Genomic DNA, 47,666 nt, shown 5'->3' with positions numbered 1-47,666 from the left:
GCCGCGGGCGACGCAATGGTCAAGTTCGAGTCGGCGTGACCTGCTGGGTACGTTCACTCGTACATGGCTGAGCACCTTCACCTGTACGCCGACAGGGGGATCCCAGGGCTCGGGAGCACACGACTTCGGCCGACCGTACGGACGCGATCCCTGCTGGTATCGACTTGTCGAAGCAGGCGCCGACCGATGCGGACCGCGCTGTGACCGTCTCGGGCGGTCAGGGGATGAAGTGCGCTCCCAGCAAGCCACGGCCGGCTTCTGCCGCGGCGCGCCACACCGGGGGGACGCCTTCCAGGAGGGCGTTGATATCGGTCTGGTCGCCTTCGTCGCGGAGGGCGGCCGCCAGGAGCTCTCGGGCCGGCGGGCGGCTGGCGGCAGTCCAGTTGAAGACCCGCTCGACTGCGGGAAGCGTGATGCGGACCTGCTCCGGGGTGAGGATCAGGTCACCGAACCAGCCGGGGAGGTCGGCGAAGCGCTCGGGTCCGAGGGCGAAGGCCAGCGCGGCGGCGGGGTAGCTGTTGCGGGTGGCGACGGCGAGGTGGGGCAGTGCATCGTCACGGCCACGTTCCCATGCCTCGTAGACCCGACAGATCTGCTCGTCGAGCGCGGACGGTGCGGCGGCTTCGACGAAGTCGTGGCGGGTCCTCTCGGTGCTGCCCTCCGTCCGCCACCACCGCAGGAAGGCGGTGGAACTGGGGAGCGCGGCTTCGGCCTCGATTGCGGGTGCCAGGGCCGGGGCGTACTCGGTGATGGCGTCAGCGCGCATGGGCACCAGGCACCACATCCCGAGGAAGCTCATGGGCTCTCCTTTCGTCTCGGCAGGGATGCTGCCACGTCGGTCCGACAGTTCGGCTGGTTGACGGTGTCGGGACCTACCTCACGCCGTGCGGCAGGGGTTGCGTCGGCGAACGGGCCGGGCCGTCGTGCCGGCTTCGCTGGCCCCCCAGAGATCAGCGACCGGAGCGACTCTTCTCCGGGGTTGGTGATTCGCGGTCCGGACGGCCGTGTCGCAGTCGCTCGTCGGACCCGCGTTCGCAGTTCTGTCCTGTTGCAGCGGCTGCTCTTGGGTGTCACCGGATCGCACCTGGGCGACCGCGTCGCGTCCGGTCCGGGTATCGCAGTCGCAGCCGTTGTCGCACCCGGCGAGAGCCGCCCTATCGGACGAACCACTTCGGCGGCCGCCGCTGGGGCAACCGTCGTATCGGTTCGTCACGAACCGGCGCTGCGGCTGCTCCGGGGGCGTCACCGGATCGCACCTGGGCGACACCTCGCCGGTCCCGGTGTCGCAGTCGCAGGTCCGCAACAGCGGACGGATCACATCGGCGGGCGCTGTCGGGGCAGTATCAGTCCCGCTGCGGCGTCACGCCGTGCCGGATGAGCCTCTCGCGGGCCGGGACGCCTGCACTCCGCTCCGCGCGCTGGGACGAACCGCCCCGGACTGCGGGCACTGGCCAGCGCGGTGCCTCGCCGCGTCCGCTTTGTCGCTGCGACGCCATGCTCGGGGTATCGAGGCAGACGCGGTCGCAGTGCCGGCAGCGTGGCCCCTGCGACGTGGAGACCGGGGCGTCGGTGGTGCTGCGACGGTTCGCAGAGGTGCGCCGCGAAGTGTCGCAGTGGTGCGAGGACGGTTTCGCACCCGCTCGACCTGCTGCGCCGCGCGGTGCGACGGCCAATGGCTGGTGCCGTTCTGCTTGCAGGCCCGGGCTGGGCTTGGCAGGGCCGCTGCGGGCGGAGCGCAGAGGTCGCAGGAGGTGCCGGCGTCGGCGGATCGCGTCTCAGTCGGCTCGGGAAGCACTCCGGGAACCCAGGCAGCAGTTGCCTCCTCCGGGACGCCGGCCGGGACGGCCTCGTCCGGCGCAGCGGGCGGGTCGGGCTGGTGGTTGGAGCGCGGGCTGCGTGGCGGGCGGGCGCGCCCGTTTCTGTGCGCCAGGGGCAGGTGCCGCGCTCCGGCGAGGAGCAGCGTTGGCACCCTCTTGGAAGGGGCGGGCCCTGCCGGGCGGTCAGGCCCGGTCGGACGTCCCTGACGCCCGTCGGCGGGCGGGCCAGGGGAGCAGGTCGCGCAGCTTCGCCAGCAGGGTGTCGGTGCGCTCGGGTTCCGCCGCGACGTTCGGCTGCTTCGTTGTCCATGTGGTGGGTGGGAGGAGCCAGTCCTCCCAGGCCTGCGGTCCGGCCAGGGCTTCGGTGGGGATGCCGAGGCGGGCGAGGGCGCCAGGGTAGGCGCGGTCATAGGCGATGTTGTAGGCGGTGGCGAGCGCGGGCCTGGTAAGCATCCACGGTGCGGGGCAGTGGTCGATGCGCAGGGTGGCGATCGTGGTCTGCCGGTGGATCGTGCCGTGGAGCAGGTCCCGGTAGATGAGTCCCTGCCAGTGCGCGGCTGATTCGATGGGCCCGGTGATCTGGCGGGGCGGGATCAGGGCGGTCTGCCTGGCGAACAGCCAGGGCAGGCCGAGGATCCGGAAGAGGTGGGTGCGGTGTGCTCCTCCGCTGCCCAGGGTGTAGAGGGGCCCTTCGGGGCCGTTGATCGTCTCCAGTTCGACTGGGCCTTCGTTGTCGAGGAGGTGGTGGCGCAGGAAAGCCTGCAGGTTGTCGTGCGGCTCGGCGATGAGTTCCGCGGCCGCGCGGGGGATCCAGGAGGAGCCGCGGCCGTAGCCCGAGCGTGAGATCTTGCCCCAGATCCGGTCGCCGGCGTTGACGATCGCTTCGGTTCGAACCCAGCCGCAGCTGGCGGACAGGCACCAGGTCTTCTCGGCGTCGTCCAGAGAGAGTTCGGGGACCTGGCGCGCGGTCTGCCGGAGCTGTTGGGTGGCCTCTTCGACCTGGTCAGCGACGCTCTTGCTGTTCCAGTGGCTGCGCAGTGCGGCGATCGCCTCAGTGAGGTCGATGAGCCGCGCGGGGGCCTCGAAGGCGTCGTCGAGCTCCGCGGTGTCCGGAAAGGGGAAGCGCGGCTTCGTCACGGCGGCTGTCCGATCGGTGGCGCCGTGCAGGTCGACGAGCGGCTGCTGCACGGTGCCGGGCTCCCATGGGGCGACGAGTTCAGTCACCGCCTGGGGAGTGGCGGCCCAGCCCACGGCGACGGTTCCGTCTTCGGCGGTGGCGCGCACCGTGCCGTCGTCCTGGCGGTGCGCGATCCAGGTCCGGCCTGGAGACGGGCGGGCTGCGGCGCGGCGGGCCATGTCGTCGGCGAGGACGAGGGCTTGTTCCTCCGGGGTGCGGTCTGGGGGCGTGGCCCCCAGGGCTTCCGTGAACGCGATCATGATGCGTTCGGGGTCCCAGCCGTCGTTGTCCTCTTGGACGGGAGTGCTCATGGGCAGGCCCTTCTGCGTGGAGAGGTCAGTTCCGGTTCGGGCTGGCCGGCTGCGCCGTAGGCGTGCTGCGGGTGCGGTCCTGGCGTCTGGACCGGCAGCGCCCTCGGGCGCGTGGGTCTGCTCCTCGGAGCAACTGGCCCACGACGGACGGGGAACGTGGGGGACCGCCGGTGCGAGCGGTTGGCCGGCGCGGGTGCTTGGTGGTCAGGTCCGGATGGTGATGTGGACGCTGTGCTCCGGGGGGTCCTCGGGGTGGCAGAGGGTCCAGGCGGTTCCGCCGGGAGCAGCGACGAGGTAGGGCTGGCGCAGGTCGCCGCAAATCCAGAGGGTGCCGACGCCGTCGGTCAGGGCGTTCCAGAGCGCGGTGGGGAGGTCGGCCTTTCCCGATCGGACGACGGCTCCGTTCCGTGCGAGAAGATCCACCCGGCACGCCGTGGCGCCGGCCCTGGTGCGGGCCCGGAGTTTGTGAACGCGGCACGGCCAGACCTGCCAGGGGCGGGTGGCGAGGAGTCGCCGCTCGTCCTTGAGGCGGGTGTGCTGCTGCCAGATCCCGCCGACGATGACCACCAGGAAGCCGCCGGTGAAGAGGGCGATCGCGGCGAGCGGGTCGACCCACTGGCCGATGAGGACAAGCAGGCCGGTCACCCCGGCCAGCGCCGCGGCGGCATGGAGCTGACGCCGGTCAGGGGCTCTCTCGGCTCGCATCCGGAAGGCCTTCGCCGTGGCGGGGGTCTCCAGGGCGGTCCCGTCCAGCACCCTGTATCCCAGCCGCTCAGCTTCCACTGGTGATCCTCTCCGTGGGCCGGTTCGGCGCGGTGTGCCCGCTGCGGGAAAGTCTTCCAGCCCCTGTGCTCGGACGGGGTCGGTTCTTGGAGGTCGGCGAATCCGGCAGCAGGCCGGGCTTCTGCGCACCGTGCGGGTGAGTTCGTGACGGCTGGCTCCGCAGCGGGTGGTCTGCGCGCGCCAGGATCGCCGGGCGCGGGGCGGTCGGTGAGGCGAGCGTGGTCGGCACGGTGCTGTTTCAGCTTGTGCCTGCCGCGTTGGTACCCGCTTCCAGGCCGAGGCCGAAGAAGGCGCGGGCGAGCCGGCTGATCTCCTGGCCGACGTGGAGGCTGTGCCGGCTGGCCGGGTACCAGGTGCCGCAGCCGCACTGTTCCTCGTGCGCGCCCTCGGTGGCCTGCCGGATGTGGCCGACGGGGAAGTGGGAGGAGGCCAGGCTCGCGGCGCGCTGGTCGAGGTCTGCGGAGACGGTCGGCGTCGGGGCGTGCACCGTCTCGACGTAGTGCAGGGTGATCCACTCGCCGCTGTCGGGCGCGCCGGGGTCGTCGTCGGGGATCCACTCCTGGGTGTGCCGGGTGGTGGGCGCGGTGCGGTAGCGGATCGACACCCCGGTGTCCGGGTTCACGGCCTGGTGCCACCGGCCGCCGTGGCCGGTCGGCAGCGCGCACGTGGCGTTCAAGTCGTAGTGGGAGTGGCCGCACTCTGCGGCATCCCGTTCAGCGTCCGGCACGGTTTCTCCTCAGGGGTGGTGTCGGGTCAGCGGCCGGAGCGCAGGCGCTCGCGGGCCTGGTTCGCGCCTTCGGCGTTCGAATCCCTCTCCGGCGCAGGCGCGGACCGCTGGGCGATCCGCTCGCGCATTCGGACGACGGTGGCCAGACGCTGGTCGAGCACGTAGCGCGCGGTCCGGGACGCCGCAGCAGCAGCCTCCTGCTCGGCAGCTTCGCGGGCGGCCCATAGGGACTCGTACCGGTGCCGCGACCGCAGCACGGCCTCGCGGATCCGGTCGGCTTCTTCGACCGCGACCGGGGACGCGGCGAGCCGCCGGAGGGCGCGGGCCCGGTACTCGCCCAGGGCGTGCTGCACAGCCACGAGCTCGCTGGCCCCGGCGATCTGCTCGTCAGTGGCCCCATGGCGGGCTGCCCGCCGTGCCTCGCGCAGCGTGCTGCGGGTCTCCTCCCAGACCTCGCGGACGCTCTCGTACCGGCGCAGGTCAGCCCGCGCGGCCAGCTCCACGTTGATGCACTCGCTGATCGCTGCTGCCATGTCCCGGCCCCGCCGGCAGCCGTCGCACAGCCCGGCCGCCTCAGCGGTTCCGCAGTCGGCACACGGCAGCGCCTGCCGGGCTGCCTCGGCGGCCGCTGCCTCCGCCAGCCGCCTGGGCCGGTTAGCCTCCGCCCGGGCACGGGCCTGTTCCTCCTGCTCCAGGGCCACGGCCCGACGGGCCTGCTCCAGCACGGTGTGCTCGCGCAGCCGCTGCTCCAGCACCGTGCGGCGCTGCGCTACCGCCGCCGCGGGCATCTCCTCGGCGAGCTGGACCGCCAGGCGTTGGCGCAGTGCGCGGGCGTCGACCGTACGGACCTCGCAGGCCTGGCAGCCGGCGCCCGTGTCCAGGCGCACTCCGCCGTCGCACCAGGGCTGCCCGCAGCGCTGTCCACGCCGGGGCAGGCCACGGCGCAGCAGCCAGCCGACCGGGTCAGTGACCCGTGCGGGGCCACCCTGCTCAGCGAGACGCCACTCGAGGCGCTCGGCCAGGACGTTTGGTGCCCCAGCCTGGCCGGTCCACGCTGCGATCCGGTCGAGTTCGTCCCGCACCGCTGCGGCGACGAGGCCTCGGCCGTAGTCGTGGGTGATGCGACGCCACAGGTGGATCGCCGGGGCGAGCGCTAGCTCCAGGCCCTCCGGCAGCCCCTGGAACGCGTTGGGCGCGCCATTGGTAGCCCGCTTGCCGGGGCTCGGGATGGTGTTGGGGCGGGAGGTTCGCTGTTCCCCGCGCAGCGGGCGGCGGGATCCCGACGGACGTGCAGCAGGGCGCCGACGGAGGCCTCGCGCGCGCGTGCCGCGCGTCACCGACGTAGCCGCTACGCGGGAACAGCCACTATCTACGGTCAGCGGCATGTTCAGAGGATCTTGATCAAGGGAGCCTGTTTTTGTGCCGGAAAAGGGGGTGGGCGCAGTGATCGAATCGGGGGAGGGCGCTGTCACCGAAACGGGAGGGGTCAAGGCCGGCTCCGAGAGCAGATCGAGCTGCCCAGGGCACAGCCACTCGGCCAGGTCGTCCTCGGCACCGTCGGCAGCCGGCGGGCGCCGGACCTGTCGGGGAAGGGGGAAGTCGAGCGGCAGTTGGGTCGCGACGCCGGCCACCGGAGCCGGGTGCACCACGTAGATGTAGGCACCGCGGTCCTCACCGACCCGGGACACCCAGCCCTCGGCCAGCAGGTCCCCCACCGCCGCGCGGGCGGTGTCCTCCTTCATCGAGCAGCCCCGAGCGATCCGGGCCACCGACGTTGCTTCGCCAAGGTGCTGACGCACCGACAGGAGGGAGTACGCCTTGAACCTGCTGCCGGCGAGGCGATCCCGTGCCTGCGAGGACACGCACACTGCCAACGCGTCGTCAGCAATTGGCCTCACCGTGCGGCTCATCGTGCCCGTGCGCGGGTTGAACTCCGAGCTCACGATGCCGGCCGCCTCCGCACGGGCCACCAGCCGGTTGACCGAGCCCCTGGACAAGCCCAGCTGGTCGGCGATCGTCTGGTCCGCCGCGAAGCACACCCCGGACAGGTAGCCGTAGTCGGCGATCACGGTCACGACCCGCAGCAGCTCCGCGGTCAGAGTCCGAATCGCCAGCGCCGCAGCCGGGAACCTGGTGACGAGCGGCCGGCCACTCGGGCCGACGGGCACCCCTTCGGGCCCGGAGGCATGCCGCTGCCCCGGGAGCGCCACGGCAGCGACGGGCGCCGGCACAGTCAGCGTCGTCACTGGACCCGCCCTGAGGCGCTGATCCCGTGACCAACCGGGGTGATGTAGCCGTCGGCGAATCGACGGGCGTCCGAAAACAAGCGGTTTCGGAAGGATGAGGGCATGCCGGAGTGGAAAACGGCAGCACGTTGCTGCATCATTACCTCGTTCTCAGCCTTGCAGGGTGAGAGCACGCGAAGGCCCTCACCGGGCTTAAGCGGTTCCTCGGAAAAGAACCGAATGAAGTAGCGAGGTGGACAGGCCCCTGCCAGGGCGGTCTCCTCACCGTGACGATCTGGGCGCACCGGCCTGCCAGCTGGTGACACCCGGGCGGCGCTACCCGCACAGCCCTCCCTGCCAGGAGGAGCATGAGCGAGCAGGGCGCCGCCCCAGAGGGCCTAGATCATCCCCACCCCCATCGCCAGAGCGGCCACCCACCGCGGCCGTGGCGTGAGCCCGTTCCTGAAGACCCGGAACGAAGCGACCCTGCGGACAGTCCCCTGGACGTCACACGCATGGGCGAACCCTTCAAGGCAGCTCCGCTGACCTGCAAGGGAAGTCTGAAATCTGGAGTGGCCAACGGGCCGGAAGCGGCGACCGCCGCACGACATCGGCCGGGTGCTGTTGCATCCTGGGGCCACACTCCAGGTACGCTGATTCACAGCGCTACACCTCCTCCTAGTTAGGTGTTGTCGCTACTGAGTCACCCGGAGCCGCCTCCTACAACGGCTCCTGACTCTTGGCCCCGGGGCCGGCACGACTGGTGGGCTTCCAACCCACATTCACGTCGGCCGTCACGGGGCCTATTCTTTTTGCCCGCCGCCACCGCAGTCGGGGATTCCATCCCCCGATCGCAGTTACGGTCAGCACCTGATCCTAAACCCACGGCGCCCCCACAACGCCACGCCATTGACTTCGCGCGGCTTGGTGTCTTGGCGTGCAGCTAGGCCACGGAACGGACCCGGCAACCGCTGATTGTCGGCAAAGCGATCACCGCTCCGACCGAAGGTCCCGTAGATGGGCGATGTAGTCGCGTGCCTCTGGAGCATGAGCGAACCGGGCCTGGAGCACATGCCCGAGGTCTCCAGCCACCATCGCCAGCGAGGGCAACGACCGACGGTCCCCCAGAAGAGCGCGCTCGCCGTACGCGAGGGCGCTGTCGAGATCACCTTCGCGGGCGGCCACCACGCCGAGAGTGATGCGTGCTTCGGCGTTCCTCATTGGAGCCCGCTCGACACCGTCGGCGTCAGTTCCCGCCCGGATCACCTCATTGGCCAGCCGCTCGGCGAGGCGGTCCTCACCAGCCTTTCGGTAGGCGTCCATCCGGTAGAAGTCATACTTGGCCGGATCCACGACGAAGTGATCATCAATGTTCTCTGGGTACGGGAGCCTCTCCAGGAGTAGCCGGCCCTGGTCCAGGGCGACCTCGGTCTGCGTGCGATCACCCAGCCGGGCCCAGGCCTTGGCCTTCTGCGCGTACAGCTGGGCGGCGACCGACTCCTTGGGAGCGATGGCGATTCCGGCGTCGGCAGCCGCTATGGCTCCGCGATAGTCGGCCCGGGTCAGACAGAACCAGGCCTTCATCTCCCAGCCCCACCCCTGGACACTGAGCTCGCCGGCTTCCTGACCGAGGTAGAGCGCGGCCTGTCGCGTGGCCTCGGCAGCCCTCGGCATACCTGAGTCGTACTCCACGCAGCCAACCAGCAACGAGAGCTTGCCAGCGAGCGCGATCAGATCACGATGCTGGCCAAGGTTGACCTTCTGGTGACGGATCCCCGCTACGCGTGCGAGCCAAGCCTTGCCCTCCAAGAGGAGCTGACCCGCCGGCATGTAGGCGTACTCGCAGCAGAGTCGTTCGGCCGTGATCCGCAGGGCGTCGAGGGTGGCGTTGTCGACGTCGCTCGCGCGAAGGCGCGAGATGATCTCGGAAGTGTCCATACCGCTGACCTGGCGAATCTCCGCACGCCCGTCCCTACGCCCCGGCTGCGGGAAGAAGGCGTTGGTCGTCGTCCCGAAGGTCTCGGCGATCGCCTGCTGGTACTTCCGGGGTTGAGTGTCTCCGGTCTCCCAGCGCTTCCACTGGCGCAAGAGGTCCTGCTCCATGACCTCTTGGTCCGCGGGCAACCGAGCCATGAGGGCGCGGACAGCATCCGTCTGCGACCACTCCCTGGCCGCTCGTTCCTCGACCATCCTGCGTGCCCAGCCGGGCCGTTCAGTCATGGCGATTCCTCCCTGTCAGTGGCGCTGGCGGGGCGAGTCTTACACCGAGACGAGGGAGGCGGAGGTGACATGAGGGGGTGACATTTGATCTGTCACCCCCTCATGTCACTTTCCGCCCCAAGCGGTTCGGTGCACGGTACCTGGCGATGATGTTGCTCCGGTGCCGAGGAGGCGAAGGTGTTAGGCGGGGTCTTGCGGTCTGGTGGCGGGCAGGCGTTCCGTCACGAGCTCGGTGATGCTGGCCGGCGCGACCACTTGGTGGAGTTGCACCGGCGAGCCGACGCCGTCATACAGCACGCGTTCGATCTGGACGACCGCTTCACCGTAGGGCAGCCCCAGGGTCTCGGCCTCCGTGTCGTTCGCGGGTCTGTATCGGACCTGCTCTCGCGTCGAGCCGACGCCTGCGGGCGCAAGAGCAGCGATCAACTCCGGCGTTCCCACATCCGGCCTGTCTGTGAGACCAAGGGAGCGAGCAACGGACTCGGGGTACCAGGTTGTCTCGGAGAGGAACGGCCCGTTCTCCGGCAAGCCGTCCGTACCTTCGTCGAAGTGATGTGTGGTGCACAGAACGGTGAGGTTGTCCTCGGCAAGGCCCAGCTTGATGGCCGCGCCGGCCGGAGGCTCAACGAAGCCGTGACTGATCAACTGCCGTCGCCCGGGCAGTCGCCATTCGTCGACGGCGTTGAGGCCGGCGGTCTCCTGAGGTGCCAGCGGGATCAGGTACCGGGCGAGTCGAACCGGTCCAGTCCGGCGCGGGAGCACAACGTAGCTCGCCCCCGGCTTTCCACGCGCCAGACCTCGCCGCACCAGCTCGCCATACGCATCAGCGATGGTTGTTCGCGAGCCGCGCCCTTCCGCGATCAGCTGACGCACGCTTCGGAGGGGTTCGCCCGGGCGGAGCTGAGCGCTCTCCAGTGCCAGCTCCTCGGCCAGCACCTTCCACTTGGGCTGTTCCACCTCGAGTCCTTCCACGTCCAGCTGAAGTCATCTGCTCTAGGCAGTAGTGAACCACACCGGAAGCTGTTCCGACACGGCTCTAACTGTTCCGGAACAGTCTTGACCGATCCACTGATGATGTGTCACAGTTGTTCCAGCGCCGGAGATTCGGGATCGCACCCCGAGTCGCACGGTCGCGCAGTGGACTCGCCACATCAAGACCGGGATCGCAGCCCGGAAATGACTGCGGGCCCGGGGATCGCAGTTCCCGGGCCCGCAGCGGGTGCCCTCGCCAGGGCACCCAGGCGAACACCTTCATCCTCAACATCACTGAGGGAGCACTCGCCGTGAGCATCTTCTCGCAGACCGGAAGGGCGGAACACGCCGCCCCCCAGGATCCGGCCACCATGACCGACACCCTGGCCTCGCAGGACGACCAGAACGACGCGATCTCCGACCTGATCGACGCCATCGCCGCGTTCAGCGAGGTCGGTGGCAGGCTGGCCATCGAGCTCAACCGCGCACTCTCGCTGCTCGACACCGAGGCCGTCGCGAACGGCTTCCCGACCAACGACGTTCTGGTCTCGGGCGACGTCGTGACGGTGAAGGGCACGGCCGGCCTGGCCCACATCGAGCTGACCGCCATGGCGGCCGCCGACCTGAAGCAGGCGGTCGAGGACCCCAGCGTCCTGGGCGACTCGCCCGCGGAGCAGGCATGGCGGGCGTGGCTGGGGGGCCGGGTCGAGAGCTGGCGCCCGCTCCAGGAGGACATCGCCGACAGCCGCTTGCAGGCTGCCCAGCTCGTCGCGAAGTCGAGGGGCGGCAACTGATGGGCCTCATCCAGCACCTCTGCCGGAGCTTCGCCGGCGGCGATCGCAAGGTCCAGTCCGGCGACTCGAAGTCGGAGGACGGCAAGTGAGCACCGCGCAGGAGAACCAGACGCGGCAGGCTGACGAGTTCCTCCGCCGAGCCGTTACCGCCCGGACGCCGAAGGCGCAGGAGACCCAGGAGCCTCAGGGACCGGCGTCGAGCGGCAGTCCCCGCAGTTCGTCCGGCGAGTAGCCAGTCCCCCTCTCCGCAGTTCGTAACCCGACTGTTCGGGCATCCCGCCGCCTTTCCCTCGGAACCGCTCTGGCATGGACCTGTCATGCCCAGAGCGGCGCCGGGGGTGGTGCGGCGGGCCCGCCAGGGCCCACCCCCAGTACGTCCGGCACCCGGAAGTCGCCATCTCGGCGGCCAGGGAAGTGTTCGTTCCTTCACAACTCCACAGAGCCATCGAATTGCCCCGGGGCCGCATGCGTGAAGCCGCCGGGTGCACCAACTGCCCTGTGATGCAAGAACTTTCGGCTCGGGGACGCCTCCCCGTTACCCAGGCGCGCCCGTTTCGGCACCCAGCCGGGCGGGGAGCGCCGTACACCTCGCCGAGGTGTACGGCGTCACGCACCCCTCCCAACTCAGTTACAGCGCAACCTGATTCGCCGCCGACACGCCATGTCGGCGGCGACCACGCACCCTTCCGAGGGCTGCCCTGACCTTCTGGACCGGCTCGCCCCCCGCGGCGCCGCCGTCACCGGAAGGCCATGGGAGACCCCGGACCGCGCCCGGGACGGCGTCTACCTGCCCCACGGCAATACCTGCGTCCTTCCCGGGACGCCGAACCCATCTACAGCCTGTCCCGGCCGTCGGGACAGGTTCCGAACTGCCCACGAGGAGCTGATGACCATGGACTGGCGCCACCGCGCTGTCTGCCGCGAAGAGGACCCGGAGCTGTTCTTCCCGATCGGGAACACCGGCCCCGCGCTCCTCCAGATCGAGGAAGCCAAGGCCTGCTGCCGCCGATGCCCGGTGATGGAGCAGTGCCTCCAGTGGGCGCTGGAGACCGGACAGGACGCCGGCGTCTGGGGCGGGATGAGCGAGGACGAGCGGCGCGCGATGAAGCGTCGGGCGGCCCGCAACCGTGCCCGCCTCTGATGGCGACCGACATGTTCAACAAGACCGCCGAGGTGCTCGAACGCGGCAAGGCCGCCGCTGAGCACTTCGGGCTGCACCAACCCGACTGGGCCGCGGTGCGTTCCGCCGTGGAGCGGCCGGGTCTGCGCTCGCGGACGCTGGCGGCCGCGCTCCGACTGCTGCTGGCGGCCCGTGACCTCGACAACCAGGGGTTCGACCGGCTTTACGAGCGGCTGGGGACGGCAGTTCGGGCGCAGGCCCGGCTGGCCGGCTGGGTCCGCTGGTATGCCGTCGCAGTCCTGCGCCACGGGCGCCCCGGAGTGGCCACCAACACCGAGCTCCACCGCTACTTGGTTCGCCTGGAGCGCTACGCCCCCCTCCTGCTCAGCGACCGGCGGCCCGAAGGCATCGCCGGGTTCGCGCGAATGAGCGTGGGCCTGATCCACCACCTGCTCTCCGGCGCCACCCTGCCCGACTGACCGGGTCGGCCTGCTGTACACCCACTCCGCATCGGCGACCAGGAGGTTCACCATGCCCGCCACATCCGGCCCCGCTTCCGGGCCGAAGCTCAAAACCGTGATCGACCCGGAGCTGGACCTTGCGGTCCGCACCCTGGTCGAGAAGGCCGACGCCCAGGAACTGGTGGGCGCGGCGCAGCAGGCCCCGGTGCCGAAGCACTGGGCCACCAACGTGCCGGTGCTGCTGGCGGTGGTCAGGGACGCCAGCTACGTGGCGATCCCCTCGCTGCTGATGCTGCACGCCAGCAATGCGTTGGGGAGTCAGCCGCCCACCCTCCTGCTGGTCGGGCTGGGCGCGGTGGTCTTCTGCGTGCGGTCCGAGGGTGTCCTCAAGGCCCTCGGCAACCTCCGCCGGTCGGAGCAGCTCAGGCTCGCCCACGGCCGCTACATCCTGGCCTCCGACCTGACCGAGGAGGCGCAGGAGATTCTCCTGCGGGCCCAGACGGCGGTCGAGACCGTGCTGCGCTCCCGTGTCCACCGCGACGAGCAGATCGACAGGGTGGACAACGCCGTCGAGCTTCCCCGCCTGCTGTGGACGACGGCCCAACAACTGGCCCGGTACAGCACGTTCGCGAAGAAGACCATGCAGGCCAAGGGCGACCAGGCGGCGGAATCGCTCAGCAGGCGCGCCGCAGTGCTCAACGCCACGCTCGACAACATCGAACAGCGCGTCGCCTCGATCGAGGCCTACGCCGCGATGGTCCTGGAGGCCGACCGCCTCTACGGCGAGTGGCGGCAGGTCGAAGCGCTCGACAGCGAGAGCGGCAGCCTCCTCGACCTTCTGGCCGAGGTCTCCGCCGGCGGCCTGTCGACCGAACGGCTCGAAGTCCTCGGGCACGGGGCGGTCCAGACCGCCACCGAGTACAGGAACGCGATCGAGCAGGTCCAGACCGCCTCTCTTGCCCTGCCCGCGGTCGACGCGTGACCCCAGCCCTGCAGCGCCGCCCGTCGGGGCGTGGTCCCCGGCCGGCCCTGGCCCCCGTTCACCTCACAACCTCACCACTGAACTCCCGCTTGGGCGGCCGACACCCCGTCGACCGCCCAAGCCCGTTCACCCCACGCCAAGGAGAGCCGATGGACATCACCTCTTCCTGCGCCGCCCTGATCGAGCGGGCCACGGCCAACGCCTCACACGCGGTGGTCGCCGCCGCCGACTTCCTGGACGACCGCAGCCACACCCGCGCCGCCGACGCCGGATACCTCGTCGCGCTGGTGCTCGGCCGATGGTGCGCCCGGGCCGCGGCCGCGCGAGAGCACCTCCGGGGCCCGGTGCTGACGCCGGACCTCGCCAACCGCTCCGGTGCCCGCGACAGCATCCCGGGCCCGCCCCCGTCCGACTCGGTCTACGTCACCACGCCGGACCCCGAAAGCCGCATGTCCGCAACGGACATGGCGATCTTCGCGCACCACCACGACTTGTGCCCCTGCCACCTGCCTGCTGCGGACCCGCAGCGCTGCCCCGGCGTGATCGAGGCCCGCGCCCAGGACGCCGCCGATGCCCTGCGGGCCCAGCGCTTCCCCGGCCCGCGGCATCCGCCCACGCCCTGAACTTCCGCTCGCACAACACCTGGAGAAGCCCCCATGCTGACGACCCCGAGTCCCTTCGCCCTCTCCCTGCCCGGCACCTCGCTTCTGCCAGCCCCGGGATGGATCGGCCACCATGGCGACCAGATCCTCGCCGCCCTGGTGGTTGTGATCGCCGCGCTGCTGGTGGTCCGGGCGTGGCGACGGTCGGAGGCCGCCTACGAACTTGAGCAGACCCTCACCCCCGAAGAGCTCAAGCGCCGCGACGACCTGGCCGACCGGCGCGGCCGCCAGGGCGACGACCTTGGCGTCATCATTGTCGCCCTGGCCGCCGCGAAGCTGAGCTCGGACGGCCTGCGCAAGCTCGGACACGACGTCATCGGCCTCACCGGCTACTGGGACTGGCTCCCCTTCTTGGCGCTCGATGTTGCCGCCTACGTCTGTGGCCGACGGGCCCGCCGCCGCTCCCGAAACAACGAGCCGCCCGGCCTGTCCGGAGCGCTGGTCTGGGTGCTCGCCGCCACCAGTAGCGCCTTCAGCGCCAGTGAGGCCACCACCGTCAAGGGCCAGATCGCCCGCGCGATCTGGCCGATCATCGCCGCCGTCCTGTTCGAGCTCGGGTCGATCGAGGAACGCGGCGCCGCCCGCCGCCGGCTGCGGGAGGCCGGAGAGTGGCTCGACCGCCGCCTTCGCCTGCTGCGCCTCTTCCACCCCTTCGAGCTGGTCCGTGTCGCCCTGGCGCTGGCCGCCGACGCCGACCTGTCCCAGGCCGATGCCACTCGCATCGTGCGCATCCAGGGCGCGGCCCAGCGGCTGTACGTCCTGCGGGTGCTGGACGGCCGACTGGCGTCCGAGAGCCGCACCGAGACGCGCTCTCGGCGTAAGGACAAGCCCAAGCCGGTCCTCACCCGTCGCAGCCCGGGAGTCGCGCTGCTGCGGGGGCGCCTCGCCCTCGCCGAGCGCCGAGCCCAGGCCGCTCAGACCCGGGTCCGGGCCGAGGACCACGACGAAGTGCTCGCTGCCCTGCGCCGCCTGGTGCGGACGCGCAAGTTCGCGGCGCTGGACTTCGACGACTCCGAGGCCGTCGCGAATCTGCGGGCAACCACACTCGACGACCGGCAGATGGCAGTGGAGCTGCCGGGGAAGGACGGACAGAACCCGCCCCCCTACCCGGGTAGGGAGTCGACCGTCGTCGGTACTGGCAGCGCGGATGTACTCGCGGCTGCGGGTACACCCGCGCCTGCCGGCCGGGCCTACCCGGCCCAGCCTCAGGTGCACCCGGCGGGTGTACCTGCTTCGGCAGGTGTACCCGCCCGTCCCTACCCGGTCGAGGACCGGGTACACCAAGGCGCAGCCGAGGTACACCCGGTCCTGGACGGGGTGTACCTGACCTTTCCTCAGGTACACCCGACCCATTCTCAGGTATACCCGGCGGGTGTACCTGGCCCGGCAGGTACACCCGAGGTGCCCTACTCGCTCGCCGAGCAGGTACACCCGGCGGCAGCGCAGGTATACCCCGAGCCCCCTACCCGCACAGCGGAAGGGAACGCCAAGCCGGTAAATCCGCAGGTCAATCCGGGTAGGGCGGGAACCGACACTCGCTCTACCGCAGTCGCCCCCGCTGGAACAGGTAGGGGCCCGGTAGAGGGCGAGGCTGTGCCGACCCCGCGCGGTGATACGCCGGACGCCGCCGCGTTCGCACCAGGTAGGGCAGTCGAGATGCCGGGCCCGGACGGCGACGCGGCGGGTAGGGCCGACGACGAGGAAGCCGGCGAGTCCGACAAGCGCTGGACGGTCGAGATTCTCGCCGCCGAGTTGGTGAAGTACGTCCACCACGACGGGAAGCGCCTCACCGTCGGCATCGGCCCGATCAAGGCACAGTTCGGCGTCGGTCAGGGGATCGCCCAGCAGGCCCGGGACCTGGCGCTGGAGCTGCACAGCAAGGCCCAGGCCCAAGCCGAGCAGGCCCCGGCTGATCCGGACGCGGCGGCGGACAGTGACGTGGACGCCGCTCCAAAGGCGCACGCGTCGACGTCGCCGGTCCCGGCCCAGAGCGTCCTTCGGGAGCTGGCCGATGCGGGGGTTTGACTGCTCCGGCCTCTCAACCTCGGGGGGCTGGGTCACCCCAGCCAGCGGTTGGCGCTCCTGGGATGCCGTCCTCGTGCTCCCTGCACGGGGACAGCAGGCCAGAGAAGAAAGCCCTGTTTGACCAGAAATCAGGTGGTTCACTGCCCGTCGGCTCAGGCCTCCGGGGCAACGAACCACCCCTCCCGCGTACCCGAAGTCGACTACTGAGAGTGAAGGTTCTGCTGTGCATGCTGTCCTCGAGTTCCTTGCCTGCGCGGTGTCGGCGGGTGGGGCAACAGGCGTGAGCCTGCTGATGATCCCCCCGATATCGGCCCGGATCCGCGCCCGACAGGAGGCCGCCGAAGAGGCGCAACTCGCCTCGGAGATGCGCCTCGATCCGCCCCTGCTGGTTCTCCCCGAGACCCGCCCACAGCCCGTTCCGATGCCCCGCGCCAGCACGAAAGGCGCGGCTCGCGCCGCCTGACGGGCCCATCCCGTGGTGGCCGGCCACCCCTGGCCGGCCACTGCGGAAGCCGCCCGCAGCGTCACATGACCTTGACGCGGTAGCCCTCGCCCTACCCGCTTGACCTGCACAAATACCGATTCTCTCGGCGCCCTACCGGCCCCGCGGACGACACCCCACCCCGGCCAGGGGAGCGGGGACACCCGCTGGCCGAGCACCCGGGAGCCGTCCGCTCCGCCCGCCAACTGACCCGCCGTCCGCCAACGGAGCCTTCGTCATGCCCGCGCACGAGATCCGCATCAGCCACGCCGACCGCAGCGACATCCGCATCGGTCCCATCGACGACCGCCGCCAGGCCGTCGCGATCGCCGTCAACCTCCAGACCGCGCGCAACGCCAGCCCCCGCCACCGAGAGGTGATCATCACCGTCGGTGACCGGAAGGCCGGCGGATTGAGCCTGCCGCTCCTCCCGCCCGACCCGCACACCATCGCTACCTGGTTGATGCGCGAACACGCCGACGCTCCGGACGGCCGCTACTTCCCGGACCGCCCCACCCGGCTCCGAGCCCAGTACCCGGGCCGCCAGGCGGCCGAGCTGTGGGATCAGGCCGCCGCCCTAGCCTCCGGCGCGGACCCGCATCTGCTTCCCATGCCCACCACTGCCCGCCCCCAGGAGGCGGCCGACACCGGTACGGAAAACACCTGGATCGCCACGCGCTTGCAGGCCGTCGCCGTTGCCGCCGCCGTCACGGCGCTCATCCTGGCGACCCCCAGTTGGCTGGGCGATCTCGTCCTGGCAGGCACCACCGGCCTGGTCGCCAGCCATGTGCTCAGCGGCCAGCTCGCCGAAGGCCCTCCCGGCAACGCCGTCGTCCTCGGCCTTTACCTCGGCCTGCTGCTCGCTCTCGTCGACCTCGCCGCCACCTGCGCTGACTGACCCGCGTGCCCGGCTGCGCCATGCGCTGCGCGCCGAAGCCCACTTCCCACTGAACCGGAAGGCCACGTTATGACCGAGCAGACCCTCGCCCCCGGCCAGGCCGACGAGGGCGACGGCACCCCGCCGGAGCCCCGCGTCATCATCCCGACCCGGGTCCTGCCCGCCGCCGACCAGCCCCCGACGACCAGCACACCGCCGAAGCCCGACTTCCCGCCCTTCAGCCAGCAGGACCGAACCGGCCTCGCGACAATCACCGACGCGCCGCCCGTCGCACCCCCGCCGTCGACCCCCGAGCCGACCTACGACCCCAACCCGCCGTGGTGGCGCGAGCTCGCCGCCAAAACCCTGGGCACGGAGCAGCAGACCGAGGCGGCACCCGCCACTGCCGAGCCGCAATCGGTCACCGCCACCGTCACGGTGAAGACCACCATCCCCAGGCGCCCCAGCCAGCCGCCCGGCACCCCGACCGCCAAGGCCGGCGGCGGCAGCGGGGGAGGCTGGAACGGCCGGGGCCCGGGCCCCGGTGCACCTTCCGAGGACCCGCCGTCGAAGCACACGAAGTGCGCGCACTGCGGCGGGGAGTTCACCGCCTGCTCCTGCCCGCTGCACGGCCCACCGCCGCCGCAGGCCCCGCCCGCCGCACCAGCGGACCCGCAGCCGGAAGACGAGGCCGAGGAGATCGAGCAGGAGGTCACGGTCAAGGTCGACGTCTCCAAGAAGAAGGAGAAGCCGTCCAAGTACAAGCCGCCCTCCACGCGCGACGTCCTCAAGACCACGCCGAACAAGGCCAGAACCGGCTGGCACCCTGCCCGCGTCCGGTGGACCTTCCACTGGCTCGGCCCGGCGATCCCCGGCTGGGGGCTCAACTTCCTGCCCGAGGTCAAGCACCTGATCGTCTGGTTCCACGAGCCCGGCGAGCAGTTCTGGATGAGCGTCACGTTCGTCGCCGCCGGTGCCTGGATCGGCTGGCGCACCCGCGGCTGGTACCCGCCGCTCGCATGGATCTGCCGGATCCCCTTCGCCACCACGCTCATCGCGGCCCTGACCGTCCACATCCCCCTCTCCTGAAACGGAGCCACCCGACCATGTCCGAGATCATCAACACCGCCGTCCAGCTCGCCGCCGCGCCCCCCACCTCCATCGGGTCCGGCCTCGGCGTCGTCACCGCCGCCGGCCTCGCCGGCGTCGGGACCGTCGGGCAGATTGCGATCCTGAAGAACGGGTCCAACCCCAAGATCACCGGAAAGCTCAAGTGGGAGCACCTGGCAATTTTCGGCTACGTCAACGCCACCCTCTACGGCTCGGCCGGCTGGACGGGCCCGCACGACGCCATCACCAACATGGCCGGACCGCTCGCTGCCAGCTGGGGCCCGGGCGGGGTGGCGCTCGGCATCACCGCCATCCTCTGGCTGCGCACCCACGGCAAGTGGCGGGCCTCGATCCTCGGCTTCACCGCCGGTGTGCTCTACGCCTCCGCCGGCGGCTGGTGGTCGGTCGGGACCATGGTCGTCACGTACCTCGCCAACCTCGTGCCCGGGCTGGGGCACTGATGGCCGCCAACGTCACGCTGACCAAGGAGACCCCCACCGTGCCCGGCGCGGCGGCCGTCGGTCCCGGCGACGACACCGACGCCCTGGCAGAACCCGAGGACGTCGAGGAGGAGGAGGCGGCGGACGACGAGGAGGCGCGAGAGAGCATCCGCGCGCGCGTCGCGCGGGTGCTCTCCCGCGCGTTCAGCGCGGCGCGGCCCTACATCATCGGCGTTCAGGCGGTGAAGTCGCTGGCCACGGGGACCTTCATCATCGTCAAGAAGACCGTGTTCTGGATCGTCGACGGTAACGCCCTGGAACTCTTCGCTCCCGGCATCATCCGCAAGCGGGAGCGCAAGGCGAAAGCCGCGAAGGCTGCGGCCAGGGCCAAGGCCAAGGCGGCGTCCGGCGGGCCGAAACCGAAGGGGAGAGGGCCACGGCGTCAGCCGGCGAAGCCAGCCGACGCGAAGGAGAAGACCCCTCAGAAGCAGCCTGAGTCGCAGCTGCCCGAGGGCAAGGAGATCCCCGCCTGGATGCTGCGGGCGGGAGGACTGGCCTTCGCGGGGTTCCTGATCGTCTACTACATCCCGCACAACCCGGCGATCTGGATGCCAGCACTGTTCGTGCCATGGGCCCTCGCCGCGTGGGCGTACGCGCCGCTTCCCGCGCCCAAGGCCGACGAGCGGGAGCAGGTCGGCGACGAGGACGAGGCCTTCGAGGACGACGACCTCGTGGACGACGGACTGCCCGAGGACCAGGAGGCAGGGGAGCAGGGCGCAGGGGAGCGGCGGGTGCTCTCCGCCGAGGAGATCGAGGCCCAGTTCTGGCTGTACGTCGAGAACACGGTCGCCACCCGGTGGGCGGAGGGCGTCCGGGGCATCAAGCAGGGTGTCCATCTCGAGGACATGCTGGCCGGTCTGAAGGCCCGGAACATGATCTCCGACCCGGCCTGGGACACCGCCGCGCTGGCGGCCTACTTCCGCCGGATCGGCATCCCCCTCCGGGACCCGTTGCCACTGTCCGTAGCGGGCAAGAAGATCAACCGCATTGGGGTGGGCTTCAAGGAGCTGACCCAGACCCTCGGCCGGGAGCCCCGCAGACCCCCTCACCTTGCCGTGGACCGCACCCCCCGGGAGGACCCCTTCCCGGCCCCCGGGGCGGGCCGGGAAGGGGCACCGAGCATCCCCGCCCAGACCCCTCGCCAGATGGCCGGATGACCCCCGCCGGCAGGCCCGCGAACACCCCCGGCGCCGCCCCTCCCCGGGCCGGCCGCGGGCCGCCCCTCCCCCGCTTCCCCATCGCCACAAACGCCCCCTTCCGCACAGCCCTACCGGCGCTCTTACCTGCACAAATACCAAACGCCCTACCGCCCCTACCCCACCCCTACCACCCGTCCTACCGCCTCAGGGAGGCGCAGCGAGCACCGCGGCTGCGCCTCCCTGAGCTGCACGGGACCAGGGGAGCGGCGCGGTCGGCGGAACCGGCAACCTCATGAATGGGAGCAGCACAATGACCTGGCTTCTCGACCGGGCGCGAGCCCTCGCCCTGGCCGACTCGCCGTCGGCCCGCACGCTCGTTTTCGACTTCGACGGAGTGATCCACGACCAGTTCGACGGATGGCGCGGCGGTGACCTCTACGGCCCGCCGATCCCGGGAGCCGTCGAGGCGCTGCGCCGCTACTTCCGTGGTGGCTGGCACATCGCGGTAGTCACAGCCCGTGACGAGTCGCACCACGAGAAGATCCGGGCCTACCTGGAAGAGCACACCGGCCTGCCGGTCGTCGTCTCCGAGCAGCGCCACGCGTACTGGCACGGCCCGGAGATCCTTGTAACCAACGTGAAGCCGGGCGGCGTGGGCTACGTGGACGACAACGGCGTGCGGTTCAGTGTGGCCGCCGGCGGCTGGGCCACGGCCCTGGCCGGACTGCCGGCTTCGCCGAGCGATGTTCTGCGGCCCGGGAAGGGGGCGGTTCGGGAGAACGAGGTGAGCGACACCGAGCCGCTCCTGACCGCCGATGAGCGCACCCGCCTGCAGGTGCTGCTCGCGGGAGTGAAGCCCGCCGGCAACGCAGTGGTCGCCGATCTGGCGCGAGCCGTCGCCGACATCCGGGGCCACGACCACCCCAGCTGGGAGGACCTGTTCTGCGGAAACCTCAGCTGGGCCGGCGAACGCGCCGGCTACCTGCTGACCCGCCTCCTGCTGCGCGAAGAGGAGGTCGAGCGGCTGCGCGCCCAGGTAGCCGAGCTCACCAAGTCCCCGTCCGAGCGGGCCAACGACCGAGTCCGGATGCTTCGGGCCTCCGGCGACATCGAGGGCGCGATCGCGGCAGCGGAGGCCTTCGCGGCCCAACAGGCCGCCGAGGTTGCCAACCCGAGGCTCTGACCGCCACTACCGGCGGGGCCACCAGGGCCCCGCCCCCGATCCATTCGCACGTTCCGCCCGGCACAACCGCAGGGCGGACCACCGACAACCACCGAGGTCATCTCCATGTCCACCTCTGCCACGCACCTCGCGCTGCGGCTGCTGCCGCTTTCCTTGCTGGCCCTTTTCCTCGTGGTGATGCTGCTGCCGCAGACCCGCCGCTCCGCCCCCGTCCAGCGCTTTCGGGCGTGGCTGCGGGCTGTTCTCCCGGCCGGGAAGGCCGGGGGATCGGCTTCACCCGCCCTCGGGCGGCGGGCTCTTGGCGGCATCACGGTCCTGGCCGCGCTGCCGCTCTACGTCGTCGGCAGCGGGATCGCCGCCGTGGCCGGAGTCGCGCTCGCGGCCATCGGCGCCGTGCTGTACACCGCCTGACTCCGGCTCCGACCGCAGCACCTCTTCCCTGTCCGATCCCACTAACCAGTTCGGAGGACCTATGAAGCGCCTCATGCGGCCGCTGGCCGGCACCATGCTCGTCGGCTCCCTTCTCACCAGCTGCGCGGCGGCCGCCTCCCGCCCCAGCGCGCCGAAGACCTACCTCACCGGCACGGCCACCAGTGCGCGGCCGCCCTCTGCGGCTCAGCCCAGCCGCAGCGCGGACGCCAGCGCATCCAGCGTCAACCTCACCAAGGCGTCGGGTCAGCCCAGTGCGCCGGCGAAGTCGACCACCCCTGACCCGAGGAGCACGCGATGAGCGTCACCGAAGACCAAGCGCCCCTGGAGCCCGGCAGCGCCCGCCCGCTGCCGTCGGCCCGGCGCACCCTGCGAGGGGTCATGCACGTCGCCAAGGTCCTGGCCGGAGCCGCTCTGATCTGCGCCGCAATGCACGCCGAATGGCACCTGCTCCAAGGGACGGCCCACCAGCAGGTGGTCGTCGTGGCCTTGGTCGGGACCTGGATGCTCGTCTACCGGCTCAGCCGGCACGAGGAGATCTCCAGCCCGCTGAGGCGCGTCAGCCGAAGCTGGGTTCTGTGGAGCTCGGCGCTCGTCGTCGTCGACGAAGCAGCCGCCTGGCCCCACGGCCTGATCACCGCCCACCTCGTCTGAACCACCGCGGACCCGAGCCCGGGACCGTCACCTTCGACGGTGAGCCCGAAGCCCCCAGCAGCCAGGTCGCGGCCGTAGTCGGGATCCTGCATCCCGGTGACCGATCATGCTCCGCACCGCAGCGGATGATCCGGTGGTCTGCCGCACCCTCGGGGGTGGCAGACCACCGATTCCGGGGACACCGAGCCCGTTGCCTAACCAGAATCGGTCCCTAGAACCAGGTCAGGACGGCGGCAACGCCCATGCCGGGGCCGCCGGACCTCGACCCGCCGGCTCCGATCGCAGACAGGAGACCAACCTCTTGCTCAACCGCCTCCTCCGCCGCCGCCAGGCCCTGACCGTCGCCGAGCTGACGCAGCGCCTCAACCGGGTGCTGCGGCAGGCCAGCAGGAGCTGGCTCGGACCACAGCCCACCGTGCGTCAGGCCACACCCGGGTCGCCGACGGACTTTCAGCGGCCACTCGAAGAGGCCTACCGCGCCCAGACCGCGGTCCTCGCCGACGTTCACAAGCTCGCCGCGGCCGCCCGGGCGCACATTCCCGACACCGACCACGGCCTCCGGACCAACGAGTCCATCGACTGGGCGGTCTACCTGCTCGGCCAGGCCGAGACAGCACTGCGCCGGGCCGCTCTCGAAACCTGCCCGGACGCGGACCGGCTGCCCGGACGCCGCAGCTGAACAGGGCCACGAGTCCACAGCCGCGCGGCCGCCGCTTCATCCAGCATCGACCAGCACGGCCCCGCCGAGCGGTACGGCGCAGCCGCCGCACCGGTTGCTGCGCCCGACCCGACCACCTCCATGCTTCGCCAGCGCGCGTTCCACATCGAAGGAGACGCCATGCCCACCACCACGCTCACCGCCCCGGCCACCGTGACCGTCAAGCCGGTCAACCGGAGCGACTGGCCGCAGGTCTCCACCCTGCATCCCGTCGGAAGGTGCCTGCGCATCACCCTTGACCCGGCCGCGCGGGAACTCTCCGCCTACATGAACCGCCGCTCCTACAGCAGTTGGGCGGAAGACTTCCCCAAGTACCAGCTGGCCGGAAGCCGGGAGTGCCCCACGGGGGACGAGGGCCGGCCCGGCACCCCGCCGGAGGCGATCCGGTCCTATCACTGGTTCCCGTTCGGTTGGGCCAGCGCCGAGGACGTCAACGCGCTCCTGCAGACGCTGGCCCCGTTCGCCGCCGCGATGCTCGACTCCTTCCAGCCGCTGCCCGACCGTCCGGCAGCCCTCGACTGGACCCCGCGCAGCGCCGCCCTGCTGCACGTGCTTTCCAAGCTCACGCGGTTCCCCGCCCACTACGTCGGCGACGGAGCCCCCCGGCAGGACCAGATCGACGCCGCCGCCCGCGAGGCCCTCAAGCAGGAGAGCCACTACATCACCTGGCGCGAGCTCCACCAGGCCGACCCGGCCGTCGCGCGCGGCGAGTGGGCCCTGGCCGACGACGCCACCCTCGACCAGGCCGCCGAGCAGCTCTCCGCCAGCCTCGACCCCCGGCGCCACCTGCCGAAGGACCATCAGGCCTACAGGGTCACCGGCGTGCGCACCGGGCTGTACGAGTACCGGCAGAAGGCGGCCGCCGAGCTGAAGGTCGTCCAGGCGGGCACCTGGTACGCCGACCATCCGGGCCTGGGGGAGAGGGTGCACCCCAGCTGGGACGAGGCCGAGCTCGAGACGCTCTACCCGGACGAGGCACGTGCCGCCGCCAACCAGGGCCTGCGCCTGGTCGGGTTCCTCCCGCACGCCCTGCGGGTCCGTGACCAGCTGCGCACCCAGACCCGTGCGGAACTGCGGCGCCGGGCCGCCGCCGCGGCAGCGGGCAGCACGCCTCAGTTGCGGACGGCGGTTGCCGGTCTGCTGCTGGAGGTCGACTCGTGGGGCGACCCGGCCGACGGAGCCGAGGACCGCGATGCCCGCCTCGGAGAACTCGCCGGCATGAGCCCGGAGGCCGTCGCCCTGTTGCGCGCCCGCATCGGCGGAGCAGACCAGTGGGACGGATGGATGCCGGTCGTCGTGGTGCGCGACGCCGAGCGCCGCCCCGCGCCGGGGCAACGGCGGCGCTGGTTCACACGGGCCGCCAAGTGACGTACACCACAGGTCGGCTGCCCAACTTTGGGCAGCCGACTTCCGGTGATCCGGAAACCATGGCGCCTCCCAGCCCAACAGGCGCCGCCGGACTTCTCGCCTGACCCACCGTGCAGGGCCGGCCAGCCCACCGTGTCCGCCCCGCACGGAGCACTCACGGAACCAAATCCGTCCGAGGGGGACTACCCACGATGAGCACCACGACGACCACCCACCAGAACTTCGGCGCGACGCCGCCGGACAACACCGCCGACCCTGACCGCGACATCGAATCGACGGCAACCACCAGCACCACCGATGCCGGTAAGACGGAACCGGCCTTCACCGCCGACCGCGGCCTCGAGATCGAACTGGAGGCGGTCACAGCCGACATGGCGCGCGTCGAGCCCAAGGCCGGGCTGGTCCTGACGTTCGCGACTGCGGTGATCGCCGGCATCGCACTCCTCCCGAAGATGCCGCTGGCCGCCCTCATCCTGGCCGCGACCGGCCTGACCGCCACGCTCTTCGCAACGGCCCTCGCCATCGTGGTGGTCATGCCCCGCCTGGACCGAAGCAGGACGAGCAGCTTCACCCGCTGGGTGGCGATGTCGCCGGAGGAGATCCCCGCCGCCGTGGCCGTCGACCGGCGTGCGCAGCGCCTGCACCAGATCAGCAAGCTGTGCGAATGGAAGATGAACCTCCTGATCTGGGCCTCCGCCAGCGTCTTCATCGCCATCGCCGCCGTCGGAGCTGCCCTCGTCACCCAGATCGCGGCGTGAGCGGCCGGGCCGCCAGCCGCAGCCGACCGGGGCCGCGTACGACCGTCGGCCCCCAAGGAACGTACCCACCGCGGTCTGACCAGCACGCCCCCGGCGCTGTCCGCGCCGAGAACACGGCCTTGAGCAGGATCCCGGCAGTCAAGCAACACACCATGAGCGCGCCGGACGGCGCGCGGAAGGGACCCACACCATGACCGCACCTGTCCGCCCGTCCATCCCCAGCGACAGCCAGCCCTCCGACCACGAGCTGGCCGCCGCTCTCACCACCGGCACCGTTCTCCTCGACCTTCCCTACCGGGGCCACCGCACCCAGGTCATCGCCACCCCGTACGGGGTATTCGGCCGGCGCGACGTCCTGGGCTGCTTCCTGGAGATCGGGCCCCAGACCATGCACCAGTGGATGCCGCTCCCCAGCCCTGAGGCCGCCATCGCCTGGTGCCGAAACACCGCCGCCGCCAGCCTCTATGGCATCACCCCGGCCCGCATCGACCAGAACTTCGCGGTGTGGCACGGAAACGGGTGGAGCGCCGAGGTGGACCTGTACCGCCAGCGGTACGTCATCGCGGTGGGCCTGCACCCCGGCACCACCTACGAGGTCCTGGAGGCCCGCGAGACCCCCGATGAGCCCCGCGCCGTGACGGAGGCTCGTGGCTGGGCGTGGCTGGCCGACAAGATGCCCGAACCCCTCACCCACTGGCCCGCCACCATGGTCGACGAGTTCGGCCGCCGCGGGCTGCTGGCCGCCGAATAGCGCGGTTCTGACTCTGTGGCGGGAAGACCGCCGATCACACCCGGGTGGCCCTGGTACCGGCACACAGCCGGTGCCAGGGCCACCGCTACGTCCGGGACCGGCCGCCGCCCGGCTCGTTCCCAGGAAGGAAGAGGAGAGCCATGTCCGTCCGTCGTACCGGTTGCGGCGCCGCCGACCGGCGCCGCACCTCGCGGGGCAAGGCCTGCGGGAGCAAGCGCCGCTTCCCGGGCCGTGATGAGGCGGCCCGCGCCGCCGACCTGCTGAACACCCGCGAGCCGTGGGCGCACCCGCGTGCACCGTACCGCTGCCCCTACTGCGCCGGACACCACATCGGCCGCCCGCGGCCGACCACCAGCCGCGCCGCCAACCCGCGCCGCCGCTAGGCCCGCCACCACTACCCCCGGAGTCGCCAGCATGTCCCGACACCCCCAGTGCGCAACCGGGCTCGACGACCTGTCCGTTCTGTCCGACGGCGACCGACAAGTCGTGGCCGCCTTCCAGGGCCTCCTGCGGCGGCGCCGAGCCCGCGCTCCGCGCGCCCACCTGGCCTTGACCACAGTGGCCGAGGTGATCGCGGCCGGCCCCGGACGGGCAACCGCGCACCTGCTGCTGCCGGCCTGGAGCAGCACCCGCAGCGTTCCCGTGCCCTACGACGAGCTTCTGCTCGAACTCGGCGCCCGCGAACTGCAGCACGGCACGATGCTGCTCTGCCAGGCGTTCCTCGACGCGGCCGCCGCCCCGGCCGTAGATCCGCACGGCTGGCGCCCGAGCCCCGGGCCGCCCGCCGCGTGGACGCGCGCGGGCGTCCGGGCTCCGACCGGCGCCCTGGTCATCGCCCGCACCACAGCAACCGCTCACGTCGCCCTGGACGCCTGGCACCCGGAAACGCGGACCATCCCGGTCGACGCCGCCCTGATCCGGTCCGTATCGGGCACCGACCCCCAGCCCGGCACCTGGTACACCGCCGATGCCTGCTGCCACGCCGCCACCGGGCCGGGCACGACACCCACCGGCTGGCGGCATATCCCCGAACTCGCCCACCCTGTCCCGAGCTCCGGCACCCCGGCAGGCCCCGGGCCGGACGACCAGACCACCCACCCCCTCACTTCGGAGGCACGATGACTACGCCCGCCCAGCTGCACGGCTTCCTCGACCCGCGGTCCGCCAGCTGGTTCTACAGCGACACGGAGTTCCTGCCCAGCGACCCCACCACCCGCGGGCTGGCCGCGATCGCGCTGGTCGACCGCGCCGGCCACCAGTACTACGCCGTGAACGCCGACCTCGACACCGCCGCGGTCTTCGGCGACGAGCGCAACGCCTTCTTCCGCGACCACGTCTGGCCGCTGCTCCCGCTGGCCGACGGCGGGCGCACCCTCGACCTCACCCACCCCGACGTACAGTCGCCGGACCGGATCCGCGCCGGCATTGCAGCGTTCATCGCCGACGTCGCCGAGCGCGGACGGCCGCGCCTGGCCGCCTGGAAGGGCGCCCAGGACATCGGGCGGATCCACCAGCTGTGGGGCAACGACTGGGACGCCTTCCCGCTCGGCCTCCCGGACACCTTCACGGACCTGGAGACGGAGACCCTCAAGGTCGGCCTTCGCGACCACCTGCCGAACCACCCCGGCCGCCTGCACCACGCTCTCGACGACGCTCTGTGGGACATGGCCGTCCACGACATGCTCGCCGCCGTCAACCAGCCAGCCGCACCCCTGTGGGACCGGCCCGTCGGCAACGCCGACCTCCACAACGACCTCGCCCGGCTGCTGCAGGAGCTCACGCAGCTCGGAACCGCGACCGCCGCCGGGCACATCCGGACCGGCGTGCCGGCCTCCACCACGGCCCGCCTTCGTGCTATCGCCGACGAGGTCCACGGCCTGGCCGTCCGACTCGACGGCACCCTGCCGGTGCCCTACCTGCACCGCACCGAGCGCGCCGACCTCCCGCACGACTCTTACATGGAGCTCGTCGACAGCGCGCTCACCAACGTCGGCCTGCGACCCGCCCGCTGGTGGAGCCGGCCCTCCGGCGCCCGGCTTGATGGCGGCTTCTGGCTCGACACCGCGCACCTCGCCGACTGGCCCGGCCAGGTCCGCCTGTACTGGAACCAGGACAGCGGCTGGACCATCACCTACGGCACCGGCCTGCGCACCACCGAGCCGCTCGGCGTCCACACCTACGCGGCACCCCGGCACGTCGCCGCGGCCACCCGAGCCCTGCTCGACCGCCAGCCGCCGCCGACCGGAGCCGAGCACTGGCCCCTCGCCGCCGCGATCGCCGCCGCCGTCCGGGCCCGCCAGAAGACCTGACCCACGCACTGCGTCGGCTAGCGGGCGCGGACCAGTAGCCGACGCAGCCAGCTGCCGGCATCCGCTCCCGGTGTCGCCGGACAAACTGACCACCAGGTCATTCCAGCCGCCCCAACGCCGCATGGTCGCCCGCGGATCGTCATGTGACCCGCCGTGCGGCACCGGCCATTCCGGTCAATGCTTCCCCCGACAACCTGGGTCAGCACGGCGCATAGGCTGGAGCGCCTCTGCCCGGTCTCTATGACAGGACAATGACGTGACCTCAGACAACACGCGATTCCACGAGATCATCCAGGCCGAGGGCCGACTGGACAGGGACCGGAGGCTGATCCTGTTCCTCCGGGAGCGGATCGCGGAGAGCGCCGACACTGCAACAGAACGGGAGCGCGCGCTGCTGGCCGCCGTGGGGCGCATCCTTGATCACTTCGCCGACGGCTTCGAGGCCGCCGCCCTACGCGACTCGGCCAACGGAGTGTTCGGCCACTACGAGGCGCTGGGTTGGAGCCTGCGCTGCACGGCCTTTGCCGCGTTCTCCGAACACCCGGGTTTCAGCCCGGACTGGCGGCCGTAGCCGTTCCGAGCCTCGCATTGACCTCCTGCAGCCGGGCCACGCCGATTCTGCGCCGCGCAGCACCGAGTGCCGCGCCAGCGGATGGCATGCCGCGACGGTTTCGGCGGCGCGGTTCGGCGGGAAGGTGATCCACTACCGCGTCCAGCGCCCAGTCGTCATGCCGCCGAAACGGATCCCGCACACGACCCCTGCGACCTGCTGGAGGGGACCGATGAGGCGCTCCAGCGCGACGCCGCCGAGCGCGCCGAGACTCGGATCTCCCGGAGCTCCGCGAGATCTGGCCTCCCAGCGGCCTACCACCACTCGCCGTGCCCTAGGTACGGGCCTGATCGAGGTACCCCCGCCGAAGCGCTCACGCTGCGCTGTTGGCCCGGTATCTCCGTCGGCAGCACAGCCACATCACCCTCCCGAGCCGGTCCTGAGCGGCTCGGTGGACAAGACGCCTGGAACGAGCCGTTGGGCCCGCTGCTGTACTGCCCGTTCTGTGCGGCGTGCCCGTCCCAGCGCCACCTGGAGGTCGGGAGGGACGGGTGCCTCGGCGGTCCGCTCGGCCGCTGTCCGGCCGGGATGGCGGGCCGGACGCTCCCTTTGCGCCGGAGGAGGGGTGAGGTCGAGCCGGCGGCCCAGGCCGCCCTGCGGAGAAGTACGCACAGTTCGTCAAGGTACCTGGCCCGAGGCCGCCTTGCGGTCGCCGACCGCCGGGCTGGCGAGCATCTCCCGCGTGTTTCCTCACCGGTCCTGACCTCCGGTGTCAGCGGATGGGCCGTCGACGAACCGGCTCGCCCCTGTGCGGCCGGGCTGCGGAAATACGCTGATCGCCGTCGGCCTGCGGCGCTACCATGCCCCGCATTGCCGGTCTTCGATCCCGCCCTGCCGGCCGAGACCCGGAACGCGGTCGCCGAACTTGCCGCCCGGAACCCCGACCTGCTCAGACCTAACGGTAGCCTCATCGCCTCGTTTACCGGCGCCGGCCAGGTGATGAAGGCCTCCCTCAAGACCGCAGCCTGGGCGGCAGTCGGAGCCCTGACGGCCTTCCTTCTCGGGCGCTTCGGCACCCCGTCGACCGACATACCCGGAGCGGATGCCCACCTCGAGAAGCTCCTCCGCGACGGGCTCGACTGGCTCCAGGTCATGGGGGAGACGGTGTCCGCCGGGGCAGTGGCCGTTACGGGCATGGCGGTCTTCGTCACCTGGACGGAGAACCGCTACATCGACCAGGCGCTGGAAGAGGCCCGCGGGCGCTACATCCACCCGTGCTGGCTCACCGACGACGCCGCCGGGCTGCTGGCCCGGGCGCAGCAGGCGGCCGCAGCGATCCTCCGGTCCCGGCTGCATCGGGACGACCTCGGGGGCCTTGGCGCCGACACCGCCGTCCAGCTTCCGGAACGGCTGTGGACGATCGCGGACTCGCTGCACCGCTACAGCGAGGTAGCGGCGGCCAGTGAATCAGTTGTCGCGAAGAACTCGGCAATGGGCGACCTGCTGGCCGACGAGCGCGAGGTGCTCGACCGGGTCGTCAGCGGGATCGAGGCGCAGGTCGTCGCCCTGGAGGAGTACGCACGCCAGGCACGGGAAGTTGACCGGATCGCTGCCGACCTGGCGGCGGCGGAACGGGTCGAGGCGCGCAGCGAGGCCGTTCGTGATCTGCTCGCAGAAACGGCGGTACCGGCTGGCGTTGCCGAGATTGAGGTGCTGACCGCATCCGCCGCGATCGTGGCCGAGGCGTACGCGGACGCTCTCGGCGCTGCGCGGGATGCCGCCGCCGTTGCCCCCCCCTCCAGCGGCCCAGTCGCCGCCCAGCTGACCGCGGACCGAAGGTTCAAAGCCCCTTGCTCGGCTACAGCACCGTGGCCTTTCCAGCGGCGATCGCTTCGAGGCGTTGCTGGTAGAGCGAGCTAAGGAGCAGCAGCGCCGCGCTCGGCTCCGAGCCGAGGTCATCAGCCGTCATGGTGAACCAACTGGGGTTCTCGCTCGACCACTGCTTGAACTCCGCCTCTTGGAGGGTCTTCACGGCCGCGCCGAGTCCGGCCAGGTCGGGGTAGCGGAGCCAGAGCTCCCGGACCGGGTCTTCGTGGCTGGTGCGTCCGTAGGCCAGGCAGTCGGCGGCCAGGGCCCGGTCCGACCAGGTGCGGTAGTCCCGGCTGGTCGGTGTCTCCGTCTCCGCAGCGCCCACGGCGGTGGAGAGGGTGCGGCGGGTCACCCCGGTGAGGTCCGCGGCGTCCTCCATGTCGATGTGCCAGTCGCCGCCCCTGCCCCCCGTGCCGTCCTGGAGGGTTGCGAGTTCCGTGCGGTACTCCGCCAAGGTCTGTCCCATCTCCCGGATCGCGGCGCGTCGGATCACCTCGGCGGTGGCTGCCCGCTTGCCCGCGGCCTTCAGCCGGGCGCGGGCGTTGGCGTAGGCATCGTGGCAACTGCGGAGCAACTCCACCTCGGCCTCGAACTCCTCGTCGTCCTGGTGCCGCGTCATGTCGTTCCTCCGGCTCCGCTGATGATGCTGTTGATGGCGGACCGCTCGTCTGCGGTCAGGGTGTAGGTGTTGATCGCGCGCAGGATCCCGGTCTGGTGATCGATCCACCACTCGGCCCGGGTCTCGCGGAGCGCGGCTGCAGACCACAGAGAGAACGTCTGCGCCGCGACGTCGGCGGGCAATCCGTTGCGGAGGCGCTCGGACATCGCGTCGAGAGCGTCGGCACGGAGGGTCTCGGCCCAGGCGGTCTGCTTGGACGTGCCGGTGAGCGTGGGCCAGCCCGCGGCGTGCGCCCGCTCGGTGGCAGCCCGGTTGGCGGCGTCGTGCTGCGCCGCACGCTGCTGGCGGGCGCAGTCCGGGCAGGGCTGCGTGGCCAGCCATGTGGCCCGGTCCTCCCGGGTGGCGCCCGGGCCCGTGATGTTGGCCGTGGCGGTGTGTCCGCAGCGGTGATGGATCCGGGTCTTCATGGGAAGCAACTTCCCATAGATTGGTCAGCGTGGGAAGTTGCTTCCCATTTTGCTCGAATGCGCCCCGAAGCCGCCCCGAGCTTGGGCTCAAATGAGGGCGCCGGTGCCCTATTGGTCCCGCGGCGATCGGCTGCGAGGGCCGTGGCCTGGTGGCCGCAGCGGAGGTCGATGTCGCGCGCGACCGCCTCCACCTGGTGGAGCGGCCCGGCGCAGCCGATCTCCCAACCAAGCCGGAGCCCGCCGATCCAGCCGGCGTCAGACCCCGTGCGTCAACCCGATCCATCCACCGAGCTCGAACGACGGAATGTCCGTCATTCATGCTTGTTCCGCTACTTGGCGAGTGCTAGCGTCGTGAGTGACGGATAGTCCGTCACTCGCTTTGGGAGGCCTCTGATGGCGACGCGCGCACTGACCACGGCCGAGGCCCTCGACCTCGGCTTCGACCATTCCGACCCGGCCGCCCGCGCGCGTCGGCACATCGACATCGGGACCATGGCCAACGGCTACCCGCCGGACCTGGTCGTGGCGGAGGTGGAGGGCGGCTGGATCTGGCACTACGGCCAGGAGACCGTCTTGTGCGACAGCGAGGCCGAGGCTGACGCCCTGTTCGACCGGGACCTGGTCCAGCTCGTCCGGGACTGCTCCGACCCCTTCGAGAAGGGCGGGAGCGACTTCCTGTGGTGCAGCGCCGACGACGTCCTCATCGGCACGGTCGGCTTCGAGGAGTACGGCGACGGCACGTACTGCGTCTCGCTCATCGACGGCACGCTGTCGTGGTCCACCCACAGCTCGGGGGAGGAGGCCGTGGAGACGGCCCTGGAGCTGGCCGCCAGCCTCTTGGACGACACGCTCTCCGCCAACCCGCAGTCGGAGCTCCCGTCCTACCTCGCCCAGGCCCGGGTCTACCTGGCCCTCAGCTCCGGGCAAGGCCTCGCCGGCCCGGACGGCTTCTGCGAGCGGTTCGGGGCCGACGAGGACGACACCTGGTTCCCCAACGAACACCTGGGCGTGGCCATGGCCCAGGTCGACCGGTGGTGGGTGGTCGCCGTCAACGACCACGTCAACGACAACTACCTCGCCTTCTCGCTGCACGAGGGCCGGGGGGAGGCCCGCACGGAACTGATCCGCAGTATCGACGCCTACTACGGGAACGCCGAGAGCGCCTACGAGTGGCGGTCCTTCGACCGCAGGCTCTTCGTCCGCGCGGCCCCGATCACCGAGGACAGCGACACCTACGTCGTCGTGGCGGTCCTCGGCGAGCACGCGCAGCTGTTGACCGTCGATGGCCGGCCCCAGGCCGTCGCAAGGGCGGCCCGGATCCTCGCCGAGTACGCCGCCCAAAGGCCCGCGCCCGTCGCGGCGGAGGGCACCCAGGCGCAGATCCAGCACCAGGCACTGCACCGCCGGGTACTCCAGGACACCGTCGCCGCGCTCACCGGCTGCGAGGCCCGGCTCGGCGACGCGATCCGGCGCGCCGACCAGGAAGGCCTCTACGGCCGCGGACGTGACCTCACCTGGATCCAGGTCGCCCACCGCCTCGGCGTCAGCCGAGACACCGTGCAGGAGATCCGCAACGGCAACGCCTGGAAAAGCTGACCGCACCGGCCGAACCAGCCGGCCGCGCTACGCAACACCCGCCCCGGCGGCGCCCGGCGCGGCCAGCCTCCCGAACACCACCACCTGCCCCGCTCAGCACATCAGCGCCGGGACGACGGTCCCAGCGGTGAAGGGATCCCGTCATGCAGAACGTCATCAGCAGCAACGACCGCGTCGACGTCGCCCAGGAGTACGCCGACCAGGTCCGCGACCTCCTGAACCGCGGCCGCGTCGACACCCTGCGACGCACCCTGTGGACCGACGCCAACGACGCCGACCTGTGCCGCATCGAGATCGTCTCCTACCCCAGGCCCGGCACCGGCGAAGCAACGGTCGCCCTCGTCTACTGGGACGACAACTCCTACGAGGTCCAGGAAGCCGCTGACGAGACGGAGGCCGAGCAGCACTACCTGGAGACGGTCCGCATGAGCACCACCTTCGACGTGGGCGACGACGGCCACGAGACCCGGGCGGCCGAGACCGACGTCCCCGGCGTGCCCGGCTACGACGGTGCGTTCCACTTCGCCTACCGGATCGACCGGGGCACCCCCGACACCGAGCTGCGCAGCGCCGTCATCGCCCAGGGCGTCGAGGCCCGCAGCGCACAGACCCTCGCCAACGACCTGCTCGCCGGCCACCTCGTCTGCCCCGGCGTCGAGCCCGCACCCTGGCGGGTGCAGGTCTGGACCGCGACGAGCCCCGAGGAGGCGGGCGCCGCGATGCGCAGCGGCCGCCCGGCCCTCGCGATCGCCCAGCGGGTCTGACCTCCCGCCACCACCTGCCCCGCGCGCGGCGCCCGGCAGCCCGCCCGCTTCCTGAGGAGAGCCGTGACACCGTCGTTCAACCTGGTCGACCGCGGGTGGCTGCCCGTCCACGACCTCGACACCGGCACACACCGCGAGGCCAGTCTGCGCGAGGCCCTGGTACGGGCGCACCGCCTACGCCTCGCGCTGCCCCCCGGCCAGGAGCTCGCCGTGGTGCTGCGGGTGCTACTGGCTGCCTACGACAGTGCCGCCGGACCGGCCGACACCGCCCAGTGGCAGCAGGCCTGGCGGGCCGAGACCCTCGACACCGGCCGCGTCGACGCCTACCTCGACCGCTGGCACGACCGCCTCGACCTGTTCGACCCGCAGCACCCCGCCTTCCAGAGCGCCCACCTGACGGAATGCCGACGCGGCCCCGAGGTCCTGCACCCCTCCTACCTGATGGGCGAGTCCTCACGCACGTTCCTCGCCCGGGGCCTGACCGGTCCCGGGGCACCGCCGGTGCCGGCACCGCAGGCCGCCCGCCGCCTGCTGGTCCTGCTCGCGTACGACGTTTCGAGCCTCAAGGCCGCCCCCGGCGGCGGCCTGACCTACGGCGCCCAGGTCCCCCCGGTCGCGGACAGCGTCCACGTCAGCGTCGACGCCCAGACGCTCAAGGACCTGCTGCTGCTGAACCTGCCGCCGCAGCCGCGCGCCCCCGGTGACCGGCCGGTCTGGGAACAGGCACCGCAGCCGCCGGCCGTCGGCGAGGCCCGGGCGGCCCTCGGCCGCCTGGACCTGTGGACCTGGCCCGCGCGCAGCATGCGCCTGCACGCCGACGACAACGGCGACGTCATCGCCGTCGCCTGGCACGACGGCACACGGCTGGAGGGAAAGGCCGCCCAGCGGTGGGCCACACAGCACGCCCTCGATCCGCTCACCGCCTGGCGCACGACGAAGACCCGCGGCATCACCGTCCCCGCGCGCGCCACCGACCAGCGCGGCATGATCCCGCCATGGACCGGCGTCCTGCTCATGTCCTCCCACCACGGTCCCGCCGTCCTGCGGCACCTGCGCGCCGCCTGCGAACGCGGCGACCTCCCCGGCGACACGCCGCTGCGCCTGGCCGTGTCCGGCCTCACGCACGGCAACGAGCACCGGACGACGCTGATCGGTGTTCCGGCCGCGTCCGTGGTGATCGGTCCTGCCCGGGTCTGGCGGGGCGAGGACGCGCAGCGGCGGGATCTGCTCGCCTGGGCGGCCGGCATGCCCGAGATGGCCGTGCGCGCCATGCAGCACGGCGTGCGCGCCGCAGGGCTACCGAAGCACCTCGCTGCTGAGAACCTCCACGTCAACCCCGACGACGCGGCCTGGCGCCGACTGGTCGACGCCGTGGACAGCGCGCCAGACCCCGGCCTCTACGACTCCTGGCACAGGCACTTGCTGACGCACGACGTGCAGCGGTGCATGCGAGCCCTGCCCAGAACCTCGAACAGCGCCGAGGCCAAGGCCGAGGTCCTCGCTGAGAGAGACCTGCGACGGCTGGCCAGCAAAGGCCACGTGCTCAGGTACGCCGCCGAGTTCGCCGCCGCGCTCACCGGTGCACGGCCGGCCCCCGCTGCCGCCACTGGTGCACGGCCGGCGCCGGCGAAACCGGCCGGCGCGCGCGGCCAGGCCTACACCGCGTGGGGTGAGAGCAAGACGTTGCCCGAGTGGGCGGACGACCAGCGGTGCGTCGTCGCCCTGGCCACCCTGCGCCAGCGCATGCGCGCGGAGGGTGCAGAACTGGAAGCCGCTCTCACCAAACCCAGCCGGAAGGCTCCGCAGCAGCCGTAGATCGGACCGCTCCGGCGTCAGTGGAAGCCGCCGCGTTCGATACGTGTCCGATAGTCTGACCCGGCGCCCGCCGGACCCGAGACGCACAATCCGGGCATCACCGGCGGGCGTTCCAAATGATCGTCTCCGACGCCTGCGCGGCGTGAGAAGGGGCCGGCCGCGCTCGGGGGTTCGCGGCCGCCCCAGGCCAGCATGAGGCCGGATTCCGCCACCCACACGCTCGGCTACGGCACATGGCGCAGCATCGGTGTGGGCGAGCCGGCCGAGGGGTTCCCGTGCTAACGCTGGCAGCCGTTGGCGGCGTGAGCCGTGGGTTCGTCGCCGCCCGGAAAGTCCAGGGGCCGGCGGCCCAGCCGCCGGCCCCGCCCGTGCCCCTGCGCCAACAGGACTTGCTGCACGGTTTCCCAGGTCCGGATCAGGACGAGGTGGTACCCCCCAGCATGGTGTATGCGCCGACCGTCTGGCCACCGAGTGAACACCTGTGTACAAAACCCGAAGAACACCGCTCTGAACTGCGGAAATCGTCCTGTCGCGCGTTTTTCAAACCAGGTGGGGGCGGACCCGATGCCCGACCTCAACACGCAGGTGCGGCTACCGAACCCCTTCCGGCTCCAGCCGCCGCACTGCCGCCACCAGCCCGGAGTCCGAAGGGGCACCCGAAACCTACGGCGTACCCGCGGTACCGTCCCGGGATGAGCAGCACGGACATTCCGCTCCATGACCTTCTTGAGAGCACCATCGACGACGTGGTCACCACCGCCAGTCCGGACGCGGCACTCTGGCTGGTCTCCGAGTTGGAGCGACGAGGTGCCAAGGCGATGTGGGAAGTTGCCTGCCAGTTGCTCGCACCCCTGGCCGTCCGGCCGGCCTATGGCCTTCCCGAGCACGACGCGGCCGCGCGGCTGCGCCTCACCGCCAGGAGCGCCCAGCCCGATGTCGCACTCGTACTGGAGATGCGGCTCATTCACTGGGAACAGGGCGAGGAGGCGGTCGCCGCCAGGTGGCAGGAAGCCACCCCCGAGCTTCGCCGGATCGCGATCATGCATCTACTCATCACGAACTGCATGGTCCACGGGGACGACGGGCGCCGACTCGATCCCAAGGCGGTCGTGTCCCTGATCCGCCAGACCATCCCGCCCTTCTCCTCTGCCGCCCGCTGAGGCGGATAGCGGTCCGACTCGACTGGTGAACGTCGAAGCGCCGACGGAGCAGCGGTCCGTGCACCGGCGACGGCGAAGGCCGGGCCATGACCGAGTCCGCCCGGCCCGCCGTCGCCGACGTTCTGGCCGCCGAGGCGTGCCTCAACGCCCGCACGCACCAACTGGCCTCCGCGCCGGAAACGACGTCGATTCGGAGGCCTACCGGGTCTCCACCGCGATGGAGGTCCTGGTCCAACAGCTCGTAGCTGACCTCCTGGTCGGCCTCGAGAAGGCATCTGACGGGCCACTTCCCGAGCACCTTGTGCTGCGCTGGAACCTTCTCACCGACGTCCTCGGCCCCTGGGTGATTTCGTCGGGCCCACAGACCCCGAAGAAATCACTCTGGGAGGACCAGCCGGGGTGGGACGGCGAGCGGTGGCGCCGGATTCCCGACGCCACGCCCGTTCGACCGGAGTAGAGCCTGACCGCGGGCCGGAGCACCGATGCTCCGGCTCGAACGCAATCCCTGGGGCGGGTGGTCAGCGGTGCGACCAGTACGGGTCGTCGGTGGTCGGGGGCACCACGGTCAGCTGGTGCGAGTAGTCGTCCAACCGTTGGCCGGGCTGGGCCGGGTTCTTGCCGTACACCTCAGTGCCCGCGTAGTGGACTCCGTCCATGGATGCCCGGAGGCTCACCCCCGGGGTGTCCATCTCTAGGGTGAGGAAGACACCGTCGGGCGAGGTTGCCGAGATCTGGCGCTCGTCGGTCGGGAAGGTGTCGGTGTTGGCGCCGACGAAGTTCCGGAACTTGCCCACGGTGTAGCCGTGCGCCGTCCAGTACTGGGCGAGCTGGTCGGCGAGGACCTTGTACTTCGACCGGTCGATCCGGGCCTGGAGCGACCACATGCGGTAGACGGTGGAGGTCGGCATCGGCTCGCCGTCCCAGTGGTCCGGGTCGCGGACCACCCAGTACCAGCCGTCGGAGTGCGCGACCTGCGGGGTGATGGCCCCCACGGCGCCCTCGAGGGCGCTCTGGATACTGTCCCGAGCGTTTGCGGCGTCCGTCCCGGGCTCGTCGTGCCTGGCGATCGGGCCGTGGCCGTGGTCCCAGGCCCATGACCCGGTCGCGAGTGCGCCGATCAGGAGGAGGGGGAGCACCATGCCGAGGACGACCGGCCACCTGCGGGCTGTGGTGCGCTCACTGGTCTGCATGTGTGTCGTCCCCCGTGTCGGCTGATCTGCTTGCGGTCTTGATCACGACGCTACTGGGGCGCGGTACTGCAGACCTGAGCATGGGTACTCAGTTTCGTGCTCAGGCGGTAGACGGCAACGGCGGCCTTGTGCCGGGCCTGATTCTGGCCCGGCGACGGGTGAGGGCGAGTCGGCCGACGCGTGCCAATGCGGGCGTCGGCGCACCGCGGGTTGCCGTGAGCTGCACGTTCGTCGCTGAATCGAATGGGTGACGAGCCCGCGACACACTGAATTCGAACTTGCTTTCGATAGGTCTTACGTTCGATTCTGGGGGTGTGGAGACGACGATCAGCGCCCTGGCGGCCCAGCTCCAGCCGCCCCGGCCGACACCAGCGGTGCCGGTCCTGCCTGCCCTGCAAGATCTGCTCCCCGACCGCGGGCTCCGCCCGGGGACGGCGGTGCGGGTGGGCGGCAGCACGGCGTTGGCACTGGCGCTCCTCGCGGCGGCCACGACGGCCGGCACATGGTGCGCGGCCATCGGCTGCGAGGGCCTTGGCCTGGTTGCCGCCGCAGAGATCGGCGTCGCACTCGACCGCCTTCACCTGGTCGAACGGCCCGGCGAGCACTTCGAGGACGCGGCCGCCGCCTACGCGGACGCGGCCGAGGTTTTGCTGCTGCGCCCCGGCCGGCCGGTCAGCGACCGCAGCGCCGCCCGGCTCACCGCGCTGGCCCGCCGCCACGGCTGCGCCCTGGTGGTCGACGGCCCGTGGCCCTCGCCACAGGTGCAGCTCCAGGTCACCGCGCGCCAGTGGACCGGCGTCGGGATGGGCCGGGGGAGGCTGCGCGGCCAGCGGGTGGTGGTCGAGGTCGGCGGACGGGGTGCCGCCGCCCGGGGCCGCCAGGTGGGCCTGTGGCTCCCGGATGCCGACGGCCGGGTCCGTCCGGACGCTCCGGCGCAGCGCCTGCACGGCGCCCGGGCGGAGCGTGCGCAGCTGGCGGTCGCGCGATGACCGGCTCCGAGGTCGCGGCACCGCGGTCGGTGGTGGTCTTCAACCCGGACTGGCCGGTGACGGCCGCGCTCGGCACCGGCGGCGATGCCGAGGGGCGGCTGGTGGCGGTGGTGGAGGGCGGCCGGGTGCTGGCGGCCTCCCAGGGCGCCCGGGCCGCGGGCGTGCGCCGAGGGATGAAGGTCCGCTCAGCGCAGACCCTGATGGACGGTCTGGAGATCCACGACCGGGTACCGGACGACGAGGCCCGGCTGTTCGAGCAGGTCGCGGAGGCGGTCGGCGCACTGGCCGCGCACCTGGAGGTGCTGCGGCCCGGGATCTGCGCGATCCCGGCCTGGGGTGCGGCGCGGTTCCACGGCGGCGAGGAGGCGCTGGTGGAGCGGCTCTACGACGCGGTCGAGAGCGCCGGCTTCGAGTGCCGCATCGGGGTCGCCGACGGCCTGGTCGCCGCCCAGCTCGCCGCCCGGGCGCAGCTCGTGGTGCCCCCGGGCGGCAGCGCGGCGTTCCTCGCGCGGTTTCCGGTGGGCGAGGTCGCGCCGCCGCGGCTGGCTGACCTGCTGGTGCGGCTCGGCCTGGAGACCGTGGGGCGCTTCGCGGCGCTGCCCGGCGCCGCAGTGGCGGACCGGTTCGGCGCGGTGGGAGTGGCGGCGCACCGGCTCGCGCGCGGTCTGGAGGCGCGGCCGGTGGTCGCCCGTCCGGCCGGGGCCGATCTGGCCGTCGAGGTCCGCTTCGAGACCGCGCACACCGTGGCGGAGCCGATGGTGTTCGCGGTGCTGGGGCTGGCCGAGCGGATGCACGCTGGCCTGGCTGCCGCCGGCTTGGGCTGCGAGCGGTTCGCCGTGGAGGTGGAGTGCGCCGACCGCAGCGAGGCCTCGCGCACGTGGCGCCACGAGGGCGTGCTGTCCGCGGCCGCGGTGGCCGAGCGGGTGCGCTGGCAGCTCCAGGCCTGGCAGCACCGGCAGCGCTTCGACGAGCACGCCGGCGGAGTCGTGGCGCTGCGCCTGGTGCCGGACGGGCTGTTCGCGGATCCGGGCCGGCAGCTGTCGCTGCTGGACGGAGACCGGGAGTCGCTGGAGCGGATGGAGCGCGCCGCCGCCCGGGTGCAAGCCATCCTCGGGCACACCGCGGTGGTGACGGCGCAGCTGGCCGGCGGGCGCGGGCCGGGGGAGCAGGTGGTCCGCACTCCGTGGGGGGACGCGCATCAGGAGCAGCGGGCCGAGGGGCCGTGGCCCGGGCGGCTGCCGGCCCCGTCGCCGGTGCGGGTGCCGACCACAGCGGAGCAGGTGCGGCTGCGGGACGCCGAGGGCCGCGAGGTGCAGGTCACCGCGCGGGCCGAGCTGGTGTCCGCCCCGGTGTTCCTTGTCGTCGAGGGCCGGGAGCTGGCGGTGAGCGGCTGGGCCGGGCCGTGGCCGGCCACCGAACGGTGGTGGGCCGACGACGGCTCCCGCGTTGCCCGGATGCAGGTCACCGTCGCCGACGGGGGCGCTTTACTGCTCGCCGTCGAGGGCGGCCGCTGGCGCCTCGAGGGCGCCTACGACAGCTGACATCCGAGCCCCGTTCGGCCGCCGACCCCCTTCCCGGGTCGGCCCCGCCGCCACCTCCGAGTACCACCAGGACCACCCGTGCCCTTCGACAGCAACCGCGAGACCCCGTGGCGCGAGCTGCACCGCCAGCTCGCCGGCGGGGCGCCGGACGCTGACCGGACCGTCGTTCCGTTCCCCACCCGGCCCGGCCCCGAACCGTCGCGCACGCCGCCGCGCCCGAAACAGGCCGGGACCGGCTGGGCCGAGCTGCACGTCCACACCTCCTACTCCTTCCTCGACGGCGCCAGCGACCCCGCCGACCTGGTCGACGAAGCCGCCCGGCTGGGCATCGAGACCCTGGCCGTCACCGACCACGACGGCCTCTACGCCGCCGCGGTGCTGGCCGCCGAAGCCCGGCGCACCGGCATCCGCACCGTGTTCGGCGCCGAGCTGACGCTGGACGCCGACCTCGCCCCGACCGGCGTCGCCGACCAGGACGGCGAACACCTCCTGGTCCTGGCCCGCGGCGCGGAGGGCTACCGCCGCCTGGCCAAAGCGATCGGCGACGCGCACCTGGCCGGCGCCGCCAAGCGCCAGCCCCGCTACGACCGCGACGCCCTGGCAAACGCGCACGGCGGCCACTGGGCCGTGCTGACCGGCTGCCGCAAGGGCGCGGTGCGCCGAGCCCTGGACAGCGGGGGAGAGGCCGCCGCCGAACGGGAACTGCGGGAGCTGGCCAACCGCTACGGACCCGGCAACGTCTTCGTCGAGCTGACCAACCACCAGATGCCCGACGACGACGAGCGCAACGACACCCTGGCAGCCCTCGCCACCCGCACCGGCCTCACCACGATCGCCACCACCGCCGCCCACCACGCCGCCCCTGCCCAACTGCGTCTCGCCCAGACCCTCGCCGCGCTGCGCCAAGGCCGATCGCTAGCGGACGCCGAGCCCTACCTGGCCGCGGCGGGCACCGCGTACCTGCGCTCCCCGGCGGAGATGGCCGCCCGCCTCGCGCCGTGGCCGGGCGTCCAGCAAGCCACCGTCGACCTCGGCCGCGAGCTCGCCTTCGACTTCCGCGACATCCGCCCCCAGCTGCCGGGCTTCCCCGCGCCCGAGGGCCACACCGAGGCCAGCTGGCTGCGCGAGCTGACCCACCGCGCAGCCGCCGACCGGTTCGGGACAAAAAACCGGCGCGCCCACCAACAGATCGACTACGAGCTCCGCGTCATCGAGGACCTCGACATGGCCGGCTACTTCCTGATCGTCCACGACATCGTCGACCACGCCAGAGCCATCGGGATCTGGTGCCAAGGACGCGGGTCCGCCGCGAACTCGGCGGTCTGCTACGCCCTGGGCATCACCGCAGTCGACCCGATCCGCTTCGGCCTGCTCTTCGAGCGCTTCCTCAGTCCGGAGCGGGATGGCCCTCCGGACATCGACCTGGACATCGAGAGCCGCCGCCGCGAGGAGGTGATCCAGTACGTCTACGAGCGCTACGGCCGCGCCCATGCCGCGCAGGTCGCGAACGTGATCACCTACCGCCCGAAACTGGCCGTACGGGATGCGGGCCGGGCGCTCGGCCACCCGGTGGGCGACCTGGACCGGTACGCGCGGGAGGTGGGCTGGGAGATGCCGCCGCCCGACGGCCCGGTGCCGGAGGACGTGCGCGAGCTCGCCGGCCAGCTGCTCGGCCTGCCGCGCCACCTGGGCATCCACTCGGGCGGCATGGTGCTGACCCGGCGCCCAATCAGCGAGACCTGCCCGACCGAGTGGGCCACGATGCCCGGGCGCAGCGTGCTCCAGTGGGACAAGGACAGCGTGGCCGCCGCCGGCCTGGTCAAGATCGACCTGCTGGGCCTCGGCATGCTCTCCGCCCTGCACGACGCCTGCGACCTGATCGCCGAGCACCACGGACGCCGCCTCGACCTCGCCACCATCCCGCCCGACGACCCGGACGTCTACGACATGCTCTGCCGTGCGGACGTCGTAGGAACGTTCCAGGTCGAGTCGAGAGCGCAAGCCAGCGCACTGCCACGCCTACGCCCCAGGACGTTCTACGACCTGGTGGTGCAGGTCGCCCTGATCCGGCCCGGCCCGATCCAGGGCGGCTCCGTGCATCCCTACATCGCCCGCCGCAACGGCCGGGAGCCGGCCACGATCGCGCACCCGCTGATGGAGCGCGCCCTCGCCAAGACCCTGGGGGTGCCGCTGTTCCAGGAGCAGATGATGCAACTCGCCATCGACTGCGCGGGATTCACACCCGCCGAAGCCGACCGGCTGCGGCAGGCGATGGGCTCCAAGCGCTCGCACGAGCGGGTCGCCGAGCTGCGGGAGCGGCTGCTTGCCGGGATGGCCGAGCGCGGTATCCCGCCCGAGGTCGCCGAGGACGTCTACGGCAAGATCGAGGCCTTCTCCAGCTACGGCTTCCCCGAGAGCCACGCCGCGTCGTTCGCCCTGCTGGTGTACGCGAGCGCCTGGCTCAAGTACCACTACCCGGCGGCCTTCACCTGCGCCCTGCTGGCCAACCAGCCGATGGGCTTCTACTCCCCGCTCACCCTGATCCAGGACGTCCGCCGCCGCGGCGTCACCGTGCTGCCCGTGGACATCAACCACAGCCGCGCCGAGCCCACCCTCGAACCGCTGGCCCCGGCCGGTGACGCAGACGCAGCGGCCTCCGGCGCTCAGGTCGCGATCCGGCTCGGTCTGGCCTCCGTGCGCGGCCTGGGCGCCGAGCAGGCCGAAGCGGTCGCGGCTGGCCAGCCCTACGCGGACCTGGAGGACTTCGCCCGGCGCACAGGACTGTCCGAGCCCGTCCTGGAGGCGCTCGCAACCGCTGGCGCGTTCCGCAGCCTCGGGGTGAACCGGCGCCAGGCCCTGTGGTCCGCGGGCCTGCTCGCCCGCACCAACGCCGGCATGCTCCCCGGCACCGCACCCGCGCTGACGGCGCCCGACCTCGCACCGCTGACCGCCGTCGAGGAGACCATCGCCGACCTGTGGGCCACCGGCAGCTCCGCCACCGCCCACCCCGTCCAGCACGCCCGCCCGCACCTGGACCGGTGCGGCGCCCTAACCGCCGCGGCGTTCAAGAAGACCGCCGGAAACCAGCTCGTCTCGGTCGGCGGCCTGGTGACCCACCGCCAGCGCCCGCCGACGGCCGGCGGCGTGCTCTTCCTGTCCCTGGAGGACGAGACTGGCCTGATCAACGTCGTCGTCCAGCCCCATGTCCTCGAACGCAGCCGCAAGACCGCACTCCAGAGCGCGGGGCTGCTGGTCTACGGGACGGTCGAGCGCCGCGACGGCGCGGCCAACCTTCTTGCCACCCGCCTGGTTCCCCTGACGCTCGCGCCCGGTGCGCGCTCCCGCGACTTCCGGTGAGCCGCCAACCGGCCGGAGGGTCAACTGTGCAGGTCACCGCCTCAAACCCGCTGCGCGCTGTCGGTGCCACGGGTTACAGTCCACGTCCAAGATCACGCGAAAGGCGCGCCATGGCCGACCCCAGCACTGCCACCGATCGCAGCCGCAGCCGAGTCGTCGGTGGAGACGGTCTCACCGACCGCCAGCGAGCGGTTCTGGGCTTCCTCGAGTCGTTCCGCGAGGAACACGGCTACCCGCCGGCCATGCGGGAGATCGGCACGGCCGTCGGCCTGGCCAGTACCAGCTCCGTCAGCCACCAGCTCCGCCGCCTCCAGGACCTCGGACACATCGAGCAGGACCCCCACCGGCCCCGCGCCTACCGCCTGCCCGCCGCCGCGCGGACCGTCACGCCCGCCGCCACCGGGGTGAGCGTGCCGTTGCTCGGCCGGATCGCCGCCGGCCAGCCGGTACTGGCTGATCAGAGCGCCGAGGACCACTTTGAGCTGCCCCGGCGCATCGTCGGCGAAGGCGAGCTCTTCGCCCTCACCGTGACCGGCGACTCCATGGTGGGCGCCGGCCTGCTCGACGGCGACTACGTGACCGTCCGCCGCCAAGCGGTCGCCGAGAACGGTGACATCGTCGCGGCGATGATCGACGGCGAGGCCACCGTCAAGCGCCTCAAGCGTGCGGACGGGCGGATCTGGCTGATGCCCGCCAACGCCGCCTACCAGCCCATCCCCGGCGACAACGCCACCGTCCTGGGCAAGGTCGTGGCGGTGCTGCGCAGCCTGTGACCCGCCGGAGCCGGACCTGTCCGGATCGACCCGGCGGTGGTCATCACCTGCCTGGGACGGTGCAGCTACCCGACGCGGGCTTCATGCCACGGCCCGCCTTCCCGGGTGATCCGCCGCGCCATCGCCGCAACAGGCCAACGACCTTAAAGCGCCGAGGTAGTAGCCCCTCAGGAGGAGCACCCAGCGATGTGGAGGTCAGGTGGCAATGACCAATCACATGGCTACTCTGGAAGGAGAAGACATATAGATCGGAAACCTGACCGATGGGACGTGACACCGCTTTACTAGCAGCATTCGAGGCTGAGCCATGGAATATAAAAAGCTTGCTCCGCTCCTCAGGCTCGCCTACCAGGAGTACCTCGATGGAGATATTGAAACCCTAAGTAGACGATCCCACGCTCTGGGCTTCACACACATAGATGAAGCCATCGAGAATTCATTGATCCTCATTTCGCTGGATTGCAGGCCTGGTGCGTCCCTCGGCTACCTCTGCGATAATTATGGATTAGTTCTACGCCGTGGCAGCGGCCCGTCCATCCGTACCGGAATAGCGCCAATCGGCGCAATCTCTGCCATTACCGACTGCCCAAGTGTCAGATATGTCGCTTCCTCGCCCCTGCTTCAATCAAAAGTAGATGATGCAGCCAGAAGGATTAGGCTGGATGTTCTAAGAAATAGAGGCGATAACCCCGAACTCGATGGATCGAATGTCGTCATCGGAATCATCGACTCCGGGATTGATGCTGGCCATCCGGCTTTCCATGGTCGAATCGACATGGTCTGGGATCAGAGCACCCCCGGAAATGGTGTCCCCGGGGCGACCTACGGAACTGAGCTGACCGGGCACCAAATCTACCAGTGCAGGGATGTTGACGGGCACGGGACGCACGTGGCTGGAATTGCAGCTAGCGCCGGACTCCATCTCGGCGTCGCACCCGCTGCGCGGCTTGCGATCGTAAAGTTGCCCGAGATGAAATCCGGCAACATGGTGCTAGATGGGATCGACTACATCTTCAAGTATGCCGACCAGGTTGGGATGCCGGCCGTCATTAATATAAGCCTCGGTACACACTTTGGGCCCCATGATGGCACGGGTCATTTCTCACAGAGGGTCAACGAGTTGACCAAGGAAGGGCGAATTGTCTGCTGCGCGGCGGGAAATGAAGGTCTCGATGTAATTCATGCTGGGCCAACGCTCGCAAATGGAAAGGTCAGAGACGTCTACCTGCAGCCAGTGAAAGGCGATACTTATGTTTCCGCATGGTACTCCGCAGAGGATGACATAGGCGTCTCGGTGATATCTCCTTCTGGAGATTCTACTGAAATCGAGTACGGCCAATGCTATGCCGGTAGCTGGTCCTTTCCCGACGGGAAGGTGGAAATTGGTCGAGCTGTGGGCGCGGATGGCGATCGCAGCATCGAGCTAATTTTCAAAAATGTCAAGCCTTGCGATTTCATGGGCGCGCCAGTCGTTTGGAATATTCGCCTACATGGGCGATCCATTCGAAATGGCCGTATTGATCTTTGGGTAGAAGACGATCGCGGGTCACGATTCGCTGGACCTGATGCAAACTCATCAATGACGGTTTGCCAGCCGGCTGACGCAGCCTCTGCTGTTGCCGTTGCCGCGTACACGACGAAGGTAGAGTGGACTAACGCCGACGGTGAACGGATGCGGGCTCGGTTCGCACTCGACGACATCTGTGACTTCAGTAGCGAGGGGCCGCGTCGCGATGGTGCTCGAAAGCCGGATGTGACAGCCCCTGGGGCGGTGGTGACTTCTTGTCGCTCGCGTCATGCCCAGATCAGTGCACGCAGCGTAATTGATGCTGAGCATTGCGTCATGTATGGAACGAGCATGGCAACCCCCTTTGTCTCAGGAGCGGTGGCCCTCATGCTGCAGGCGAACCGAAGGCTTGCTCCAGCCGCAGTCATCAGTAAGCTTAGTGGCCTTAGCTCTGTGCCAGCTCATCCACCGGGCGCGTTCCACCCTAAGTGGGGGCATGGGCTTGTGGATCTATCCCGCATCTGAGGGGCTGAAGTGAATCTTAGGAAGCTCAGCGCCCGGCTGCGGCTAGCGTTGACATCTCCCGCCGATGTCAACGGCGACCCATTCGCGGTTTACATTGAGCTTGTTGACGCTCCTTCGCCTGAGCAGATCGTTGTGCTGCGCCAGATTGGCGCCACCGGAACGATTGAGGGCCACAAGATCATCACCGCATCGATGAGCAAGAGCAAGATCGAGGCCCTTTCCGACGAGCCATGGGTGAGAGCAATATCGCTCTCCGAGACGCTGCGGACACTTTCTTCCGAATCGGCCACCCACTCTGCTACTGAAGTTGAATCCGTGATGTCGCTCGGATGGGTGAAGCAGTAGCGTTCGCCTGCCCGCGGAGGGTCGGCCCCGGTAGTCGTGTGCTGTG

General features: G+C 71.0%; 43 protein-coding genes. 33 read left to right on the top strand and 10 right to left on the bottom strand.

Translation table 11 applies throughout. The annotated features are described in order from the left end of the window. Nucleotides 1-217: 217 nt before the first annotated feature. The 7 genes from AC0B61_RS34080 to AC0B61_RS34050 form a co-directional block, all read right to left on the bottom strand. Nucleotides 218-799: a hypothetical protein gene (locus AC0B61_RS34080; protein ID WP_471745916.1), complete on the bottom strand. Its 582-nt coding sequence runs from the start codon at nucleotides 797-799 to the stop codon at nucleotides 218-220. 1,201 nt (nucleotides 800-2,000) lie between these two features. Further along, on the bottom strand, nucleotides 2,001-3,305 hold the full coding sequence (locus AC0B61_RS34075) for a hypothetical protein (RefSeq protein WP_471745914.1): 1,305 nt from the start codon (nucleotides 3,303-3,305) through the stop codon (nucleotides 2,001-2,003). Between the two features lie 204 nt (nucleotides 3,306-3,509). Next, nucleotides 3,510-4,061: a hypothetical protein gene (locus AC0B61_RS34070; protein WP_471745912.1), complete on the bottom strand. Its 552-nt coding sequence runs from the start codon at nucleotides 4,059-4,061 to the stop codon at nucleotides 3,510-3,512. Between the two features lie 265 nt (nucleotides 4,062-4,326). Next, nucleotides 4,327-4,815 carry a hypothetical protein gene (locus AC0B61_RS34065; protein ID WP_471745910.1) on the bottom strand — a complete coding sequence of 163 codons (489 nt, stop codon included), beginning with the start codon at nucleotides 4,813-4,815 and terminating at the stop codon, nucleotides 4,327-4,329. A gap of 26 nt (nucleotides 4,816-4,841) precedes the next feature. Next, on the bottom strand, nucleotides 4,842-6,890 hold the full coding sequence (locus AC0B61_RS34060; protein WP_471745908.1) for a hypothetical protein: 2,049 nt from the start codon (nucleotides 6,888-6,890) through the stop codon (nucleotides 4,842-4,844). A 1,140-nt stretch (nucleotides 6,891-8,030) separates the two neighbouring features. Next, complete coding sequence (locus tag AC0B61_RS34055) at nucleotides 8,031-9,260, bottom strand: XRE family transcriptional regulator (protein ID WP_471745906.1); 1,230 nt, start codon at nucleotides 9,258-9,260, stop codon at nucleotides 8,031-8,033. Nucleotides 9,261-9,440: 180 nt separating this feature from the next. Continuing rightward, on the bottom strand, nucleotides 9,441-10,217 hold the full coding sequence (locus AC0B61_RS34050) for a UTRA domain-containing protein (protein ID WP_471745904.1): 777 nt from the start codon (nucleotides 10,215-10,217) through the stop codon (nucleotides 9,441-9,443). A 326-nt stretch (nucleotides 10,218-10,543) separates the two neighbouring features. On the opposite strand from AC0B61_RS34050, the gene AC0B61_RS34045 reads away from it, so the two are divergent. The 23 genes from AC0B61_RS34045 (at nucleotide 10,544) to AC0B61_RS33935 (ending at nucleotide 31,023) form a co-directional block, all read left to right on the top strand. Further along, on the top strand, nucleotides 10,544-11,026 hold the full coding sequence (locus AC0B61_RS34045; protein ID WP_471745902.1) for a hypothetical protein: 483 nt from the start codon (nucleotides 10,544-10,546) through the stop codon (nucleotides 11,024-11,026). A gap of 892 nt (nucleotides 11,027-11,918) precedes the next feature. Further along, nucleotides 11,919-12,167: a WhiB family transcriptional regulator gene (locus AC0B61_RS34040; protein WP_471745918.1), complete on the top strand. Its 249-nt coding sequence runs from the start codon at nucleotides 11,919-11,921 to the stop codon at nucleotides 12,165-12,167. Beyond that, a complete protein-coding gene (locus AC0B61_RS34035; RefSeq protein WP_471745901.1) occupies nucleotides 12,167-12,625 on the top strand; it encodes a hypothetical protein in 459 nt (152 codons plus the stop codon). Before AC0B61_RS34040 ends, AC0B61_RS34035 begins: the two co-directional genes overlap by 1 nt. 52 nt (nucleotides 12,626-12,677) lie before the next feature. Further along, nucleotides 12,678-13,589: a hypothetical protein gene (locus tag AC0B61_RS34030; RefSeq protein ID WP_471745899.1), complete on the top strand. Its 912-nt coding sequence runs from the start codon at nucleotides 12,678-12,680 to the stop codon at nucleotides 13,587-13,589. Between the two features lie 149 nt (nucleotides 13,590-13,738). Beyond that, nucleotides 13,739-14,212: a hypothetical protein gene (locus tag AC0B61_RS34025; RefSeq protein WP_471745897.1), complete on the top strand. Its 474-nt coding sequence runs from the start codon at nucleotides 13,739-13,741 to the stop codon at nucleotides 14,210-14,212. A 33-nt stretch (nucleotides 14,213-14,245) separates the two neighbouring features. Next, nucleotides 14,246-16,276, top strand: a complete 2,031-nt coding sequence (locus AC0B61_RS34020; protein WP_471745895.1) for a DUF2637 domain-containing protein — start codon at nucleotides 14,246-14,248, stop codon at nucleotides 16,274-16,276. A gap of 719 nt (nucleotides 16,277-16,995) precedes the next feature. Then, nucleotides 16,996-17,655 carry a hypothetical protein gene (locus AC0B61_RS34015; protein ID WP_471745893.1) on the top strand — a complete coding sequence of 220 codons (660 nt, stop codon included), beginning with the start codon at nucleotides 16,996-16,998 and terminating at the stop codon, nucleotides 17,653-17,655. A 69-nt stretch (nucleotides 17,656-17,724) separates the two neighbouring features. Continuing rightward, nucleotides 17,725-18,723 (top strand): hypothetical protein, encoded by a 999-nt coding sequence (locus AC0B61_RS34010; protein WP_471745891.1) that lies wholly within the window; start codon nucleotides 17,725-17,727, stop codon nucleotides 18,721-18,723. Nucleotides 18,724-18,740: 17 nt separating this feature from the next. Beyond that, entirely contained in the window at nucleotides 18,741-19,205 is a 465-nt protein-coding gene (locus AC0B61_RS34005; protein WP_471745889.1) for a hypothetical protein, read from the top strand. Beyond that, the gene (locus tag AC0B61_RS34000; protein WP_471745887.1) at nucleotides 19,205-20,401 is read left to right on the top strand and encodes a hypothetical protein; all 1,197 of its coding nucleotides are present in this window, start codon (nucleotides 19,205-19,207) and stop codon (nucleotides 20,399-20,401) included. The genes AC0B61_RS34005 and AC0B61_RS34000 overlap by 1 nt, the downstream gene beginning before the upstream one ends. Nucleotides 20,402-20,693: 292 nt before the next feature. Next, nucleotides 20,694-21,566 carry a hypothetical protein gene (locus AC0B61_RS33995; RefSeq protein ID WP_471745885.1) on the top strand — a complete coding sequence of 291 codons (873 nt, stop codon included), beginning with the start codon at nucleotides 20,694-20,696 and terminating at the stop codon, nucleotides 21,564-21,566. Nucleotides 21,567-21,671: 105 nt separating this feature from the next. Then, nucleotides 21,672-21,977: a hypothetical protein gene (locus AC0B61_RS33990; protein ID WP_471745883.1), complete on the top strand. Its 306-nt coding sequence runs from the start codon at nucleotides 21,672-21,674 to the stop codon at nucleotides 21,975-21,977. Nucleotides 21,978-22,038: 61 nt separating this feature from the next. Beyond that, nucleotides 22,039-22,296, top strand: coding sequence for a hypothetical protein (locus AC0B61_RS33985; RefSeq protein ID WP_471745881.1), 258 nt, complete (start codon nucleotides 22,039-22,041; stop codon nucleotides 22,294-22,296). Beyond that, on the top strand, nucleotides 22,293-22,649 hold the full coding sequence (locus AC0B61_RS33980; RefSeq protein WP_471745879.1) for a hypothetical protein: 357 nt from the start codon (nucleotides 22,293-22,295) through the stop codon (nucleotides 22,647-22,649). The genes AC0B61_RS33985 and AC0B61_RS33980 overlap by 4 nt, the downstream gene beginning before the upstream one ends. 301 nt (nucleotides 22,650-22,950) lie before the next feature. Further along, entirely contained in the window at nucleotides 22,951-23,328 is a 378-nt protein-coding gene (locus tag AC0B61_RS33975; protein WP_471745877.1) for a hypothetical protein, read from the top strand. 159 nt (nucleotides 23,329-23,487) lie between these two features. After that, nucleotides 23,488-24,735, top strand: coding sequence for a hypothetical protein (locus AC0B61_RS33970; RefSeq protein WP_471745875.1), 1,248 nt, complete (start codon nucleotides 23,488-23,490; stop codon nucleotides 24,733-24,735). A gap of 191 nt (nucleotides 24,736-24,926) precedes the next feature. Next, the gene (locus AC0B61_RS33965) at nucleotides 24,927-25,493 is read left to right on the top strand and encodes a Pycsar system effector family protein (protein ID WP_471745873.1); all 567 of its coding nucleotides are present in this window, start codon (nucleotides 24,927-24,929) and stop codon (nucleotides 25,491-25,493) included. Between the two features lie 190 nt (nucleotides 25,494-25,683). Beyond that, nucleotides 25,684-26,244 (top strand): hypothetical protein, encoded by a 561-nt coding sequence (locus AC0B61_RS33960; protein ID WP_471745871.1) that lies wholly within the window; start codon nucleotides 25,684-25,686, stop codon nucleotides 26,242-26,244. 140 nt (nucleotides 26,245-26,384) lie between these two features. Next, complete coding sequence (locus tag AC0B61_RS33955; RefSeq protein WP_471745869.1) at nucleotides 26,385-26,627, top strand: hypothetical protein; 243 nt, start codon at nucleotides 26,385-26,387, stop codon at nucleotides 26,625-26,627. Between the two features lie 31 nt (nucleotides 26,628-26,658). Continuing rightward, nucleotides 26,659-27,366: a hypothetical protein gene (locus AC0B61_RS33950; RefSeq protein WP_471745867.1), complete on the top strand. Its 708-nt coding sequence runs from the start codon at nucleotides 26,659-26,661 to the stop codon at nucleotides 27,364-27,366. Next, nucleotides 27,363-28,553 (top strand): hypothetical protein, encoded by a 1,191-nt coding sequence (locus AC0B61_RS33945; RefSeq protein ID WP_471745865.1) that lies wholly within the window; start codon nucleotides 27,363-27,365, stop codon nucleotides 28,551-28,553. The genes AC0B61_RS33950 and AC0B61_RS33945 overlap by 4 nt, the downstream gene beginning before the upstream one ends. A gap of 256 nt (nucleotides 28,554-28,809) precedes the next feature. Then, nucleotides 28,810-29,124 carry a hypothetical protein gene (locus tag AC0B61_RS33940; RefSeq protein ID WP_471745863.1) on the top strand — a complete coding sequence of 105 codons (315 nt, stop codon included), beginning with the start codon at nucleotides 28,810-28,812 and terminating at the stop codon, nucleotides 29,122-29,124. Between the two features lie 849 nt (nucleotides 29,125-29,973). Beyond that, nucleotides 29,974-31,023 (top strand): hypothetical protein, encoded by a 1,050-nt coding sequence (locus AC0B61_RS33935; protein ID WP_471745861.1) that lies wholly within the window; start codon nucleotides 29,974-29,976, stop codon nucleotides 31,021-31,023. On the opposite strand, the gene AC0B61_RS33930 is transcribed toward AC0B61_RS33935, so the two are convergent. Beyond that, nucleotides 30,962-31,591: a hypothetical protein gene (locus AC0B61_RS33930; RefSeq protein ID WP_471745859.1), complete on the bottom strand. Its 630-nt coding sequence runs from the start codon at nucleotides 31,589-31,591 to the stop codon at nucleotides 30,962-30,964. The genes AC0B61_RS33935 and AC0B61_RS33930 overlap by 62 nt on opposite strands. Beyond that, entirely contained in the window at nucleotides 31,588-32,058 is a 471-nt protein-coding gene (locus AC0B61_RS33925; RefSeq protein WP_471745857.1) for a hypothetical protein, read from the bottom strand. The genes AC0B61_RS33930 and AC0B61_RS33925 overlap by 4 nt, the downstream gene beginning before the upstream one ends. 393 nt (nucleotides 32,059-32,451) lie before the next feature. Here AC0B61_RS33925 and AC0B61_RS33920 point away from each other — a divergent pair, with 393 nt between their 5' ends. The 4 genes from AC0B61_RS33920 (at nucleotide 32,452) to AC0B61_RS33905 (ending at nucleotide 37,393) form a co-directional block, all read left to right on the top strand. Beyond that, nucleotides 32,452-33,654 carry a hypothetical protein gene (locus AC0B61_RS33920; protein WP_471745856.1) on the top strand — a complete coding sequence of 401 codons (1,203 nt, stop codon included), beginning with the start codon at nucleotides 32,452-32,454 and terminating at the stop codon, nucleotides 33,652-33,654. A 143-nt stretch (nucleotides 33,655-33,797) separates the two neighbouring features. Further along, entirely contained in the window at nucleotides 33,798-34,418 is a 621-nt protein-coding gene (locus AC0B61_RS33915; RefSeq protein ID WP_471745854.1) for a hypothetical protein, read from the top strand. 63 nt (nucleotides 34,419-34,481) lie between these two features. Next, nucleotides 34,482-36,233 carry a type I-E CRISPR-associated protein Cse1/CasA gene (gene casA / locus AC0B61_RS33910; RefSeq protein ID WP_471745853.1) on the top strand — a complete coding sequence of 584 codons (1,752 nt, stop codon included), beginning with the start codon at nucleotides 34,482-34,484 and terminating at the stop codon, nucleotides 36,231-36,233. A 692-nt stretch (nucleotides 36,234-36,925) separates the two neighbouring features. Further along, entirely contained in the window at nucleotides 36,926-37,393 is a 468-nt protein-coding gene (locus AC0B61_RS33905; protein ID WP_471745851.1) for a hypothetical protein, read from the top strand. Nucleotides 37,394-37,911: 518 nt separating this feature from the next. Here the strand turns inward: AC0B61_RS33905 and AC0B61_RS33900 are convergent. Then, complete coding sequence (locus tag AC0B61_RS33900; RefSeq protein WP_471745849.1) at nucleotides 37,912-38,583, bottom strand: hypothetical protein; 672 nt, start codon at nucleotides 38,581-38,583, stop codon at nucleotides 37,912-37,914. Nucleotides 38,584-38,897: 314 nt separating this feature from the next. Here AC0B61_RS33900 and AC0B61_RS33895 point away from each other — a divergent pair, with 314 nt between their 5' ends. The 6 genes from AC0B61_RS33895 (at nucleotide 38,898) to AC0B61_RS33870 (ending at nucleotide 47,620) form a co-directional block, all read left to right on the top strand. Beyond that, nucleotides 38,898-39,572, top strand: a complete 675-nt coding sequence (locus AC0B61_RS33895) for a hypothetical protein (RefSeq protein ID WP_471745847.1) — start codon at nucleotides 38,898-38,900, stop codon at nucleotides 39,570-39,572. After that, nucleotides 39,569-41,113: a DNA polymerase Y family protein gene (locus AC0B61_RS33890; RefSeq protein ID WP_471745846.1), complete on the top strand. Its 1,545-nt coding sequence runs from the start codon at nucleotides 39,569-39,571 to the stop codon at nucleotides 41,111-41,113. Before AC0B61_RS33895 ends, AC0B61_RS33890 begins: the two co-directional genes overlap by 4 nt. A gap of 78 nt (nucleotides 41,114-41,191) precedes the next feature. Continuing rightward, nucleotides 41,192-44,470 (top strand): error-prone DNA polymerase, encoded by a 3,279-nt coding sequence (locus tag AC0B61_RS33885; RefSeq protein WP_471745844.1) that lies wholly within the window; start codon nucleotides 41,192-41,194, stop codon nucleotides 44,468-44,470. A 110-nt stretch (nucleotides 44,471-44,580) separates the two neighbouring features. After that, a complete protein-coding gene (gene lexA, locus AC0B61_RS33880; protein WP_471745842.1) occupies nucleotides 44,581-45,243 on the top strand; it encodes a transcriptional repressor LexA in 663 nt (220 codons plus the stop codon). 307 nt (nucleotides 45,244-45,550) lie between these two features. Next, nucleotides 45,551-47,275: a S8 family serine peptidase gene (locus AC0B61_RS33875; protein ID WP_471745840.1), complete on the top strand. Its 1,725-nt coding sequence runs from the start codon at nucleotides 45,551-45,553 to the stop codon at nucleotides 47,273-47,275. Between the two features lie 9 nt (nucleotides 47,276-47,284). Beyond that, a complete protein-coding gene (locus AC0B61_RS33870) occupies nucleotides 47,285-47,620 on the top strand; it encodes a hypothetical protein (protein ID WP_471745838.1) in 336 nt (111 codons plus the stop codon). Nucleotides 47,621-47,666 lie beyond the last annotated feature (46 nt).

It is taken from the genome of Kitasatospora sp. NPDC023385 (assembly GCF_055664045.1).
The sequence above is the reverse complement of the archived record's forward strand: the minus strand, read 5'-3'. Positions and strand labels throughout refer to the sequence as shown.

What these genes read in the sequence shown, in the direction of transcription:
- AC0B61_RS33930 (WP_471745859.1), bottom strand. Translation starts at nt 31,591, where the DNA reads ATGACGCGGCACCAGGACGACGAGGAGTTCGAGGCCGAGGTGGAGTTG.
- AC0B61_RS33990 (WP_471745883.1), top strand. Translation starts at nt 21,672, where the DNA reads ATGTCCACCTCTGCCACGCACCTCGCGCTGCGGCTGCTGCCGCTTTCC.
- AC0B61_RS33900 (WP_471745849.1), bottom strand. Translation starts at nt 38,583, where the DNA reads ATGCAGACCAGTGAGCGCACCACAGCCCGCAGGTGGCCGGTCGTCCTC.
- AC0B61_RS33945 (WP_471745865.1), top strand. Translation starts at nt 27,363, where the DNA reads ATGACTACGCCCGCCCAGCTGCACGGCTTCCTCGACCCGCGGTCCGCC.
- AC0B61_RS34020 (WP_471745895.1), top strand. Translation starts at nt 14,246, where the DNA reads ATGCTGACGACCCCGAGTCCCTTCGCCCTCTCCCTGCCCGGCACCTCG.
- AC0B61_RS34035 (WP_471745901.1), top strand. Translation starts at nt 12,167, where the DNA reads ATGGCGACCGACATGTTCAACAAGACCGCCGAGGTGCTCGAACGCGGC.
- AC0B61_RS33970 (WP_471745875.1), top strand. Translation starts at nt 23,488, where the DNA reads ATGCCCACCACCACGCTCACCGCCCCGGCCACCGTGACCGTCAAGCCG.
- AC0B61_RS34030 (WP_471745899.1), top strand. Translation starts at nt 12,678, where the DNA reads ATGCCCGCCACATCCGGCCCCGCTTCCGGGCCGAAGCTCAAAACCGTG.
- AC0B61_RS34015 (WP_471745893.1), top strand. Translation starts at nt 16,996, where the DNA reads ATGCCCGCGCACGAGATCCGCATCAGCCACGCCGACCGCAGCGACATC.
- AC0B61_RS34000 (WP_471745887.1), top strand. Translation starts at nt 19,205, where the DNA reads ATGGCCGCCAACGTCACGCTGACCAAGGAGACCCCCACCGTGCCCGGC.
- AC0B61_RS33980 (WP_471745879.1), top strand. Translation starts at nt 22,293, where the DNA reads ATGAGCGTCACCGAAGACCAAGCGCCCCTGGAGCCCGGCAGCGCCCGC.
- AC0B61_RS33925 (WP_471745857.1), bottom strand. Translation starts at nt 32,058, where the DNA reads ATGAAGACCCGGATCCATCACCGCTGCGGACACACCGCCACGGCCAAC.
- AC0B61_RS34025 (WP_471745897.1), top strand. Translation starts at nt 13,739, where the DNA reads ATGGACATCACCTCTTCCTGCGCCGCCCTGATCGAGCGGGCCACGGCC.
- AC0B61_RS34080 (WP_471745916.1), bottom strand. Translation starts at nt 799, where the DNA reads ATGAGCTTCCTCGGGATGTGGTGCCTGGTGCCCATGCGCGCTGACGCC.
- AC0B61_RS33890 (WP_471745846.1), top strand. Translation starts at nt 39,569, where the DNA reads ATGACCGGCTCCGAGGTCGCGGCACCGCGGTCGGTGGTGGTCTTCAAC.
- AC0B61_RS34005 (WP_471745889.1), top strand. Translation starts at nt 18,741, where the DNA reads ATGTCCGAGATCATCAACACCGCCGTCCAGCTCGCCGCCGCGCCCCCC.
- AC0B61_RS33955 (WP_471745869.1), top strand. Translation starts at nt 26,385, where the DNA reads ATGTCCGTCCGTCGTACCGGTTGCGGCGCCGCCGACCGGCGCCGCACC.
- AC0B61_RS33995 (WP_471745885.1), top strand. Translation starts at nt 20,694, where the DNA reads ATGACCTGGCTTCTCGACCGGGCGCGAGCCCTCGCCCTGGCCGACTCG.
- AC0B61_RS34075 (WP_471745914.1), bottom strand. Translation starts at nt 3,305, where the DNA reads ATGAGCACTCCCGTCCAAGAGGACAACGACGGCTGGGACCCCGAACGC.
- lexA (WP_471745842.1), top strand. Translation starts at nt 44,581, where the DNA reads ATGGCCGACCCCAGCACTGCCACCGATCGCAGCCGCAGCCGAGTCGTC.
- AC0B61_RS33905 (WP_471745851.1), top strand. Translation starts at nt 36,926, where the DNA reads ATGAGCAGCACGGACATTCCGCTCCATGACCTTCTTGAGAGCACCATC.
- AC0B61_RS34040 (WP_471745918.1), top strand. Translation starts at nt 11,919, where the DNA reads ATGGACTGGCGCCACCGCGCTGTCTGCCGCGAAGAGGACCCGGAGCTG.
- AC0B61_RS33920 (WP_471745856.1), top strand. Translation starts at nt 32,452, where the DNA reads ATGGCGACGCGCGCACTGACCACGGCCGAGGCCCTCGACCTCGGCTTC.
- AC0B61_RS34010 (WP_471745891.1), top strand. Translation starts at nt 17,725, where the DNA reads ATGACCGAGCAGACCCTCGCCCCCGGCCAGGCCGACGAGGGCGACGGC.
- AC0B61_RS33915 (WP_471745854.1), top strand. Translation starts at nt 33,798, where the DNA reads ATGCAGAACGTCATCAGCAGCAACGACCGCGTCGACGTCGCCCAGGAG.
- AC0B61_RS34055 (WP_471745906.1), bottom strand. Translation starts at nt 9,260, where the DNA reads ATGACTGAACGGCCCGGCTGGGCACGCAGGATGGTCGAGGAACGAGCG.
- AC0B61_RS33985 (WP_471745881.1), top strand. Translation starts at nt 22,039, where the DNA reads ATGAAGCGCCTCATGCGGCCGCTGGCCGGCACCATGCTCGTCGGCTCC.
- AC0B61_RS33950 (WP_471745867.1), top strand. Translation starts at nt 26,659, where the DNA reads ATGTCCCGACACCCCCAGTGCGCAACCGGGCTCGACGACCTGTCCGTT.
- AC0B61_RS33965 (WP_471745873.1), top strand. Translation starts at nt 24,927, where the DNA reads ATGAGCACCACGACGACCACCCACCAGAACTTCGGCGCGACGCCGCCG.
- AC0B61_RS33875 (WP_471745840.1), top strand. Translation starts at nt 45,551, where the DNA reads ATGGAATATAAAAAGCTTGCTCCGCTCCTCAGGCTCGCCTACCAGGAG.
- AC0B61_RS33960 (WP_471745871.1), top strand. Translation starts at nt 25,684, where the DNA reads ATGACCGCACCTGTCCGCCCGTCCATCCCCAGCGACAGCCAGCCCTCC.